Annotated in this window: 48 protein-coding genes and 1 pseudogene (1 of these 49 running past the window's edge); 32 read left to right on the top strand and 17 right to left on the bottom strand. The window is 70.1% G+C overall.

Annotation, left to right across the window (positions count from 1 at the left end; translation table 11 throughout):
- Positions 1-106: the beginning of an STAS domain-containing protein gene (locus tag ACIGXP_RS17585; protein ID WP_399769191.1), read on the bottom strand. 359 nt of this gene lie to the left of the window's left edge; the window shows 106 of its 465 coding nt (coding positions 1-106); its start codon is at positions 104-106; its stop codon lies beyond the left edge, outside the window.
- Positions 107-278: 172 nt separating this feature from the next.
- On the opposite strand from ACIGXP_RS17585, the gene ACIGXP_RS17580 reads away from it, so the two are divergent.
- The 9 genes from ACIGXP_RS17580 to ACIGXP_RS17540 all read left to right on the top strand — a co-directional run bounded on the left by ACIGXP_RS17580 (position 279) and on the right by ACIGXP_RS17540 (position 12,360).
- Positions 279-647 (top strand): J domain-containing protein, encoded by a 369-nt coding sequence (locus ACIGXP_RS17580; RefSeq protein ID WP_399769188.1) that lies wholly within the window; start codon positions 279-281, stop codon positions 645-647.
- A gap of 46 nt (positions 648-693) precedes the next feature.
- A complete protein-coding gene (gene dnaK, locus ACIGXP_RS17575; RefSeq protein WP_399769186.1) occupies positions 694-2,559 on the top strand; it encodes a molecular chaperone DnaK in 1,866 nt (621 codons plus the stop codon).
- A gap of 2 nt (positions 2,560-2,561) precedes the next feature.
- On the top strand, positions 2,562-3,098 hold the full coding sequence (gene grpE, locus ACIGXP_RS17570; protein ID WP_399769184.1) for a nucleotide exchange factor GrpE: 537 nt from the start codon (positions 2,562-2,564) through the stop codon (positions 3,096-3,098).
- A 376-nt stretch (positions 3,099-3,474) separates the two neighbouring features.
- Positions 3,475-4,938 carry an FAD binding domain-containing protein gene (locus ACIGXP_RS17565; RefSeq protein WP_363219541.1) on the top strand — a complete coding sequence of 488 codons (1,464 nt, stop codon included), beginning with the start codon at positions 3,475-3,477 and terminating at the stop codon, positions 4,936-4,938.
- Positions 4,935-7,379: a xanthine dehydrogenase molybdopterin binding subunit gene (gene xdhB, locus ACIGXP_RS17560; RefSeq protein WP_363219540.1), complete on the top strand. Its 2,445-nt coding sequence runs from the start codon at positions 4,935-4,937 to the stop codon at positions 7,377-7,379. The genes ACIGXP_RS17565 and xdhB overlap by 4 nt, the downstream gene beginning before the upstream one ends.
- A gap of 1 nt (position 7,380) precedes the next feature.
- Positions 7,381-8,190, top strand: coding sequence for a xanthine dehydrogenase accessory protein XdhC (gene xdhC, locus ACIGXP_RS17555; protein ID WP_363219539.1), 810 nt, complete (start codon positions 7,381-7,383; stop codon positions 8,188-8,190).
- Positions 8,191-8,394: 204 nt separating this feature from the next.
- Entirely contained in the window at positions 8,395-10,086 is a 1,692-nt protein-coding gene (locus tag ACIGXP_RS17550; protein ID WP_399769181.1) for a hypothetical protein, read from the top strand.
- Positions 10,087-10,405: 319 nt separating this feature from the next.
- A complete protein-coding gene (locus ACIGXP_RS17545) occupies positions 10,406-11,692 on the top strand; it encodes a M20 family metallopeptidase (RefSeq protein WP_399769179.1) in 1,287 nt (428 codons plus the stop codon).
- A gap of 173 nt (positions 11,693-11,865) precedes the next feature.
- A complete protein-coding gene (locus ACIGXP_RS17540) occupies positions 11,866-12,360 on the top strand; it encodes a hypothetical protein (protein ID WP_399769177.1) in 495 nt (164 codons plus the stop codon).
- Between the two features lie 54 nt (positions 12,361-12,414).
- Here ACIGXP_RS17540 and ACIGXP_RS17535 read toward each other — a convergent pair whose 3' ends face one another.
- A complete protein-coding gene (locus tag ACIGXP_RS17535) occupies positions 12,415-12,981 on the bottom strand; it encodes a DUF6817 domain-containing protein (protein WP_399769175.1) in 567 nt (188 codons plus the stop codon).
- A 246-nt stretch (positions 12,982-13,227) separates the two neighbouring features.
- Between ACIGXP_RS17535 and ACIGXP_RS17530 the strand changes: the two genes are divergently transcribed.
- The gene (locus ACIGXP_RS17530; RefSeq protein ID WP_399769173.1) at positions 13,228-13,872 is read left to right on the top strand and encodes a hypothetical protein; all 645 of its coding nucleotides are present in this window, start codon (positions 13,228-13,230) and stop codon (positions 13,870-13,872) included.
- Between the two features lie 247 nt (positions 13,873-14,119).
- Positions 14,120-15,004, top strand: coding sequence for an alkaline phosphatase family protein (locus ACIGXP_RS17525; RefSeq protein ID WP_399769171.1), 885 nt, complete (start codon positions 14,120-14,122; stop codon positions 15,002-15,004).
- Between the two features lie 117 nt (positions 15,005-15,121).
- On the opposite strand, the gene ACIGXP_RS17520 is transcribed toward ACIGXP_RS17525, so the two are convergent.
- The 3 genes from ACIGXP_RS17520 to ACIGXP_RS17510 all read right to left on the bottom strand — a co-directional run bounded on the left by ACIGXP_RS17520 (position 15,122) and on the right by ACIGXP_RS17510 (position 17,229).
- Positions 15,122-15,553, bottom strand: a complete 432-nt coding sequence (locus ACIGXP_RS17520) for a type II toxin-antitoxin system Phd/YefM family antitoxin (RefSeq protein WP_399769169.1) — start codon at positions 15,551-15,553, stop codon at positions 15,122-15,124.
- A gap of 184 nt (positions 15,554-15,737) precedes the next feature.
- Complete coding sequence (locus ACIGXP_RS17515) at positions 15,738-16,607, bottom strand: hypothetical protein (RefSeq protein WP_399769167.1); 870 nt, start codon at positions 16,605-16,607, stop codon at positions 15,738-15,740.
- Positions 16,608-16,611: 4 nt separating this feature from the next.
- Complete coding sequence (locus ACIGXP_RS17510; RefSeq protein ID WP_399769165.1) at positions 16,612-17,229, bottom strand: papain-like cysteine protease family protein; 618 nt, start codon at positions 17,227-17,229, stop codon at positions 16,612-16,614.
- Between the two features lie 249 nt (positions 17,230-17,478).
- Here ACIGXP_RS17510 and ACIGXP_RS17505 point away from each other — a divergent pair, with 249 nt between their 5' ends.
- From ACIGXP_RS17505 to ACIGXP_RS17470, 8 genes are all read left to right on the top strand, one after another.
- Complete coding sequence (locus tag ACIGXP_RS17505; RefSeq protein ID WP_399769163.1) at positions 17,479-18,459, top strand: hypothetical protein; 981 nt, start codon at positions 17,479-17,481, stop codon at positions 18,457-18,459.
- A 194-nt stretch (positions 18,460-18,653) separates the two neighbouring features.
- Complete coding sequence (locus ACIGXP_RS17500) at positions 18,654-19,226, top strand: PadR family transcriptional regulator (RefSeq protein ID WP_399769161.1); 573 nt, start codon at positions 18,654-18,656, stop codon at positions 19,224-19,226.
- Positions 19,227-19,322: 96 nt separating this feature from the next.
- Positions 19,323-21,047, top strand: a complete 1,725-nt coding sequence (locus ACIGXP_RS17495; protein WP_363217727.1) for an acyl-CoA dehydrogenase family protein — start codon at positions 19,323-19,325, stop codon at positions 21,045-21,047.
- Positions 21,048-21,298: 251 nt separating this feature from the next.
- On the top strand, positions 21,299-22,225 hold the full coding sequence (locus ACIGXP_RS17490; RefSeq protein ID WP_399769159.1) for a hypothetical protein: 927 nt from the start codon (positions 21,299-21,301) through the stop codon (positions 22,223-22,225).
- Positions 22,226-22,475: 250 nt separating this feature from the next.
- Positions 22,476-23,285 carry an SMI1/KNR4 family protein gene (locus tag ACIGXP_RS17485; RefSeq protein ID WP_399769157.1) on the top strand — a complete coding sequence of 270 codons (810 nt, stop codon included), beginning with the start codon at positions 22,476-22,478 and terminating at the stop codon, positions 23,283-23,285.
- Positions 23,286-23,572: 287 nt separating this feature from the next.
- Positions 23,573-26,188 (top strand): LamG-like jellyroll fold domain-containing protein, encoded by a 2,616-nt coding sequence (locus tag ACIGXP_RS17480; RefSeq protein ID WP_399769154.1) that lies wholly within the window; start codon positions 23,573-23,575, stop codon positions 26,186-26,188.
- 612 nt (positions 26,189-26,800) lie between these two features.
- The gene (locus tag ACIGXP_RS17475; RefSeq protein WP_399769152.1) at positions 26,801-29,629 is read left to right on the top strand and encodes a SpoIIE family protein phosphatase; all 2,829 of its coding nucleotides are present in this window, start codon (positions 26,801-26,803) and stop codon (positions 29,627-29,629) included.
- 344 nt (positions 29,630-29,973) lie between these two features.
- The gene (locus tag ACIGXP_RS17470; RefSeq protein ID WP_399769150.1) at positions 29,974-31,176 is read left to right on the top strand and encodes an ABC transporter substrate-binding protein; all 1,203 of its coding nucleotides are present in this window, start codon (positions 29,974-29,976) and stop codon (positions 31,174-31,176) included.
- A gap of 82 nt (positions 31,177-31,258) precedes the next feature.
- Here the strand turns inward: ACIGXP_RS17470 and ACIGXP_RS17465 are convergent, their stop codons facing one another.
- Positions 31,259-32,194: a DUF2867 domain-containing protein gene (locus ACIGXP_RS17465; RefSeq protein ID WP_399769148.1), complete on the bottom strand. Its 936-nt coding sequence runs from the start codon at positions 32,192-32,194 to the stop codon at positions 31,259-31,261.
- A gap of 53 nt (positions 32,195-32,247) precedes the next feature.
- Here ACIGXP_RS17465 and ACIGXP_RS17460 point away from each other — a divergent pair, with 53 nt between their 5' ends.
- Positions 32,248-32,853 carry a TetR/AcrR family transcriptional regulator gene (locus ACIGXP_RS17460; protein ID WP_399769146.1) on the top strand — a complete coding sequence of 202 codons (606 nt, stop codon included), beginning with the start codon at positions 32,248-32,250 and terminating at the stop codon, positions 32,851-32,853.
- A 57-nt stretch (positions 32,854-32,910) separates the two neighbouring features.
- On the opposite strand, the gene ACIGXP_RS17455 is transcribed toward ACIGXP_RS17460, so the two are convergent.
- On the bottom strand, positions 32,911-33,720 hold the full coding sequence (locus ACIGXP_RS17455; RefSeq protein ID WP_399769144.1) for an SDR family NAD(P)-dependent oxidoreductase: 810 nt from the start codon (positions 33,718-33,720) through the stop codon (positions 32,911-32,913).
- The gene (locus tag ACIGXP_RS17450; protein ID WP_399769142.1) at positions 33,713-34,363 is read right to left on the bottom strand and encodes a carboxymuconolactone decarboxylase family protein; all 651 of its coding nucleotides are present in this window, start codon (positions 34,361-34,363) and stop codon (positions 33,713-33,715) included. Before ACIGXP_RS17450 ends, ACIGXP_RS17455 begins: the two co-directional genes overlap by 8 nt.
- Before the next feature lie 213 nt (positions 34,364-34,576).
- On the opposite strand from ACIGXP_RS17450, the gene ACIGXP_RS17445 reads away from it, so the two are divergent.
- The gene (locus ACIGXP_RS17445; protein ID WP_399769140.1) at positions 34,577-35,761 is read left to right on the top strand and encodes a PucR family transcriptional regulator; all 1,185 of its coding nucleotides are present in this window, start codon (positions 34,577-34,579) and stop codon (positions 35,759-35,761) included.
- Positions 35,762-35,987: 226 nt separating this feature from the next.
- Positions 35,988-38,408 carry a SpoIIE family protein phosphatase gene (locus ACIGXP_RS17440; protein ID WP_399769138.1) on the top strand — a complete coding sequence of 807 codons (2,421 nt, stop codon included), beginning with the start codon at positions 35,988-35,990 and terminating at the stop codon, positions 38,406-38,408.
- Between the two features lie 40 nt (positions 38,409-38,448).
- Here ACIGXP_RS17440 and ACIGXP_RS17435 read toward each other — a convergent pair whose 3' ends face one another.
- The 3 genes from ACIGXP_RS17435 to ACIGXP_RS17425 form a co-directional block, all read right to left on the bottom strand.
- The gene (locus ACIGXP_RS17435; RefSeq protein ID WP_399769136.1) at positions 38,449-40,065 is read right to left on the bottom strand and encodes a cation acetate symporter; all 1,617 of its coding nucleotides are present in this window, start codon (positions 40,063-40,065) and stop codon (positions 38,449-38,451) included.
- A complete protein-coding gene (locus ACIGXP_RS17430) occupies positions 40,062-40,520 on the bottom strand; it encodes a DUF485 domain-containing protein (RefSeq protein WP_399769134.1) in 459 nt (152 codons plus the stop codon). Before ACIGXP_RS17430 ends, ACIGXP_RS17435 begins: the two co-directional genes overlap by 4 nt.
- Before the next feature lie 153 nt (positions 40,521-40,673).
- Positions 40,674-41,726, bottom strand: a complete 1,053-nt coding sequence (locus ACIGXP_RS17425; protein WP_363217743.1) for an alcohol dehydrogenase catalytic domain-containing protein — start codon at positions 41,724-41,726, stop codon at positions 40,674-40,676.
- Between the two features lie 91 nt (positions 41,727-41,817).
- Here ACIGXP_RS17425 and ACIGXP_RS17420 point away from each other — a divergent pair, with 91 nt between their 5' ends.
- The 3 genes from ACIGXP_RS17420 to ACIGXP_RS17410 all read left to right on the top strand — a co-directional run bounded on the left by ACIGXP_RS17420 (position 41,818) and on the right by ACIGXP_RS17410 (position 45,143).
- A complete protein-coding gene (locus ACIGXP_RS17420; RefSeq protein ID WP_399769132.1) occupies positions 41,818-42,495 on the top strand; it encodes a TetR/AcrR family transcriptional regulator in 678 nt (225 codons plus the stop codon).
- Between the two features lie 149 nt (positions 42,496-42,644).
- On the top strand, positions 42,645-43,652 hold the full coding sequence (locus tag ACIGXP_RS17415; protein ID WP_399769130.1) for an NADP-dependent oxidoreductase: 1,008 nt from the start codon (positions 42,645-42,647) through the stop codon (positions 43,650-43,652).
- Between the two features lie 3 nt (positions 43,653-43,655).
- Positions 43,656-45,143, top strand: coding sequence for an MFS transporter (locus ACIGXP_RS17410; protein WP_399769843.1), 1,488 nt, complete (start codon positions 43,656-43,658; stop codon positions 45,141-45,143).
- A 769-nt stretch (positions 45,144-45,912) separates the two neighbouring features.
- Here ACIGXP_RS17410 and ACIGXP_RS17405 read toward each other — a convergent pair.
- The gene (locus ACIGXP_RS17405) at positions 45,913-47,157 is read right to left on the bottom strand and encodes an MFS transporter (RefSeq protein WP_399769128.1); all 1,245 of its coding nucleotides are present in this window, start codon (positions 47,155-47,157) and stop codon (positions 45,913-45,915) included.
- A 77-nt stretch (positions 47,158-47,234) separates the two neighbouring features.
- Here ACIGXP_RS17405 and ACIGXP_RS17400 point away from each other — a divergent pair, with 77 nt between their 5' ends.
- Both ACIGXP_RS17400 and ACIGXP_RS17395 read left to right on the top strand, forming a co-directional pair.
- Positions 47,235-47,786 carry a CGNR zinc finger domain-containing protein gene (locus ACIGXP_RS17400; RefSeq protein WP_363220521.1) on the top strand — a complete coding sequence of 184 codons (552 nt, stop codon included), beginning with the start codon at positions 47,235-47,237 and terminating at the stop codon, positions 47,784-47,786.
- A gap of 275 nt (positions 47,787-48,061) precedes the next feature.
- Positions 48,062-49,198 (top strand): FAD-dependent oxidoreductase, encoded by a 1,137-nt coding sequence (locus ACIGXP_RS17395; protein ID WP_399769125.1) that lies wholly within the window; start codon positions 48,062-48,064, stop codon positions 49,196-49,198.
- A gap of 242 nt (positions 49,199-49,440) precedes the next feature.
- Here the strand turns inward: ACIGXP_RS17395 and ACIGXP_RS17390 are convergent, their stop codons facing one another.
- Entirely contained in the window at positions 49,441-50,382 is a 942-nt protein-coding gene (locus tag ACIGXP_RS17390; protein ID WP_399769123.1) for an AraC family transcriptional regulator, read from the bottom strand.
- An 82-nt stretch (positions 50,383-50,464) separates the two neighbouring features.
- Here ACIGXP_RS17390 and ACIGXP_RS17385 point away from each other — a divergent pair, with 82 nt between their 5' ends.
- The 3 genes and pseudogenes from ACIGXP_RS17385 to ACIGXP_RS17375 form a co-directional block, all read left to right on the top strand.
- The gene (locus ACIGXP_RS17385; protein ID WP_399769121.1) at positions 50,465-51,295 is read left to right on the top strand and encodes an SDR family oxidoreductase; all 831 of its coding nucleotides are present in this window, start codon (positions 50,465-50,467) and stop codon (positions 51,293-51,295) included.
- Positions 51,296-51,414: 119 nt separating this feature from the next.
- Entirely contained in the window at positions 51,415-51,633 is a 219-nt protein-coding gene (locus ACIGXP_RS17380; protein ID WP_399769119.1) for a transposase, read from the top strand.
- 49 nt (positions 51,634-51,682) lie between these two features.
- A pseudogene (locus ACIGXP_RS17375) lies at positions 51,683-51,925 on the top strand (SpoIIE family protein phosphatase); the annotation flags it as partial.
- Between the two features lie 90 nt (positions 51,926-52,015).
- On the opposite strand, the gene ACIGXP_RS17370 reads toward ACIGXP_RS17375, so the two are convergent.
- Positions 52,016-52,825 (bottom strand): VOC family protein, encoded by an 810-nt coding sequence (locus ACIGXP_RS17370; RefSeq protein WP_399769117.1) that lies wholly within the window; start codon positions 52,823-52,825, stop codon positions 52,016-52,018.
- A gap of 220 nt (positions 52,826-53,045) precedes the next feature.
- A complete protein-coding gene (locus ACIGXP_RS17365; RefSeq protein WP_399769115.1) occupies positions 53,046-53,582 on the bottom strand; it encodes a hypothetical protein in 537 nt (178 codons plus the stop codon).
- 239 nt (positions 53,583-53,821) lie between these two features.
- Here ACIGXP_RS17365 and ACIGXP_RS17360 point away from each other — a divergent pair, with 239 nt between their 5' ends.
- The gene (locus ACIGXP_RS17360) at positions 53,822-54,337 is read left to right on the top strand and encodes an EF-hand domain-containing protein (RefSeq protein WP_399769113.1); all 516 of its coding nucleotides are present in this window, start codon (positions 53,822-53,824) and stop codon (positions 54,335-54,337) included.
- Positions 54,338-54,430: 93 nt separating this feature from the next.
- On the opposite strand, the gene ACIGXP_RS17355 is transcribed toward ACIGXP_RS17360, so the two are convergent.
- Positions 54,431-54,976 carry a hypothetical protein gene (locus ACIGXP_RS17355; RefSeq protein ID WP_399769111.1) on the bottom strand — a complete coding sequence of 182 codons (546 nt, stop codon included), beginning with the start codon at positions 54,974-54,976 and terminating at the stop codon, positions 54,431-54,433.
- 966 nt (positions 54,977-55,942) lie between these two features.
- On the bottom strand, positions 55,943-56,842 hold the full coding sequence (locus tag ACIGXP_RS17350) for an FG-GAP repeat domain-containing protein (RefSeq protein WP_399769109.1): 900 nt from the start codon (positions 56,840-56,842) through the stop codon (positions 55,943-55,945).
- Positions 56,843-57,118: 276 nt separating this feature from the next.
- Between ACIGXP_RS17350 and ACIGXP_RS17345 the strand changes: the two genes are divergently transcribed.
- The gene (locus tag ACIGXP_RS17345; protein WP_399769840.1) at positions 57,119-57,580 is read left to right on the top strand and encodes a DUF6368 family protein; all 462 of its coding nucleotides are present in this window, start codon (positions 57,119-57,121) and stop codon (positions 57,578-57,580) included.
- Positions 57,581-57,671: the final 91 nt, after the last annotated feature.

Here is a 57,671-nt window from a genome sequence, read left to right as displayed (position 1 = left end):
TGGCCACGAAGTCACACAGCTCGCGGGCGGTGCTGGTGTCCAGGGCCCCTTTGATCTCCATCACGGCCCAGCCGTTCTCCCAGTGCGAGGCGAGGAACAGAGCCATGGTTTCCACTCCTGCCGCTCAGCGCCTGCGGACTCCTGGAGCCCGGAATGTCACTGACCATCCCTATACCTCCGCAGGGCAAACCTTGACAAGATGTGGCTCAGGTTTTATTTCAGGACTAGAGGCAAGTAAGGGTGAAAGCGCACCTCGCAGCAGGTGAGGAGGTGGCGGGATGCAGGTGCGGGACCAGGGAGCGGACCTGTACGCGGTGCTGGGGGTGGAGCCCTCGGCGACGGTCGAGGTGATCACCTCCGCCTTCCGCGCCCGGGTGCGGGAGCTACGCCCGGACACCCGCGTCGATGCGGTCACCGCCGAACGGTTCGGTGAGGTGCGGGCGGCGTACGAGACGCTCCGCGATCCGGTCCTGCGCGCGGCCTACGACCAGACGTACCAGCGGATGGCCGGGCGGGCACACGACCGCGGGCCTGTCCTCGCGCGGCCGGCAGGACGCGCGCGGACGTACCTCGTGGTACTCGGGACCGCCCGCCCCGAGCCTCCGCTGCGCGCCGGTCCCGTCCGGTGGGAGCGGACATCCCGATGAGGAGCAGAGACGCGAAGCAGGGCATGGGTGAGGAGGGAGAGCACAGATGGCACGTGCGGTTGGTATCGACCTGGGTACGACGAACTCGGTGGTCTCGGTCCTTGAGGGCGGCGAGCCCACCGTCATCACCAACACCGAGGGCGCCCGGACCACGCCGTCGGTGGTGGCGTTCTCCAAGAACGGTGAGGTCCTCGTCGGCGAGGTCGCCAAGCGGCAGGCCGTGACGAACGTGGAGCGCACCGCGCGCTCGGTCAAGCGGCACATGGGTGACCATGCCTGGCGTTTTCCCGAGCACGGGGACGTCGACGGCAAGCGCTACACCGCGCAGGAGATCTCCGCGCGCGTGCTGCAGAAGCTGAAGCGGGACGCGGAGGCGTACCTGGGCGAGGACGTCACGGATGCGGTGATCACCGTGCCCGCGTACTTCGACGACGCCCAGCGGCAGGCGACCAAGGAGGCCGGTGAGATCGCGGGGCTGAACGTGCTGCGGATCATCAACGAGCCGACGGCCGCCGCGCTGGCGTACGGGCTGGACAAGGAGAACGACCAGACGGTCCTCGTCTTCGACCTGGGCGGCGGGACCTTCGACGTGTCGCTGCTGGAGATGGGTGAGGGCGTCATCGAGGTCAAGGCCACCAACGGCGACACCCACCTCGGCGGTGACGACTGGGACCAGCGGATCGTCGACCACCTGGTCAAGCAGTTCAAGAACCATTACGGCGTCGATCTGGCCAAGGACAAGATGGCCGTGCAGCGCCTGAGGGAGGCGGCGGAGAAGGCGAAGGTCGAGCTGTCCTCGTCCACCGAGACCACCATCAACCTGCCCTACATCACCGCCTCGGCCGAGGGCCCGCTGCACCTGGACGAGAAACTGACCCGCGCCCAGTTCCAGCAGCTCACTGCCGACCTGCTGGAGCGGTGCAAGGCACCGTTCCACAACGCGATCAAGGACGCCGGGATCAAGGTGTCCGACATCGACCACGTCGTCCTGGTGGGCGGCTCGACCCGGATGCCGGCGGTGACCGAGCTGGTGAAGGAGCTGACCGGCAAGGATCCGCACAAGGGCGTCAACCCGGACGAGGTCGTGGCCGTGGGTGCCTCGCTGCAGGCCGGTGTCCTCAAGGGCGAGGTCAAGGACGTCCTGCTCCTCGATGTCACCCCGCTGTCCCTCGGTATCGAGACCAAGGGCGGCATCATGACCAAGCTGATCGAGCGCAACACGACGATCCCGACCCGCCGTTCGGAGATCTTCACCACGGCCGAGGACAACCAGCCCTCGGTGACGATCCAGGTCTTCCAGGGCGAACGGGAGATCGCGGCGTACAACAAGAAGCTCGGCATGTTCGAGCTGACCGGTATCGCTCCGGCGCCGCGCGGGGTGCCGCAGATCGAGGTGGCCTTCGACATCGACGCCAACGGCATCATGCACGTCTCCGCCAAGGACCTGGGCACCGGCAGGGAACAGAAGATGACGGTGACCGGCGGCTCGGCGCTGCCCAGGGACGACATCGACCGCATGGTCCGCGAGGCCGAGCAGCACGCCGAGGAGGACCGTCGGCGCCGTGAGGCGGCCGAGACCCGCAACCAGGGCGAACAGCTCGTCTACTCCACCGAGAAGCTCCTGAAGGACAACACCGAGAACATCCCGGCCGACGCCAAGAGCGAGACGGAGACGGCGCTGGCCGAGCTGAAGGAGAAGCTGAAGGACGAGAACGCGGACACGGCGGCGATCCGGCAGGCCGTCGACCGCACCGCGCAGGCCGCGCAGAAGATCGGCACCGCCCTGTATGAGAAGTCGCGGGCCGAGCAGCCGGCCGGCGCGTCCGCGGGCGGTGGTACGAGCGGTGGGTCGTCCGAGGACGAGGTGGTGGACGCCGAGATCGTGGACGACGACAAGCCGGAGGCTGGCTGACGATGACCGGGAGCGGTCCGCGGAGCACCGACCTGGAACAGCTGCGGCGCCTGGTGGAGGAGCGGACCGCCGACCTGCAGCGGGTGAAGGCCGAGTACGACAACTACCGCAAGCGGGTCCGGCGGGACCGCCTGGCCGTACGCGAGATAGCGGTGGCCAACGTGGTGCGGGCGCTGCTGCCCGTGCTGGACGCCGTCGACCGGGCGTTGGCGCACGAGCCGCTGACGCCCGGTCTGAAGGACATCACTGACAGCCTGCAGGAGCAGCTCGGCTCGTTGGGCGTCACGTCGTTCGGTGAGGTGGGCGATCCGTTCGACCCCGACTGTCATGACGCCCTGGCGCACCACGTGTCCCCTGATAGGGATCGACTGGTCTGCTCGGCGGTCCTCCGCCCCGGTTACCGGCTCGGTGAGCATCTGCTGCGTCCGGCCACCGTGGAGGTCACCGGCCCGGCTCCACCCGCGAGAAACCCGCTCACCACGGCCGGCGGGCCCCAGCGCCACCGAAGCTGCTCCTGGCACCCGCAGGGGGTGACATGACAGTCGGACTGGTCCGACGGCGTACGTCGCGGGATCGAACTCTTGACCTCTGTGGCCCAAGCCACTAGCTTGCGGTAGCCGATCCATGACTACCGAAAGGAGGCGACCAGCGGATGTACACCTGCTCTGATCTCGGTCGCCTCGCCCAGTGCACGGTCTGGGTTCCGGGTCGGATCGCGCACGGCTGCTGAGCACGCCGTTCTGGTGTGCCCGTCCGTGGCACATTCGGGCTTTCCGTCACCACCTTCTCGCACGCCGCTGTTGCGTGCCGTTTTTGCGCCTGCTTGTCTCACCTGGCGCGTCTGAACACAGAAAGCTGCCTGAAATTGGCGAACATGATGAATCGACCGATCACGCACAGAAACGAAGGCCCGTCATGGTAGCGGCGCGGATCACGGTCAACGGGAAAGAAACACCGATTTCGCCCGCTGCTCCTCACACCACGGTTCTGGATTTCCTGCGCGAGCGTGGCCTCACCGGCACCAAGGAGGGCTGCGCGGAGGGTGAGTGCGGCGCCTGTTCGGTCCTGGTGGCCCGTCCCGGGGTGAACAAGCCCACCGACTGGGTGGCGGTCAACGCCTGCCTGGTCCCGGTTGCGGCGCTCGACGGTCAGGAGATCGTCACCTCCGAAGGCCTCGCCACCGACGGTGAACCCGGCACGCCTCCCACCCTGCACCCGGTGCAGGAGGAGATGGCGGTCCGCGGCGGCTCCCAGTGCGGTTACTGCACGCCGGGATTCATCTGCAGCATGGCCGCCGAGTACTACCGGCCCGACCGCTGCGCGCACGCCGACTCGGCCGACAGCGCCGACGCCGAGCACGGTCCGAACGGTTTCGACCTGCACTCGCTGAGCGGAAACCTGTGCCGCTGCACCGGTTACCGCCCCATCCGCGATGCCGCGTTCGCTGTCGGCGCGCCCACCGAGGACGACCCGCTGGCGCAGCGTCGCGAGCAGTCCCCGCCCGAGCCGGTCGCCACCGAATACGCCCAGGACGACAGTGCGTTCCTGCGGCCGGGCACCCTCGCGGACACGCTGCGGCTGCTGCGCGAGCGGCCGGACGCGGTGGTGGTCGCCGGCAGCACCGACTGGGGCGTGGAGGTCAACATCCGTTCGCGCCGGGCCAATTGCGTGGTCGCCATCGACCGCCTGCCCGAACTGCGGGAGCTGCGCGTCGAGTCCGACCACATCGAGATCGGGGCGGCGCAGACGCTCACCGAGATCGAACGCCGCCTCGACGGCACCGTCCCGCTGCTGGCACAGCTGTTCCCGCAGTTCGCCTCCCGGCTCATCCGCAACAGCGCGACCCTCGGCGGCAACCTGGGTACCGGCTCCCCCATCGGTGACAGCCCGCCGGTGCTGCTCGCGCTGGAGGCCTCGGTGGTGCTCGCCGACGCCGACGGTGAGCGGGTGGTTCCGCTGGCCGACTACTTCACCGGCTACCGCCAAAGCGTGCGCCGCCCCGGCGAACTGATCCGCGCGGTGCGCATCCCGCTCCCGCTGTCGCCCGTCACGGCCTTCCACAAGATCGCCAAGCGGCGCTTCGACGACATCTCCAGCGTGGCGGTCGCGTTCGCCCTCGACATCGAGGACGGGATCGTCCGCAAGGCGCGCATCGGCCTGGGCGGCGTGGCCGCCACCCCGATCCGCGCCCTCGCCACCGAGGCGGCCCTGGAGGGCAAGCCGTGGGTGACGGAGACCGTCGAGGCCGCGGCACAGGTGCTGCAGTCCCAGGGCACGCCGATGAGCGATCACCGCGCCAGCGCCGACTACCGCGCCGCGATGCTCGGCCAGAGCCTGCTGAAGCTGTACGCACAGACCACCGAGGCGGTGTCGTCATGAGCCATCTGTCCGAGCGCCCCGAAAAGCCGGTCGTCGGCGTTTCGATGCCGCACGAGAGCGCCAACCTGCACGTCACCGGCGCCGCGCTCTACACCGACGACCTGATCCACCGGACCAAGGACGTGCTGCACGCCTACCCGGTCCAGGTCATGAAGGCCCGCGGCAGGATCACGGCGCTGCGCACCGAGCCGGCGCTCGCCGTGCCCGGTGTGGTGCGCGTCCTGACCGGTGCCGACGTACCCGGCGTCAACGACGCCGGCATGAAGCACGACGAGCCTCTCTTCCCCGACGAGGTCATGTTCCACGGCCACGCGGTCGCCTGGGTGCTCGGCGAGACGCTGGAGGCCGCCCGGCTCGGTGCGGCGGCCGTCGAGGTGGAACTCGATGAAGCGCCCTCCCTGATCACGTTGCAGGACGCGATCGCGGCCGGCAGTTATCACGGTGCCCAGCCCGTGATGGTGGCCGGCGACGTCGACGCGGGCTTCGCCGACTCCGCACACGTGTTCACCGGCGAGTTCCAGTTCGCCGGCCAGGAGCACTTCTATCTCGAAACGCACGCGGCGCTGGCCCAAGTCGACGAGAACGGGCAGGTGTTCATCCAGAGCAGCACCCAGCACCCGTCGGAGACCCAGGAGATCGTCTCGCACGTGCTCGGGGTGCCCGCGCACGAGGTGACCGTGCAGTGCCTGCGGATGGGCGGCGGCTTCGGCGGCAAGGAGATGCAGCCGCACGGCTTCGCGGCCGTCGCCGCGCTCGGTGCCAAGCTGACCGGCCGCCCGGTACGGTTCCGGCTCAACCGGACGCAGGACCTCACCATGTCCGGCAAGCGGCACGGGTTCCACGCCCAGTGGAAGATCGGCTTCGACGCGGACGGCCGTATCCAGGCCCTGGACGCCACCCTGACCGCGGACGGAGGCTGGAGCCTGGACCTCTCCGAGCCGGTGCTGGCCCGCGCGCTGTGCCACATCGACAACACCTACTGGATCCCCAACGCGCGCGTCGCCGGTCGCATCGCCAAGACCAACACGGTCTCCAACACCGCCTTCCGCGGCTTCGGCGGACCGCAGGGCATGCTGGTGATCGAGGACATCCTGGGCCGCTGCGCCCCGCTGCTCGGCCTGGATCCCATGGAGTTGCGGGAACGCAACTTCTACCAGCCGGGCCAGGGCCAGACGACGCCGTACGGACAGCCGGTCACGCAGCCCGAGCGGATCTCCACCGTCTGGCAGCAGGTTCAGGCCGACGCCGGCATCGCCGACCGCAAGCGCGAGATCGCCGCCTTCAACGCAGCGCACCCGCACACCAAGCGGGCGCTCGCGATCACCGGCATCAAGTTCGGCATCTCGTTCAACCTCACCGCCTTCAACCAGGGCGGCGCGCTGGTGCTGATCTACAAGGACGGCTCGGTCCTGATCAACCACGGCGGCACCGAGATGGGTCAGGGCCTGCACACCAAGATGCTGCAGGTGGCCGCGACCACGCTGGGCATCCCGCTGCACAAGGTGCGGCTGGCCCCGACGCGCACCGACAAGGTGCCCAACACCTCCGCCACCGCTGCCAGTTCCGGGGCGGACCTCAACGGCGGCGCGGTGAAGAACGCCTGCGAGCAGCTGCGCGAGCGGCTGCTCCAGGTGGCCGCCACCCAGCTGGGTGCGAACGCCTCGGACGTACGCATCGTCGAGGGCGTCGCGCGGGCCCTCGGCAGCGACAGGGAACTGGCCTGGGACGACCTGGTGCGCACCGCGTACTTCCAGCGAGTCCAGCTGTCGGCGGCCGGTTACTACCGGACCGAGGGGCTGCACTGGGACGCGAAGACCTTCAGGGGCTCGCCGTTCAAGTACTTCGCCCATGGCGCCGCCGCGACGGAGGTGGAGGTCGACGGCTTCACCGGCGCCTACCGCATCCGACGGGTGGACATCGTGCACGATGTCGGCGACAGCCTCTCCCCGATGATCGACATCGGTCAGGTCGAGGGCGGTTTCGTGCAGGGCGCCGGCTGGCTGACGCTCGAGGACCTGCGCTGGGACACCGGCGACGGACCGAACCGCGGCCGGCTGCTGACCCAGGCCGCCAGCACCTACAAGCTGCCGAGCTTCTCGGAGATGCCCGAGGAGTTCAACGTCACGCTGCTGGAGAACGCCACCGAAGAGGGCGCGGTGTACGGGTCCAAGGCGGTGGGTGAGCCTCCGCTGATGCTGGCGTTCTCGGTGCGCGAAGCGCTGCGGCAGGCCGCCGCCGCGTTCGGGCCGAGCGGGGTCGGCGTCGACTTGGCCTCGCCCGCGACACCGGAAGCGGTGTACTGGGCGATCCAGGCGGCTCGCCGGGGCGACGCCTCCGGGGTCGATCACACCCGCAACGGGATCGCCGCCAACGGCCGCGCCGGAAATGGCCACGTCAACGGCGAGATCCGCACTGACGCAGAAGCGTTGAGCGGTGCCTGACATGACGTGGGTCGCCGCGGTCGCACGGTTGCGAGCACGCCGGGAGGCCGGCGTGCTGGTGACCGTCGCGACCGTGCGCGGCCACGCCCCGCGCGACGCCGGTGCGAAACTCGTCGTGGGGCAGAGCAAGACATGGGGCTCGATCGGCGGCGGCAATGTCGAGGCCGTCGCGATCGATCGGGCCCGGGAGATGATCGCCGCGTCCAAGCCGGAGCCCGAGCTGATCGATTTCGCCCTGAACGACAAAGTGACCAACCAGCATGGCGTGCAGTGCTGCGGTGGCACGGTCTCCGTGCTGCTCGAACCGCTGCCGGTGGTGCGGGCGGTGGCGATCTTCGGTGTCGGGCACGTCGGCCTGGAACTGGCGCGCATCCTGGCTCGTCAGGACCTCGACCTCCATCTGATCGACACCCGCGCGGACGTCCTGACCGAGGAACGGCTCGACGTGCTGGCCGACGCCGTGGCGCAGGTGCATGTGCATCACACGCCGCTGCTGCCCGAGGAGGTCCTGGAGGATTTGCCGCGCGGCACCCACATCCTGATCATGACCCATGATCACGCCGAGGACGCCGCCCTGTGCGACGCCGCCCTGCGCACGACCCATCTCGGCTCCATCGGGCTGATCGGGTCGGCGGCCAAGTGGGTACGGTTCCGCAAACGCCTCTCCACCGAGGGCGGTCACGACGAGGCCACCATCGATCGGATCAAGACCCCGATCGGACTGGCCGACATCACCGGCAAGGAACCGGCGACCATCGCAGTGAGCGTCGCCGCCGACTTGCTGCGCACCTTCGAGACCGAGAGGAACTGACTTCCCACCGGAGCCGACAGGGTGCCCCGCGCTCGTACGAACGAACACATGCGGGGCACCCTTTCCGGGCGACGTCATTCGACGGGACGCCCGGAACTGCCGGCCAAGTCATGAATCGTCCCACTACGCTGTTCCGTGCACGCTGTGCGTAATGAGCGCGATCGGTTCCCGGCGCTTCGGCGGTCGGCTGGTGAGGGACGATGCATGGACTACTACGATCTCGGCACGTACAGCCGCCCCGTCACGACTTCCTCACCCGAGGCACAACTCTGGTTCGACCGCGGACTGGTCTGGACGTACGCCTTCAACCACGAGGAAGCCGTCTCCTGCTTCGAAGCCGCCGCGGCGGCCGACCCCGGCTGTGCCATGGCGTACTGGGGCATCGCCTACGCACTCGGCCCCAACTACAACAAGCCGTGGGAGTTCTTCGACGAACAGGACCTCGCGCGCACCGTCGAACGCACCCACGCCGCCGTGGAACTCGCCCACGCGAAGGCGGAAGCCCGCGCCACGCCCGTCGAACGAGCCCTGATCGGCGCATTGCGTAGCCGATATCCGCAGGCGGAGGCCGTCGACGACTGTTCCGTGTGGAACGCGCCGTACGCCGACAGCATGCGCGCCGTCCACGAAATCGCCCGGGACGACCTCGACATCACCACCCTGTACGCCGACGCGCTGATGAACCTCACCCCCTGGCGGCTGTGGAACCTGCGGACCGGCGCGCCGGCCGAAGGCGCCCGCACGCTTGAGGCCAAGGCGGTCCTGGACCGGGCAATCGCGACAGATGCCGGGGCGGAACACCTCGGCATCCTGCACATGTTCATCCACCTGATGGAGATGTCCCCGACGCCCGAGGCTGCCCTGCCCGTCGCCGACCGGCTGCGCGGCCTGGTGCCCGACGCCGGCCATCTGCAGCACATGCCGTCACACATCGAGGTGCTCTGCGGCGACTACCGTCGAGTGGTGTCCGACAACGACGACGCGATCGTCGCCGACGAGAAGTTCCACGCGCGGGCCGGAGCCATGAACTTCTACACGCTGTACCGGTCGCACAACTACCACTTCAAGATCTACGGCGCGATGTTCCTCGGCCAGTTCCGGACCGCTCTGCAGGCCGCTGCCCAGCTGGAGGCGTCCATCCCCGAGGAATTGCTGCGTGTGCAGAGTCCGCCCATGGCTGACTGGCTGGAGGGCTTCCTCGCCATGCGGGTCCATGTACTGATCCGCTTCGGCCGCTGGAACGACATCCTGCGGACGTCCCTGCCCGCCGACCCGGAGCTCTACAGCGTGAGCACGGCGATGCTGCACTACGCCCGAGGCGTCGCGTACGCGGCCACCGGCCATATCGCCGAAGCCGACGCCGAACGCCGGCTGCTGGGCGAGGCGGTCGCCCGGGTGCCGGAGACACGCATGCTGTTCAACAACACCTGCGCCGACATCCTGGCGATCGCGTCGGCGATGCTCGACGGTGAACTCGCATACCGCAAGGGCGACCATGACGCCGCCTTCGCCGCGCTCAAGCGGTCGATCGACCTGGATGACAACCTGCCCTACGACGAGCCGTGGGGATGGATGCAGCCCACCCGGCACGCATACGGCGCCCTGCTCCTGGAACGGGGGCGTGTCGCGGAGGCCGAGGCGGTCTACCGGGCCGATCTGGGACTCGACGACACCCTTCCCCGCGCGTTGCAGCACCCTGACAACGTCTGGGCCCTGCACGGGCTGCACGAGTGCCTGGTCCGGCTGGGCAAGGCGGGAGAGGCACAGATCGTGGCGCAGAAGTTGAAGATCGCCGTCGCGATGGCGGACGTGCCGGTTGAGGCGTCCTGCTTCTGCCGCCTCGGAGCGGTCTCGGACACCGCCGGCGGAGGCGGGTGCTGCAAGGCTCTTGCGTGACAGCCGGCCTCCGCCTTCGCTGGCCGGGCGCCGGGGTGCTGCTCCCGCGGACACAGACATCGCCACGGATCGGTCCTCACCCTGACCCGGGTTCGCGGGCTGTCCTCAGCCGAGGATGTCAGCGCGTCGGCACCTGGTCAGCAGACGGAATCCGCCATCCTGTCAGCACGGGCGCCGTCCTGATCCCGTTGGCCGGGACCGACGGGGTTTGTTCAACCCTGCCCCGCGGTCTCTACGGTGAGGGAGCACCGCCTCCTCGTGTGCCGCTGCTGCGGGCCGCGCGCCGCCATGGGCCGGGCCCGGGAAGGAGAACGGTTGTATGACGCCTCCGTCTCGGGCTTCGCAGGGCGCGCCGGACGCCGTTCCCTCCGGGCAGGACGCCGTGGCCACGGCCGAGCCGGCTCTTCTCGACGATGCTCGCCGCCTGGCCCCCGGAGCGGTCGCCCTGCGCCGCGCCCTGCACGAAAGTCCGGAGCTGGGACTCGACCTGCCGGCCACCCAACACCTGGTGCTGGGCGCGCTCGACGGACTCGGCCTGGAGATCCTCACCGGCCGCACGCTGTCCTCCGTCACCGCGGTCCTCACCGGGCGGGCCGACGGCCCGACGATCCTGTTGCGCGCCGACATGGACGCGTTGCCGGTCACCGAGCAGACCGGCCTGCCGTTCGCCTCGCGGACACCCGGGCTGATGCACGCGTGCGGCCATGACGCTCACACGGCGATGCTCGTGGGTGCGGCACGGCTGCTCGCCGAGCGGCGCGAACGCATCGCCGGACGCGTAGTCTTCATGTTCCAGCCCGGTGAGGAGGGCAACCACGGTGCCCGCCACATGATGGAGGAGGGTGTGCTGGAGGCGTCCGGACGCAGAGCCGACGCCGCCTTCGCCCTCCATGTGCACCCGAATCTGCCCGCGGGCGAGCTGCGGTTGCGCCCCGGTCCGCAGCTGGCGGCCTCCGACCGGTTCCGGATCCTCGTCCGCGGCCGCGGTGGTCACGCCTCCGCACCGTACACGACGTGCGACCCGGTCCCCGTGGCGTGCGAGATCGTCCTGGCCCTCCAGACGATGATCACCCGCAGCCTGTCCGTCGACGACAAGGCCGTCCTCAGCGTGACCCGCCTGACCGCGGGTACGGCCGCGGGCATCATCCCGGACACGGCGGAGCTGGGCGGCACGCTGCGCACCCTGTCCGAGCCGACACGGCAGAGGCTGCACGAGATGATCAGCAGGGTGGCCGAGGGCGTGGCCGCGGCCCACGGAGCGGAGGCCGAGGCGACCGTCGAGCCGGGTTATCCGGTCACCGTCAACGACCCCCGGTTCACCGACTTCGTCCTGCGTACGGCCGAGGTCGTGCTCGGGGCAGGAAGGGCGGACGTCCTGGCGGCCACGCAGATGACGGCGGAGGACTTCTCCTACGTCCTCCGGGCCGTCCCCGGCGCCCTGGCCTTCCTCGGCGTGTGCCCGCCCGGCCGGGAACCGCACGAGGCCCCGTCACTGCACTCGTCCCGCATGGACCTGGACGAAGACGTGATCGCCTCGGGTATCGCCTGCCACGCAGCCGTGGCGCTGGCCTTCCTCGCAGGAGGCGCACGGGATCCCGCGCCATGACGGCCCCCGGGCCGGTGAGACACCCCCCGACTCCAACAGCCTCCCCGCATTCGCGACCCACGTCGCGCCCTTCCCGCGGACCAACCTCGTCGTCGTACAACAGCGTCGAGAACCCGATCTCAGTGGGCGCCTGGCCGGGAACCGGGCCCTCCGGACGGACGTCTTCAGTGATCATGATTGCTGATGCGGACGAGCTGATCAACGACTGGGAGTCGATATGGCAGGGGTACTTCCTCGGGGAGCACGACGAGACCCTGCTGGAGTGTGTGGAGCGGCTCGACGGAGCGCGGGCCGCCCGGCCGCGTGATCCGGATGTGACGGCGTTCTACACGCTGGGCCTTGCGTGGACACACGGCCATGCCATGTACGACGCGGACCCCGAAGTGGCGCGGCGGGTCGTGGCAGCACTGTCGGGCGCCGCGTCGGACCCCGCCGTCGTGCAGGCCGCATGCCATCATGCGGGTCATCCGTGCGACGACGACCTGAGCGCGCACCTGGAGTCCTTCGAGACACTGTTGTCGCTGCTTGCCGGGGGCTCCGACTACACGTGGGAGGACCTGGACACACAGGGCGGGGATCCCGACCCGGGCTCCCGATGGCGCTGTCCGCGCAACGTGGCGGGGTTCGCGCTGGCGGCCGCCGACGCGATCGAGCGGCAGCGACGGTAGCGCCGTGCGCGCACGCTCACGGAGGCGAGCGGGCGTGACTGCGAACCGGAGGACTCAGCCCTGCGGAGGTGGATCCGAAGCGAGCACGGCCTGGCATGCCGACCAGGCCGGTTCGCTCAGCAGGGGGCGGAAGCGGGTGAACAAGGCGAGTAGTTCAGCCCCCCACTTCTTGCGGAACGACGGGTCGATGCGGGCGAGGTCGAGCTCGTTGGCGGCCGACAGCTCGGCGAAGTCACGGCACAGCTGCGGTTCCGGGACTCGGGTATGGCCGGTGAAGCGGTCGTGGAACGGGACGTTGGCATCCGCGAGCGTCGGATAGGTGGCCTTTCGGTCACATGACGCGTAGAGGTACACGATGGCTTCGGACTCGGCACCGATCACCGCCGCAAGTTCGGCACGGCCGTCCAGGGACAGCAACGCGGTGGGGAAACCGTCGGTGCCGTAGAACGCGTGGCACAGGCCCGCAAGCTGAAGGGCAGGGCGCGCGCCCCAGTCGGCGAGTTGTTCTCGGACGCGCTGGAGATGCGCGAGGAGAGTACCTCCTGGATGAGCGACCTCTTCGGCACCCAGCTCGCGCAGGAGCTTGATGGCCCGAGCGGAAGCGGCGGGGGAGACAGGCACGAGACGGATCCTTCCATCGCTCGGGTCGGCACCCCTCCGTGTCTTCGCCCGGGCTCCGGACCCCGCGAATGAGCCGGACGGGTTGCCGCCTGGGCCTTGCGCTGATCATCGCGGATGGCGAGAGACCGGTCAATCCTGTGTATGTCTAGCCGCACCCAAGTGATGCCTTGGGTCTGTGACCCGCACCCGCATCCAAGTCGGCGTGGCCGGCACTCCTTTGTCAGTGGCGCCTCGTACGGTCCTCACATGGGTATCACCTCGGCCTGGTCCATCAGCGCCCACAACGACGACTTCATCGGCACTCTCGCTCCGCGGCTGCTCCCGTTGATCGCCGCGGAGCGGGACGATCCGTTCGCACGAGAACGCTGGGACCGTTGGTGCCGGGAGCCGCTGCCGGACTACCGGACGTGGTGGGAGCCGTTCGGCCGGTCCTGCCAAAGGGAGGCGGACTCGCTGAACTCCTTCCTCGAACTGACCGCTTCCGGCGAGCACGTGCAGAAGATGTACGACGGCCTGTCGCCCCACGACGACTTCTCATTGCTCACGGACGTGTGGGACCTGGTCACCGGCGCGGAGGACATCTTCATCTCGGTCCACAGCAAAGAGTTCGCGCTGAGATCCTTCTTTCACGCCATAGGCCCCGACCGCGCCCTCCTCCTCCCCGGCTGGTGCGGCAACTTCCTGCTCACCTCCTCCGAGGTGCGCGAGACGCTGCCTGCTGTCGAGCGGGCACTGGGCTTCACCCCGAAGGAGCGCGCGGAGGCCGAGAACCAGGACTGGCTGGCCTACCACGACGACGAGGAGAGCGTCCTGGACGGACCGCTGCGGATGTGGCGGCAGGCAGCCGCGGACGCACGCGGCTTGTGTGGTGTGTCCGTCACCGTCTACTGAGACGGATCGGACGACGGAATCCCGACAGCTCGCAGCTGCGGTGCTGGGCCCGGACGCCCGAGGCAACCCTCCAGAAGGTGAACAGAGGAAATGGCTGGAACACCGGCAGCCAGCGGCTGTTTGACGGGTCTTCATTGCCAGGCTCCTGAAGGCCCTCACCGCGCCGCTCTACTCTCCTACCGCCTGATCAGAAAGGACCTGATCAGTGGACAACCTCGCCGCTCTCCGCTCTCACAGGAGGTCCACCATGTCCTTGCTGTCCCGGATCAAGCGCTCGCGCCGGGCGCTCTCCCTCGTCACCGCCCTCCCCGCCGCCCTGGTCGGTGTGTGGGTCGCCGCCCCGGCTGCGCAGGCCGCCGCACTCCCCGCTCCCGACCACGTGGTCGTGGTGGTGTTCGAGAACCACTCCTACGAGCAGGTCATCGGCAGCACCAGCGCCCCGTACCTCAACAACACGCTGAAGGCCGGTGGCGGCAACCTCACCAACTCGTTCGCCATCACCCACCCGAGCCAGCCCAACTACCTGGACCTCTTCTCCGGCAACAACCAGGGCATCACCAACGACAACTGCTACACCCCGCAGTTCAGCAGCGCAGCGAACCTCGGCTCCGAGCTCATCGCCGCCGGCAAGACCTGGGGCAGCTACAACGAGGGCCTGCCCTCGGAGGGCTCCACGGTGTGCACCAACTCCGCCACCAAGTACGCCCGGAAGCACAACCCGTGGTTCGCCTTCAGCAACGTTCCGCTGAACACGGCACACACCTTCACACAGTTCCCGACGGACTACACGACCCTGCCGAAGGTGTCCTTCGTCGTCCCGAACCTGTGCAACGACATGCACGACTGCTCCATCACGACGGGCGACACGTGGCTGAAGAACAACCTGAGTGCCTACGCCACCTGGGCCCAGACACACAACAGCATCCTGGCCGTCACCTTCGACGAGGACGACAGCTCGCACAGCAACCACATCGCCACCGTGTTCTACGGTGCGCACGTGGCACCGGGCAGCTCCACCTCGACGCGCTACAACCACTACGACACGCTACGCACCCTTGAGGACCTGGCCGGGCTGACGACCCACGCCGGGGCCGCGGCCAACGCCTCCGACATCACCAGCATCTGGAACTGACCTCACGGAGCACGGCACACACAGCCGGCCCTCGACGGTGAAAGAGCATCAGGACCGCCGCCCCCTCGGAGGCGGCGGTCCTGGCGCAACAGACCGCGAGCCGGATCGGTTCGCTGTTCAGTGCTCGTCGCCGACCGGCTTCTGACGTGCGAGGAACTCGGCGAAGGCCGCCGACTGCTTCGGCCCCATGTAGCCCTGACGCCCGTACATCGCCTGTTCGTCCAGCCACGCCACCGTGTCGGCGTCGCGCAGCTCGGCCACGACCACCCGGCCTCGGGTGAGCGTCATCCCGCCGTGCGGATGGCTGTAACCGAGGTAGGCCCCGTACGCCGTCGGCCCCGGCGGGTACTCGTCCGCCGGCTCGTCCTGCGGCCGCGTGCCCTTGTTGTGCCGTGCGGCCCAGTACTCCAGTGCTGCCAGCTCCGCCGCCGCCAGCAGCACTCGCGCCGGCTCGCCGTCCGCGGTGAGCCGGACACGTTCGCCGGTTTCCTCGACCTCGGCGATCAGCCGCCCGAACTCCGGGTCACCTTCCACCAGTTCTACGTCCATGGGCACCGACGCTACCCGCAGCCGGGAGTGCGGACCGCGCGCCTGGAGGGCGGTGGCGGGAGGGGGCGGCGGCCATGGATTCACCCTCCTGGTGAGGGCCGGCATTCCCGCTCGGGCCGGGCGGACAGCCCCCGTGCACCCGACCGGGTGGACCTGGGCACGGGGGCGGTGCCGGGGAGGCGGCTCAGCTGACGCGGTGCGAGCGCCGCCTGCGGAGGACGCCGAAGCAGACGCCGAGCAAGGCGGCGACGGCCGCGGCGGCGGCGCCCACGGCGACGGTTGCCCCGGTGCTGGCCGCGGATGCGGCGGACGTGCGCGGGGGCGCGGCCGTACCGCCGTAACCGCCGCCCTCGCCCGCCCGGTCGTAGCCGGACCCCGGGAGCTTGTCGCCGTATTTCCTGTGTACGAGGCGCTGGTAGCCGGCCAGGGGCACACCGTCCTTGCCCACGGCCCGCCGGGCGTCGGGGTCGAGCGGCAGCACACGGCCGTCGCGTACCACGTACCAGGCGTCGATCTGCGGTTCCCGGAAGACGGTTCCGAGGCCGTGCCCCTTGCTGACGTAGTCGGTCTCGTCACCGCCGGTCGCGATGTTGACGACCTTCCACCCCTTCGCCGTCCGTACGGTCCACACTGAGGCGACCTGGCCGTCCGCGGAGACCGCCTTGCTCGCGACGAACTGCGGGTCGGCGACAGGGGCACCCGGGTGTCCGGCGACGAACCCCGGGGCGAGGGAGTAGACGGTTACCGACGGCCCCACCAGGTGTGGCCGGGCCGCGCTCTGCGCGATCGCGCCATTGCGGGCGAAGAAGCGCGAAAGGGTGAGCAGGGACGCCGGGGCCGACGCCGCCTCGCGTGCCTGAGCGGTGTCGGCGGCGGTGTAGGGCGCGGGGAAGCCGCCGGTGGCCGCTGCGTGGGCGGTGGTGGGGGAGAGTGCGGCGAGGATCCCCGTGGCGGTGAGCACCACGACCGCCACGCTCTTGCGGACGGGCTTGTGGCCGCCGGGCGCCTGCCGGTTCGATGTGCGGGGCTTCGGTGACGTGCGGATCGGTGTCATGGTGTCACGCTCCGATCCCGTAGAGCGAGTGGGTCCACGTGAACGAGTTGTTGCTCACGTAGTAGTCGTAATTCCCCCAGTTGTAGCGGTAGTTGGAGGGCCACGGGTCGCCCCAGTAGACCTGGGTGCCCGAGGTGTCGTAGCCGTACAGCACATGCATGTGCCCGCCCCCGGAGCTCCACTCGATGCGCGTCTCGATGGGACGGTTGGCGCTGATCTCGTTCTGCACGGTGCTGTAGCGCAGATAACCCCTCACATAAGTACCGGGGTTGATGCCCATCCAGTCGAGGGCGTTCTGCACGTCGTCCAGTGCCGCCTGCCAGTTGCCGCAGGCGCTGCCCTGGGGCCGACTGAAAGCGGCGTCGCAGAACTGGTTCTGGGTGTAGGCACGCCCGAACCACGACGCGATGGTGTTGCCGCTCGCCGCCCAGCACCAGTTGCTGTTCTGCTGCGCCTGCATGGTGATGTCGAGGCGCTTGGCGGCGGGAACGGCGGTGTGAGTGGAGGTGTGCGGAGCCGAGGTGTGGGGAGCGGCCTGGGCGGGGGCCGTTGCTGCGAGCACGGCGACGGTCAAGAGGACCGCTGACGCCAGGCGTCTACGGCCCCGGGTGGTAGTGGACATGGCGTTCCTCCCAGTCAGGGTGGGGGTGGAGGAGCGCGTCCGGACGCTGCGACAGCAGCATCGATCTCTTGTTGGGTCCCGGTCAATGACGTTATCCACAGGGCTGGCGGCGAAGTGAACTCCGCCCGTACGGTTGTGAACGCCCCAGCAGCTACCAGCAGATGGCGGGGCAAGAAACGCCCCGTGCCAGGACGGGGAAGTGAACGTTCACAGATAAACCATCAGAGGGCGTGGAGAGGGGAGGGTCCCATGGCAGCACGCAATACCGATCGCCGCGCCACTCCGCGCCCCGGTGACCCACCCCTCGGCCCCTCCCGCCCCACCCCCGAGGCCGAACTCGCCGAAGCACTGCGCACCGGCCCGTTCTCTGCCGCGCTCCGGGCCGCGCTCGCCGCACGCGGGCTGGCTCTGCATCGCGTGCAGCACCGGCTCGCCCAGCGCGGTATACGGGTCGGTGTGACCAGCCTCAGCTACTGGCAGCGCGGTGTGCGGCGGCCCGAGCGGCCCGAGTCGCTTCGTGCCGTCACCGCACTTGAAGAGGTTCTGGAGCTCCCGCCGCACGCCCTCACCCGCCTGATAGGCCCACGTGCCGCCGGCGACCATCCCCCGGCCCGCACGTACCGCACCCTCCTCGAACCCGCCGCCGCGGTCGAATCGCTGCTGGCCAGTTTGGCGGCGCCGGCGGACGGCGGCCTGCACACCGTGATCCACTACGAGCACGTTCACATCGGTGCCCATCGAGAGCTCGTCGCCCGCGACTCGCAACACGTCGTACGGGCCCACCGCGACGGTGTCGACCGCTATCTGGCCATCCATCACGGCGACCCGGGCTGCGACACGGAACGGGTACGGGTACGCGGTCTCGGCAACTGCCGGGTCGGGCGGATCCGGCGTCACGGCGCGTCGGGAGTGGTCGTCGTCGAGCTGCTCTTCGACGGGCGGTTGAGAGCCGGGGAGACCGCCGTCATGGGGTACCGCTTCGAGGACGGCACCGGTGCGCCCAGCCATGAGTATGTGCGCGGCTTCACCTACGGCGGCGGCCAGTATGTCCTCGAGGTCGGCTTCGACCGTACTGCCCTGCCCGTCCACTGCCGCCGCTTCGCCCGTCCCTCGGCGACCGCCCCTCGCGAGGCGGTCGCCGATCTGACACTGAACGCCTACGGCTCGGTCCACCTCTTGGAGCAGCAGATACGACCGGGCGTCCTCGGCATCACATGGGAGTGGGACTGAGGCGTCGATCGAATGCCCGCATCGATCGTCAAGGCGGCGATAAAGATCGTTGATGCCCTCCTCGCCGACGACTCCATTCCGCCGGCGCGGCCGGGACCTGTCCGCCGGGACGGGGGCCGTCGGCGGGGTGAGTCGCGTCGCATCGGACGGGGTGAGGCTTGCTATGCAACGAGTTGCATAGCAGGATCGGGGGCATGGCGCTGGAACACGCGATTTTGGTGTCGCTCTTGGAGAAGCCGGGATCCGGCTACGAGCTGGCTCGCCGCTTCGAGCGGTCCATCGGCTACTTCTGGACCGCGACCCACCAACAGATCTATCGCGTGCTCAAGCGCATGGAGAACGACGGCTGGGTCGACGTCCGGGACGTCCCGCAGCAGGGCCGGCCGGACAAGAAGGAGTACTCCGTCGCCGACCTCGGCCGCGCCGCGCTGTCCTCCTGGTTGCACGATCCGATCGAGCCGGAGAGCGTCCGCCACGACCTGGCCGTGAAGATCCGGGGCGCCGCCTTCGACGACCCGGCCGCCCTGATCCGCGAGGTGGAGCGGCACCGGCAGGCGCACCGCGACCGGCTGGCGCACTATCTCGCCGGAGAGGCGCGGGACTTCACAGGGCCCGAGGCGGACGCGGCCGGTGCGCAGGCGCCGCTCGACGCGGAGCGGGAGCTCCAGCACGCCGTACTGCGCGGCGGCATCGCGTACGAGCGGATGATGATCGACTGGCTGGACGATGTGCTTGCCACGCTGGCCCGTTTCGGTCCGGCCCGCTGATCACCGCCGCACCCTCCGCCGGTCCTCGCGATCCGGCCGGTCCAGCCGTCGGACCTCCCCTTTCTCACCCGTCCACCAGCCGAAAGGCGTCATCGCATGGCTGACCAGCTGCTGTTCAACCCGCGCACCTACGACCCCGCGCACTTCGACCCGGAGACGCGCCGCTTGCTGCGTGCCACCATCGACTGGTTCGAGGAGCGCGGTAAGGGACGGCTGATCGAGGACTACCGGACCCGCGCGTGGCTCGGCGACTTCCTCGCCTTCGCGGCGAAGGAGAACCTGTTCGCCACCTTCCTGACGCCGTCGTCCGCCGCGGGGGAGGGGGAACCGGACAAGCGGTGGGACACCGCCCGGATCGCCGCGCTGAACGAGATCCTCGGCTTCTACGGCCTGGACTACTGGTACGCCTGGCAGGTCACGATCCTCGGCCTGGGTCCCGTCTGGCAGAGCGACAACGCCGCCGCCCGCGCCCGCGCCGCTGAACTCCTCACCCAGGGAGAGGTGTTCGCATTCGGCCTGTCCGAGAAGGCCCACGGCGCCGACATCTACTCCACCGACATGCTGCTCGAGCCCGACGGCAACGGCGGCTTCCGGGCCACCGGCTCCAAGTACTACATCGGCAACGGCAACGCCGCCGGACTCGTCTCGGTCTTCGGCCGTCGTACCGACGTCGAGGGCCCCGACGGCTATGTGTTCTTCGCCGCCGACAGCCGTCACCCGGCCTATCACCTGGTCAAGAACGTCGTCGACTCCTCGAAGTTCGTCAGTGAGTTCCGGCTGGAGGACTATCCCGTCGCGGCCGAGGACGTCCTGCACACCGGCCGCGCCGCCTTCGACGCCGCCCTCAACACCGTCAACGTCGGCAAGTTCAACCTGTGCACCGCCTCCATCGGCATCTGCGAGCACGCCATGTACGAGGCCGTCACCCATGCCCACAACCGCATCCTGTACGGCCGTCCCGTCACCAGCTTCCCGCACGTGCGGCGCGAGCTGACCGACGCGTACGTCAGGCTCGTCGGCATGAAGTTGTTCAGCGACCGTGCTGTCGACTACTTCCGCTCGGCCGGCCCGGACGACCGCCGTTACCTGCTCTTCAACCCGATGACGAAGATGAAGGTGACCACGGAGGGCGAGAAGGTCATCGACCTCATGTGGGACGTCATAGCGGCCAAGGGCTTCGAGAAGGACAACTACTTCGGCCAGGCGGCCGTGGAGATCCGCGGCCTGCCGAAGCTCGAAGGCACGGTCCACGTCAACCTGGCGCTCATCCTGAAGTTCATGCGCAGCCACCTCCTCGACCCGGTCGAGTATCCCGGTGTGCCGACCCGCCTCGACGCGGCCGACGACGATTTCCTGTTCCGCCAGGGACCGGCCCGCGGCCTCGGCTCGGTGCGCTTCCACGACTGGCGACCCGCCTTCGACGCGTACGCCCACCTGCCCAACGTGACCCGCTTCCGCGAACAGGCCGACGCACTCTGCGCATTCGTGGCGACGGCGGCCCCCGACGCGGAGCAGAGCCGCGACCTCGACCTCGTCCTCGCGGTCGGTCAGCTCTTCGCCCTCGTCGTGCACGGGCAGCTCGTCCTGGAGCAGGTCGCCCTGACCGGACTCGACGAGGACGTGCTCGACGAACTCTTCGCCGTCCTCGTGCGGGACTTCTCCGCGCACGCCGTCGAACTGCACGGCAAGGACTCGGCGACCGAACAGCAGCAGGAATGGGCTCTGGGTTCGGTCCGGCGGCCGGTCGTCGACGAAGCACGCACGCAGCGGGTCTGGCAGCGCGTCGAGGCGCTGTCCGGCGCGTACGAGATGGCCCCATAGAGCCGTCGTACGCATCACCGGTGGCCGGGCCGCGTCGCCCCGGCCACCGATCCACACCGGCGGGCCAGGCTGCTGCACGGTGGCCGCAGCAGCTCCACTCCCTCGTCCAGCCGCTCGGCGAGGAGGGAGCGACCATCCTGCGCGGCGGGTTCGTACGGCAAAAGCCGCCCGCCGCCCGGCCGGCCGACGGGGTTGTGTGCTGAGTACGCATACTCATGTGCGCCGGACCGTCGGCTGCCAGGCTCCGCGATATGAATGGTGGCAGAGGGACGCTTACGGCCCTGCATCTCTTCCTGGTCTGGGCAGTGACGGCGGCCGTGGTGCCGACTGTCGGCTTCGGCCTGGAGGTATCGGCCTGGGGTGGTGGTGTCGGCGCGACGGTGCCGGTCTTCGCGTTGGGTGTGCCGCTGATGGTGGGCCTGCTGGCTGTGGCGGGCCTGCCGGTGAGGACCGTGGTGCCGCTGTGCGGCTCCGCACCGCGGCGGTTGGGCTGGGCGGTACTGGTCTTCGTCCTCGGCACGCTCGGCGTCGTGGCCGGTCTGGCCGCCTACGGTGCGGACGTCGACCTGGGGAGCGCCAGCACCCGGATCGCGCTGACGGGGGCGCCGTACGCCGTGGTGGCGGCGTTCTTCGTGCCGAGCCGGTGGGTGCGGCTGGGGGCGCTGGCCGTGCTGGCGGGAGGGGTGGCCTACGGCGGCTTCGTCGGTCCGGCGCAGGCGAAGCAGCGTCAGCACGAGGCGGAGGTCGCGCGGTACCGGGAGAAGCCGGAGCTGCTGTATCTGGGCGACGCGCCGCCGGGCATGCAGGTCTCCCGTGCCGAGGTCGGCCCGGCCTCCTTCGTCGTCGACTACCGTCCCGTCCGGGAGGGTTACGAGGTGGGGTACGTCGGCCTCGTGGTGCGCTCGACGTCCACATGGACGCCCCGATGCCCCGAGCCCCCGGACAAGGGCGTGACCTGCACGGTCGACGCGCACGGTGAGATGGTGACGGTCCGCGACTTCCGTGGCGGAGCCCGCGAGGTCACGCTTGCCCGCCGCCACCGGAACGCGGAGATCGAGGTCACCAGCCAGACACTCGACGAACCTGGGCTCCGCCGTTTCCTGAACACGCTGCACCCACTGTCGGACACAGATCTGGGGCAGCTGATGCGGGAAAAGAAGATCGACCGAAAGCTCTGAGCCATGTTCGCCCCCGCGCCATGGGCACCGGGTCCTGGGCTGTGTGGACGACGGCGGCCACTCCCAGACGATCAGCACGGTCGGCGCCACGCCCACCGGTGCCGGCGCCTCGGGAGGCGGTGGCATTTTCCGCGCCGCAGCCGTCGGGGTACGGGGACTACGGGGACATCGCCGTGACCAGGCGCTCGGCTTTGACGTCAGCCGCCTCCGAACACATCCGTTGTCAGTGCGGTGCGCTTCACTGTCCGCCATGGAGCTCACGCAAGCGACCGTCAACGACCTGCTGGACCGGCTCGGCCCGGGGAACGGCTACGTGTACCTGCCCACCGGCCTGGACCCGCAGGCTCTGACCGACCTGCTCGCCGACAGGTACGGCGTTCCGCGCACCCTCGTCCTCGACGGTTTCACCGATCCGACCGTCGATGATTCCAGGGGCGCGGCTCTCCTCGTTCCCTTCGAGGACCGGGCCGTGAAGATACGGGCGTGGGCGTACGGGGATCAGTGGGTCGGCGCGGGTACGGCGCGGGACGCCGAAGGGGTCGAGCGGCCGGTTCTGGTGGTCGCTCACAGGGAGGTGCCAGAACCTGTGGCAGTCGCTTCGGACGAGGGCGAGGACGAGGACGTCGACTGGATGGAGCGGCTCATACGGCTCACCGGCTGGACACAGCCCTCCCAGCGGCCGGACGTGGACTGGGCGGAGGTGGAGTCGCGTCTGGGCACCGCGCTGCCGAGCGACTACAAGCGCATGGTCGAGACGTTCGGCAAGGGCGCCTTCGACGGATACCTGGACCTGAACCAGGAGCCGTGGACGGATCTCAGGGAGGACGGGCTGCTCGTCTGGGCGGGCACGGAGAACGAGGACCTGTACTGCTGGAGGACCGAGAGCGACGACCCCGACCGTTGGCCCGTCGTGGTCCGGTCCTTCGACAGCAAGGACGTCCCCTTCGACTGCCAGGCCGCGGAGTTCGTCTGCCGCATCCTCGTCGACCCGCACCACCCGTACACGCTCGCCCGTTATTTCGACACCCACTGGTTCATGAACTACCGGTACGGCGACTGACCTTGGTGCCTTCGGGGAACCGGGCGGAAACACGCGAGCCACGGTGTGTCCGCGTTCGCCGCGGAGGCCGGCGATGACGACGGCGCCGACGAGGCGGAGAACTCCGCCGCGGGGGCGTTTGGAAGTTCAAGGGGTGTTGACGGGCCTGGCCGACACCTTAAGATCCGTGCTGCTCGAAGTACCGATCGCCGTTCGATATATCGAGCGAGGTCAGCTGACAGCTTCGGCAGGCTGCCCTGCTCCGGCCGGTACGCACCGCAACGGTCCGTCACAAAGGAATGAGCCGCATGCTTTCAGAAGCCGGAGTGCCCCGCAGAACCGTCCTCACCGTCCTGGGTGCCGCCTCCCTCGCGGGCACCTTCGCCGCCGCTCCCGCCGTGGCCGCCGAACTCACCGGGACAACGGCAAGCGCCACTGGCGTGGACCTCCCCGCAGCAGCCGCCCACTGGACCTTCGACGAAGGCTCCGGCACCTCCGCCGCCGACGCCTCCGGCAACGGTCGTACCGCGACGCTCCAGGGCGCGGCCGGCTGGGACGCGGGCAAGGCCGGCACCCACAGCCTGAGTCTCAAGGCGGGCGGCAACGCCACGGCGTCCGGGCCGGCCCTCGACACCTCCAAGGCGTTCTCGGTGGGCGCCTGGGTCAACCTCGCCCAACTCGGCGGCTACCAGACCGCCGTCAGCATCGACGGCAAGGTCGTCAGCTCCTTCTACCTGGGGCTGCGCGACGACACCGGCACCTTCGCCTTCGCCCGGCTGGGCTCGGACGCCACCCAGAGTGCCGCAGTGGCAGCCGCCGCCTCGGCGCCCACCACCAATACCTGGACCCACCTGGTCGGCGTCAGCGACCCGACGGCCGGCGTCCTCCGCCTCTACGTCAACGGCGTGCTGGAGGGGGAGACCGCCTGCACCGATGGCTGGGCCGGCAGCGGTGAGACCGCCATCGGCCGTGCGCTCTACGGCGGCGGGCACGTCGACCAGTGGCACGGCCTGATCGACGACGTATGGATGTTCCCGTCCGTCCTCACCCCCGCTCAGGTCGCGGCACTGGCCGGGGTTCCTGTGGAGACCACGACGCCCCTGCTGAGCGTGGACGTCGGCAGCCCCGCGCACGCCGTGTCCCCCATCCTTCCCGGTCTGATGTTCGAGGACATCAACCACTCCGGCGAGGGCGGCATCTACGCCGAGCTGGTGCAGAACCGCTCGATGATGGCCAGCGACACCACGCCCGTCCACTGGTCCGCCGTCGGCGGAACGACCCTCGCACTCGACACGGCCACCCCGCTCAACGCCGCACTCAACCGTTCCCTCAAGGTCGTGCTGCCGGGCCGCACGGGGGTCGGCAACCGGGCCGGAGTCGCCAACGACGGCTTCTGGGGCATACCAGTGCGGCCCAGAACCACTTACAGCGCCCGGCTGTTTGCCAAGGCCTCGCGACGCATCGGCCCGCTCACGGTGGCCATCGAGTCGGCGGACGGTGCGACGGTGTACGCGTCCGCCCGCCTGCCCCACATCGGCACCGCCTTCCCCGACCGCCCCTTCGAGCTGACGCTGCGCACCGGTTCGCGCACCCCCGTGGTCGGGGACGCGCGGCTGACCGTCACCACGGCCGACCCCGCCGCCGCGGGCGAGACCCTCTGGCTCCAGCACGTATCCCTCTTCCCGCCGACCTACAACAACCGGCCCAACGGTCTGCGCATCGACCTGATGGACAAACTGGTCGCTCTGAAGCCGAGGTTCCTGCGTTTCCCCGGCGGAAACTTCCTGGAGGGCAACACCATTGCGACACGGTACGACTGGAAGAACACCATCGGCCCGGTCTGGGAGCGCCCCGGCCACATGGACGACGCCTGGGGCTACTGGTCCACGGACGGCCTCGGGCTCCTCGAATACCTGGAATGGGTCGAGGACATGCACGCCCAGCCGGTCCTCGCCGTGTACGCCGGCTACTCGCTCAAGGGGGAACACGTCACCGGCGACGCGCTGAAGCCGTTCGTCCAGGACGCACTCGACGAGATCGAGTACATCACCGGCCCGGTCACCAGCACCTGGGGCGCACGACGTGCCGCCGACGGACATCCGGAGCCGTTCCCGCTGGAGCACGTGGAGATCGGCAACGAGGACTGGTTCGACTCCTCGGGATCGTACGACCAGCGGTTCGCGGCCTTCTACGACGCGATCAAGGCGAAGTACCCGCATCTGAAGCTGATCGCCACCACGTCCGTGACGAGCCGCACCCCGGACCTGATCGACGAGCACTACTACCTCGCGCCGTTCGCCGCCCAGGCCTCCACCCACAAGTACGACAACCGGGACCGCAATTCGACGAAGGTGTTCGTCGGGGAGTGGGCCGCGCAGGAGGGCCGCCCCACACCCGACCTCAACGCGGCGCTCGGCGACGCCGCTTGGCTGGCCGGGCTGATCCGCAACTCCGATCAGGTCCTCATGGAGTGCTACGCGCCGCTCTTCTCGCACGTCAAGGACAACGTCTGGGCGACCAACCTGATCGCCTACGACAATCTCACCAGCTATGTGTCACCCAGCTACTGGGCCCAGCACATGCTGACGAGCAGGCTCGGCACCACGGTGCTCCCAGCCACCGCACGTGCGCTGCCCGGCCTCGCCACCGTGGCCACCCGCTCCGGGAACCGCCTCTACCTCGCGGTCGTCAACTGCGGGACGGAGAAGGTGAACGTGCCGGTCGAACTGAAGGGCCTGGCCAAGGGGGTGAGGAGGCAGGCCACCGCGACCGTCCTGACCGGCCCCTCGCGTGCCACCACCAACACGCTGGCGGAACCGGACACGTTGGTGCCGAGGACGAGCATCGTCACCGGCGCGTCAGCGTCCTTCACCAGCATCGTGCCACCGCTCTCGGTCACCGTACTGGAGCTCGTCCTGACCTGATCGCGCATTGCCCGACGCCCTTGTGGGGCGTCGGGCAACGGACTGACACCTCGCACGACGGTGAGTCCGTCACCGTCCTGCGTGTCGGTCGTCAGGCCGCCTGGCCGGTCCTGTCCCGATGCCGGTGCGGCGCGGTGTCATGGCGTTTGCGAGTCGGGGGGAGGCGTGGAGTGCCACGTCGGTGTGCCGGCGTGGGACGGGTCGGGCCCGTAGCCGCCGAGGGGCTGCCCGGTCCGCATCACCCCTTCGAGTTGGCGGCGTATGCCCTCAGCAGCGTCACGAACTCGCGCGGGCACGTCACCACGCTCGGCGACGAGCTTGTGGTAGATCGGGGCGTCTTGGAACACGTGGCACGAGACCTTTCCGTCGGTGATGCCAATCGACATCGCAGCTGCCGAGTTTAGGCGGCAGGGAAGGGCGGCCGCGGCCACCCCTGCGCGCTGCGCTCGGACGTAGGTCGGTGGGATCGGCGTCGGCGCGGACAGTCGTCGTTCGGGCGGCTCGGTCATCGTCGTCCTCGTCCGTTCAGCGGGGCGCACGTCGCCGTCCCTGTGGGGACCGGCCGGTCCGGTCGGATAGTGGTCGGCCGCTCGGAAACGATAGAAAGGGGGTATGTGTGGTGTTTCGGGTCAACCTGGGCGTGATGCTCCTCATGCGTCAAGGAGGACTCATCGGCCCGAGCGGCTCCGTCAGGGAGGAGAGGAGCGGCGGTCGGGCTCGCTGCTGAGCGTGCACAGCCTCGCCGGCCAGGTCTTCCTGCTGCAGCTGGCGGTCGTGATGCTGCTCGTGGCGGCCACCCTGGTGGCGCTCGTGGTACAGGCTCGAAGCGATGTCATGGCGGACGCCCGGCAGCGGACCCTCACCACGGCGCAGACCTTCGCGAACTCCCCGGGGACCGTGGCGGCGCTGAACAGCGCGAACCCGAGCGCGGTGCTGCAGCCGTACGCCGAGGCGGCCCGGAAGGCCGCAGGCGTCGACGCCATCATCGTGTACGGGCTGAACGGGCTCACCCTCACCCACAGCGACCCGCACCAGATCGGCAAACACGTCATCGGGCCCTATGCGAAGGCGGCGACCGGCAAGCCGTTCACGAGCACCTTCAAGGGGTCCCTGGGGCTCTCCGTGATCTCGGCGGTTCCCGTCAGAGGTCCGGACGGCTCGGTCGTCGCCATTGTCTCCGTCCCCGTCACGGTCGAGACGGTGCAGCACAGGGTGAACCGGCAGCTGCCGGTCCTCTTCGGCGGCGCCGCCGCAGCCCTGGTCGTCGCGGCAGGCGGGTCGGGCCTGGTCAGCCGGCGGTTGCGGCGCCAGACCCATGGCCTGGGGGCGATCGAGATGACCCGTATGTACGAACACCACGACGCGGTGCTGCACGCGGTGCGGGAAGGAGTGCTGATCGTCGGCGGCGACGGCCGGCTGCTGCTGGCCAACGACGAGGCACGGCGGCTGCTGGACCTGCCGGCGGACGCCGACGGGCGGCACATCACCGAGCTGCGGCTGGAAGACGACCTCGCCCGGCTGCTGGCCTCCGACCTTCCTGCCACCGACGAGGTGCACCTGGCGGGCGACCGGCTGCTCGCGGTCAACAAGCGGCTCACCGCACCTCACGGGCCGGTCGGCAGCGTGGTGACGCTCCGGGACACCACAGAGCTCCGGGCACTCTCCGGCCGGGCCGAGGTGGCGCGTGAGCGGTTGACGCTGCTCTACGACGCCGGACTGCGGATCGGCACCACGCTGGACGTGAAGCGCACGGCCGAGGAACTGGCCGAGGTGGCGGTGCCCCGGTTCGCCGACATCGTCACCGTCGAACTGCTGGAGCCGGTCCTGCGCGGCGAGGAGACCCCCGGCGCGACCGCCGTGACCGAGTTGCGCCGCAGCGCCGTCGCAGGGCTGGACGCGGACGATCCTCTCCCGCACGTCGGCGAGCTGATCCGGTTCGACCCGGCCCACCCCGTCGCCGTGGCGATGACCGAGGGCCGCCCGGTCCTGATCGAGGACCTGAGCGGCTCCGACGGCTGGCGGGCCCAGCACCCCGAACACGCCGGACGGATCCTCGACCACGGTGTCCACTCCCTGCTCGTGGTTCCGTTGCGGGCCCGCGGCGTGGTGCTGGGAGTGGTGGACTTCCGGCGGGCAAGGGGCTCACCGCCGTTCGAGGAAGAGGACGCGTCCCTCGCCGAGGAGCTGGCCGCCCGGGCAGCGGTGTGCATCGACAACGCCCGCCGCTACACCCGCGAACACGCCATGGCCGTCACCCTGCAGCACAGCCTGCTGCCACGCGGGCTGCCCGAGCAGTCCGCCCTCGATGTGGCCTACCGCTACCTGCCGGCCCAGGCCGGGGTGGGCGGGGACTGGTTCGACGTGATCCCGCTGTCCGGCACCCGGGTGGCGCTGGTCGTGGGTGATGTCGTCGGTCACGGTCTGCACGCCGCGGCGACCATGGGCCGGCTGCGCACCGCCGTGCACAACTTCGCCGTCCTGGACATGCCGGTGGAGGAGCTGCTGGGCCGGCTGGACGAACTGGTGGCCCAGATCGACGCCGAGGAGGCCGCCACCGCGGAGCACGGGCAGGGGATGATCACCGGTGCGACCTGCCAGTACGCCGTCTACGACCCCACCTCCGGGCAGCTGGTCCTCGCCACCGCCGGTCATCCGGGACCGGCGGTGGTCCGGCCCGACGGAACCGTCGACTTCCCCCAGCTGCCGGTCTCCCCGCCACTGGGGCTCGGCGCAGGCCTGCCTGTCGAGACCGTCGAGCTCACCGTGCCCGCGGGGTCCCGGCTGGTGCTCTACACCGACGGACTGATCGAGGACCGTACCCGAGACCTGGATGCCGGTCTGCAGGCCCTGCGCGACGCCCTGACAGGGGCCGATCGCACGCCGGAGGACACCTGCACGGCGGTGATGCAGGCCATGCTGTCCGACCGGCCCAGGGACGACATCGCGCTGCTGGTGGCCCGCACATGCCGACTCGGGCCGGCGCAGATGGCCGAGTGGGACGTGCCCCGTGACCCGGCGGCGGTGGCCCCGGTGCGCACCGCCTGCGCCCGCCGGCTGACGGAGTGGGGCCTGGAGCAGGTGTCCTTCACCGCCGAACTCATCCTCAGCGAGCTGATCACCAACGCCATCCGCTACGGCACCGAACCCATCGCCGTCCGGCTGCTCCGCACGGTGCCGATCAGCGGCCCAGCCGCAGGCACCCTGATCTTCGAGGTCTCCGACGGCAGCAGCACCTCGCCCCGCCTGCGCCGCGCGAAGGTCACCGACGAGGGTGGCCGCGGACTCTTCCTGGTCGCTCAGTTGGCTGAACGCTGGGGGACCCGCTACACCCCCACCGGCAAGGTCATCTGGGCGGAACAGTCCCTCCGCCACGGCGCCCCGCCGGAGACGGAGGGACTCGGCGAGATCCTGCTCGGCCAATGGGACGACACAGCACTGTGACGGGCGCCTGTCCGTCCCCTTCCGCCATGGCCGTGCACGCCGCGTGCCGGCGTCGCGCGACCGGTGACCAGGGCCCAGCGAGGTCGAATTCCGCGGGGAAAGGCGGTGGTCGCGGGCTTCGCCTACGTGCTTACGTGCTGCACGGGCGGGATTCCGCCGTCGAGGCGGCCGGGTACCCTGGCGTCGACGACCATTTCACCGGCGCGCGGACCCCCGGCCTGCGAGACGGCGACCGGAACTCCAGACCGGCCACGGCAGCCTCGGGCACCCCTCCGGTGGCCCTACGAGCCCTGTAACCAGCACCCGTCCCCGGGTGACAACCTCATCCCCTCGCTGGAGCAGTCGTGACCACATCCCGGTCCCGAGCAGCGGCCGTCCTCGGCTGCTTCGCTCTCATGGCACTGGGAGTGACTGCTTGCGCGAACACACCCGCCACCAGGCTTGCGAAGCCGCCGGTGGCCACGTCCGCCGAGAATGTGGGCGGCATGCGCGCCCTGATCGCCGCGGCGAGACAGGAGGGCACGCTCAGAGCGATCGCACTGCCGCGTGACTGGGCCAACTACGGCGGCCTAATCGACGGCTTCGAGAAGAAGTACGGCATCAAGGTCACGGTCGAGAATCCGCTGGGCCACAGCGAGGACGAGATCGACACCCTTCGCAGGAGGGGGAACCGGCCGACAGCCCCCGACGTGATCGACGTGGGCGACACGTTCGCGCGGAAAGCGGCGGCGCAGAATCTGCTCGCGCCGTACAAGGTCGCCGCTTACGACTCGATTCCCGGCAATCAGAAGGACTCCGAGGCCCGCTGGTCCAACAACTACGGGGGCTACATGTCCATCGGCTGCGACGCCAACCGGGTCAAGCCCTGCCCGCAGACCTTCGCCGACCTGCTGAAGCCCGTCTACAGAGGCAAGGTCGCACTCGAAGGCGACCCGCCGCGGTCTGCCACCGCATTCGCCAGCGTCTATGCGGCCGCGCTGGCCAACAACGGGTCGTTCGCCGACGTCCGGCCCGGTCTGGACTTCTTCGCCAAGCTCAACGAGAACGGCAACCTCAACCCGCTCAGGTCCAACCTGGCGACGGTCGAGGACGGCCGGACACCCATCAGCATCAACTGGGACTACATCAACCTGCACTACGCCGACCAGCTCCGCGGCCACGGCGTGAACTGGCAGGTCGCGATCCCCTTCGACGGCAGCTTCGCCCAGTACTTCGCGCTGGCGATCAACAAGAGCGCTCCGCACCCGGCGGCTGCCCGACTGTGGCAGGAGTACCTCTTCAGCCCACAGGGCCAGAACCTGCGGCTGCGCGGCTACGCCCGCCCGGTGCTCATGGATGTCATGAAGCAGGACGGCACCCTCGACGAGGCAGCCGCCGCACGGCTGCCGACGGTTGAGGGAACGCCGCAGTTCCCGACGGACGCACAACTGGAGAAGGCGAGGGAGACAGTCACCCGGGGCTGGGCGAAGGCCGTCGCCGGGTCGTCAGGGCCGCGGGGCGGGACAGGAGACGTCCCGGCCGTCGCGCCGTCTCGACCGCAGCGGTGAGCGGCCCTGCCGACGGGGATGCCGCCGCCGCGTGATGCTTCGCCACCCATCGGGCCCCTGGCGATTCTGTGGCGGTCCCCGCTCAACTTCCTTCCGCAGCGGCAGGAACCAGTGCCGGCTGTGCGCGCTCGGCGGCGCTCGGAGCCGTCAGGGCGAGTCGCCGGTGGATGCGGCGGAGCATGGAGCGGGCCATGAAGGGGTGGACGCGCTGGACCACGGCCCAGTACAACCGGCCGCGCCAGTTGTGGATGCGCACGACCGTGCTGAGCGTGACGTGACAGTCGTCGACGAGGATCGAGGCGCGGAAGTCGAGGTGGCCGGCGTCCTCGCCGAGCAGTACCTCGCCGCCCTCGCGGCCCACGACCGGGAAGGAAGCTCCACGCAGGACACCACGCCAGGACTCGGGGTCCCGGGGCATCCCGGGATGTACCGTCATCCGCCATGCGTCGCTGTAGTCGGTCCGCTCGAAGGAGGTACGGGCCAGGCGCGCGCCCGTCGGAAGGTCGCCGGCGGCGGCCCTCTCCCACATGAACCGGTGGAGCAGCCGGACCCAGGGCGACCAGCGAACGGGGGGCGTTGCCGTCCCGGTGGCGGCCCGTTCGGCGTTGTCCAAGATCTCTTCGACGACTGTGTCGTGCATCCAGCGCACCGCCAGAGCCCAGCCCAGTGCCATCGGGCCGCGGCGTTTCAGCTCCAGGGTGTGCCGCAGACGGCAGCGCTCTGGTCCCAGCGGTTCGACGACGAACTCATGGTGGCCGCTCATGGGCGGGTGGAAGTCGAAGCGGGCGCGGCGGCCGGGCTCGTACGAGGTGACGCGGTAGCGGACGAAGCCGTGGCCGCCGTCCGCGCCGACGCCCAAGGGCCGGTCGAAGCGCATCGGGGGCCAGGCCGGCGCGGGCCAGAGCGGGTCGTCGGGCGAGGACAGGCGGTCGAGCAACGCCCCGACGTCCTGGGCGGGTGCCTCGATGGTGCGCTGGTGGACATTGCGGATCGTGCCGAACCTGCGGAACCTGCGCATAGCGCTCCTCCATACGCTGCCGTATGTTGTTGACCATACGGTAGCGTATGGGCATGGTGCAACGGCGTGAAGAGGTCGCTCGCGAGAGTGTCCGGAAGCGGCTGACGGCTCAGGACTGGGCGGACGCGGCCCTGTCAGCCATGGGTCAAGGCGGTCTCGCGGCGGTCGCCATCGAGCCGCTCGCCGCTCGTCTGGGCACCACCAAAGGCAGCTTCTACTGGCACTTCTCCAACCGTGAGTCGCTGATCGAGGCCGCGCTCGACCGCTGGGAAGAGAAGTCCACCGAGTCGATCATCGCCGGACTGGCGTCCGAGCCGGATCCGGCGACGCGGCTGCGCAGGCTTTTCTCCGAGGCGTCCGAACGCGCCGCCCAAGACCCGCTGGAGGTTTCCCTGCCGGCCTCGGTCGGACACCCGCGGGTCGCCGCCGTCCTGCACCGCGTGACGGAGCGTCGAGTCGGCTACCTGGCGCAGCTCTTCGTCGAACTGGGCTTCACCCCGGACGAGGCACGCCGCCGTGCACTGCTGGCGTACACCGGCTACCTCGGGCACACCCAGCTGGCGCACGCGGTGCCGGAGACGCTTCCCGCCGGTGAGGACGGCAGGCGCTATCTGGACTCGGTGCTCGACACACTGATGACGGCCGCCCCGCACTCCTAGTGCTCCTTCGGGCCCGAGCGCCGGGCTCACGGCCGCCCGCGCCCCAGCCCTGAGCGTTCACACCGCGCTCAGCCCTCCGTCCACCACCAGGCTCTGTCCGGTGATGTAGGAGGCGCGGTCGGAGAGCAGGAAGACGACGGCTTCGGCCACCTCCCAGGCAGTGCCCTGGCGTCCGAGCGGCATCCGGCTGGACGAGGCGGTACGCGACGCCCGCCGGGACGAGGCCTCGCGGCCCATCGGGGTGTCGATCAGACCCGGGACGACCAGGTTGGCGCGGATCCCGCGCGGTCCGCCCTCCTTGGCGACATGGCGGGTGAGACCGAACAGGCCTGCCTTGGAACTGTCGTAGGCGGGCGAGTCGGTGGCCGCGCGCAACCCGGCCACGGAACCGACGAAGACGATCGATCCCCCGTCGGCGACCGCGGGCAGTCCGTACTTGGCGGCGAGGAAGGGAGCGCTCAGGTTCAGCGAGAGCACGCGTTCCCACTGCTGGGGTGAGGTGTCCGTCAGGCCCGCGCCGAGACCGATGCCGACATTGACCACGATCGCGTCGAGTGCGCCGAGTTCGCGGAGTGCCTCGGCGACCATGGCCGAGGACTGGCCGGGATCCGTGGCGTCACCGACCACGGGGACACCACGGGCGCCTTCCGCACCGACCAGGGAGGCCGTGGCCGCTGCGGCGGAGGGGGAGACGTCGGCGCAGGCCACGGAGGCTCCCTCGCGGGCGGCGAGCACGGCCACCGCCCGCCCGTTGCCCACCGGGGCCTTCGGATCGTCGCTGGGGCGGGTGCCCGCACCGATGACCAGCACATTGCGGCCGGTCAGGAGATCGGCCCGGTGGGTCCCGCGGTTCCGGGGCTCAGGCATCGCCGTGTGCTCCTTCCACCGCGTCCCCGCCGGACACGCTGGACGTGGGCAGGGCTTCCGTTGCATAGCCGGGTTCGAGCCGGGTACCGGCGGAGTTCAGGAAGAACGCGACCATGTGGTACTGACCGACGAGGATGGTGATTTCGATCAGCTGTGCCTCGTCGTGGTCGGCGGCGAGTGCGGACCAGGTGGCCGCGGACAGGCGTGCGTCCCGGTGCAGTTCGTCGGCGGCACGCAGCAGAAGGGCGTCGGCCGGCGCCCACCCCTGGGCGTCCGGGCCCGCGCCGACTCGCCTGATCTCCTCGTCGGTGAGCCCAGCGGCCCTGGCCAGCGGTGCATGCCGGCCCCATTCGTAACCGGCCCGGGTGTGGTACGCGGTGCGCAGGATCAGCAGTTCCCGGGTCCGGTCCGGAAGACGGCCGTCGCGCAGCAGATGGCTGCCGAAGGGCAGGAAGTGCCGGAACAGGCCGGGGTGTCGCACCAAGGTGGTGAAGACGTTGGGGAGGTGGCCGTCGGCGTCCCGGGGGATCGGGGCGAGCAGTTCCCGGGTAGCAGGGTCCCAGTCGGCCTCCGGCAGGGGCCCGAGACGCGGACCGGTGCCGGGGGCGGTCCGGTGGAAGCTGTGATGGTGCTCGTCGGTCATGGCGGTCTCCGCACGATTCGTCAGGTGGGGCGGGAGAAGAGGGCGGTCTGAGCACGGTCTCGGCGCCTTGCTGCCGGTGCGCCGGGGCTCCTTCCGCCGCTGTGCCACTGTGCTTCCGCAAGCGGGCGGGTGTCGACGGCTCTGCGGCCAAAGGCGGAGGTCGGCATATTGTTCCGTTGCACAACGGCCGATGCCGGAGCGGAGGTGAGGCCCATGCCCGGACAGCCGGGTGCGGCGGTGCCCCTCGAACGGGTCGTCGCTGCAATGGCCGTACATCAGAGGCAGGTCGGCGGGCGGTTGCACGCGGATCTGACGGTCCATGTCCCGTCCTACCGCGCGGTCCCGCGGGAACTCCTGGACCAGATCTGGCACCGGCACTTCCAACGGGCTCTCGCGGTGGTGCGAGAGGGGACCGTGCCCGCGCCGGAGGACTTCGACGAAGCGGAGGTGGCCCGGGACCGGGTCGCCCGGGGCGTGCCGCTCGGCGACGGGCTCCGTGCCTTCCGCCGGGCGCTGAGCGCGATACGGGACCTTTTCCTCGCGGAGGCGGCCGAACACGGGCTAGACCCCGGCCTCGTCGTCGACCGCACCAAGTGCCTGTGGGAGCTGACGGACGTCGCGAGCCTGCAGATCGCCGCCGTCCACCGGCAGGCGGAGATCGCCTCCGCCCTGGTCGACGCCCGCCGCCGCGCCGACTTCCTGCGTGGACTGCTGCACGGGACGCTGAGCGCGCCGGAGATCCACAGCGGTGCGGCGATCTACGGACTGGACCCGGCGCGTCCGTACCGGGCCGTCAGAGCCGTCCCGGCGGGCAACGTCGGCCCGGAATCGCTGGAACGCTCCCTGGAGTCCTCCGGCCGCAGGAACGGCCGGGGCGCGCTGCTCACCGTGCTGGACGAGGCTGTCGTCGGAGTAGTCGAGGACCTGCCGCAGACCGGTGACCTGGAGGTGACGGCGGGGCTCGGCCCGCCGACGGACCTGACCGCGGTGCACCGCTCCTTCCGTGCCGCCGGAAGACTGCTGGAAGCCGCCCGTGCGTACGGCCTGCGCGGCGTGTACGACCTGGGCGGCCTGTCCTGGCGGGTGGCCGTCGTCGCCGAACCGGAACTCTGCGCGCTGCTGCTCGACCGCTATCTGCGCCCACTGGAGGCGGAGGGGGAGTTCGGTGCGCTCATCGAGGAGTCGGTGCGGAAATACCTGGAGACGGGACGGCACATCCGCGAAGTCGCCCGCAGCTCACACATCCATGTCAACACCGTCCGCTACCGGCTGCGCCGTTTCGAGGAGCTGACCGGAACCAGCCTGGACGCTCCGGACACCGTGGTGGAGCTCAGCTGGGCCCTGGCGGCGCGTCAGCTGCGGACACGTCCACGAGGCTCGGAAGGACCTGCCCGGTGAGCGGACCGTCGTGTCTGCCGCACCCCCTCGTGCCCGCCACGCCGTGCCACGCTGCAGGCGATGCTGCCACGGCCGCACCGGGGTTCAATGGCTTGCAGCGCATCGGCAGTCGGCGCGCAGGGGAGAAGGCCGAGTCGCACCGCGCGGGACGCCGTCACGCCGGTCACCGGCCGCGGCGGAACATCGCTGACCGACGACAAGGTGGTGTCCAGCAGTGGAGAAGCGGATGACGGAGCTCAGCGAAAGCCAGGACGATCCGTTCATCCCGCACCTCGCCGCCTTGGCGGTGGTCGACGACCGGGGAGTCGTGGTCGGATGGAACCGGCGGGCCCAGGAACTGCTCGGCCATCCGGAGACAGCCGTGCTGGGCCGTCCGGCATTCGAGGTCCTGGTCGACCCTGGCGACCTGACGGCTGCGAAGGAGGCCGCGGCGAGCTGCAGGAGAGCCGGCGGCTGGTCGGGAATGCTCAACGTGCGGCACCGGGACGGGCGGCTCGTGGAGATGGGGCTCAGGGCCCACGCGCTCTCGCGCGGCGACCGGATCCGTGAGTGGTTTCTCGCCGGGGCACTTGCCGCTGACGTCCTGGAGTGGCAACGGGACCGCGCGGTGCTCCACGGGTTGTACCGCCGGTGTCCGATCGGCCTGGTCGTCCACGGCCCCGACCTGAGGCTTCTGCGGGTCAACCGGGCCATCGAACGCTTCAGCGGCGTACCGGCGGCTCGGTTTCGGGGACTGCCCACCGGCTGTTTCCTCGTCCCCGACGACGCACGCACGGCCGTGGACCGGGTGCGCCAGGTGATGGAGACCGGAAGGCCGATGGTCTACTCGGAGCAGTTCGTTCGCCTGGAGTGGGATCCGGGACGAGAGCGGGTCGCGATGGTCTCCTCCTTCCCGATGGAGGATGCCTCCGGCCGCATCCTGGGTGTGGCGGAGATGATCGAGGACATCACCGAACGCCATCGGGCCCAGCGCCGGCTCGCGCTCCTCGACCAGGCCGGCAGTCGTATCGGAACCACCCTCGACGTGGCGGAGACCGCCCGGGAACTCGCCGAGGTGATGGTGCCTCACCTCGCCGACCACGCGTCGGTTGACCTGCTTCAGCCGGTGACGCGCGGTGAGGAGGTCACGCGGGCCCTGGCAGGGCCGATGGTACGCGTGGGGGCCTGCAGCGTCGGTGCCCAGCAAGCCGGTCCGCCCCACCCCCAGGGCGAGCGGGTGGAGTTCGCGCCTGACACACCCCAGGCCAGATGCCTCGCCGAAGGGCGGCCCGCCCTGGAACCGGTTCTCCCGCCCGACTGGTTCTCGACGGAAGGCTGCCACGGGGCCCACACTCCCGACCTGGGCGTCCACTCCCTGATCGTGGTACCTCTCGCCGCACGTGGCCTGGTGCTGGGAGTGATGACCCTGTGGCGCTCGCGCCGCCCCGATCCCTTCGAGGCCGACGATCTCACCCTCGCCCAGGAGCTCGCCTCGCGCGCGGCCGTCGCGATCGACAACGCCCGGCGCTTCACCCAGCATCAACAGGCCGCGTTCACCTTGCAGAGCAGCCTTCTGCTGCGGGCGGTACCGGACCAGTCGGCAGTCGAGGTGGCCCTGCGGTACCTGCCGGCCAGCGCGGCCCCGGGCCTGGGCGGAGACTGGTTCGATGTAATTCCCCTGTCCGGGGCCCGGGTTGCCCTCGTCGTCGGCGACGTGGTGGGACGCGGCATCCACGCTGCCGCCACCATGGGCCGACTGCGTACCGCCGTACACACGCTCGCGAGCCTGGACCTGGAACCGGACGAGGTGCTCTCCCGCCTCGACGACCTGGTCAACCTCCTGGCGGCCGAACAGGAAGCATCCGGTGAACGGCCTGTGGGGGAGCAGGTCGTCGGTGCCACCTGCCTCTACGCCGTGTACGACCCGGTCGCCGGGCGGTGCTCCGTGGCCCGGGCCGGCCACCCGCCGCCGGTGGTGACCGCTCCGGACGGAGAGGCGACTCCGCTCGACCTGCCCGCCGGCCCGCCACTCGGCCTGGGCGGCCTGCCGTTCGAGACGCGGGACGTCGAACTGGCCGAGGGAAGCCTGCTGTGCCTGTACACCAACGGACTCATCGGCGAACGCCACATCGATGCCGACCTCGGCCTGACCAAACTGTGCACGGCGCTCACCCGGCCGGCGGAGGCGCTGGAACGGACCTGCCAAGCGGTGGTCGACTCACTCGTGCCGACGCAGCCCACCGACGACGTCGCGTTGCTGATCGCCCGCACCCGCAGGCTGCCACCCGACGACGTCGCCTCCTGGCGTCTGCCGCTGGAGCCTGCCAGCGCCGCCCGGGCCCGTGCCCTGACCTCGGCCAAGCTGAGCGAATGGGGCCTGGAGCACTTGGCGTTCACCACCGAGTTGATCGTCAGTGAACTGGTCACCAACGTCTACCGCTACGCCAGTGGCCCTGTGACCCTGCGGCTGATCCGTGAACGGTGTCTGGTGTGCGAGGTCAGCGACACCAGCCACACCGCACCCCACCTGCGCCGTGCCCGTACCACCGACGAGGGCGGCCGCGGTCTGTTCCTGGTGGCCCAGATGACCGAACGCTGGGGCACCCGCTACACCCGCGACGGAAAGACCGTATGGACCGAACAACCACTGGCCGGCACGCTCGCCTGACCGTCTCCGAGACCGTTGCGCAGCCGGCCCCGCCGCCGTGTCATTCGGCTGCGGCGAGCAGCCGAGCCTCGCTCTCCTCGTACAGCCGACGGCTCTCGCGGCTGTCGGCGGTGCGGCGCCGGTGGTCCAGACGGCTGCCCAGCCAGCCCGCCAGATAGCCGAACGGGACGGAGACCAGTCCGGTGGACTGCATGGGGAACACGTGGAAGTCGGCGTTCGGGAAGAGGGCGGACGGCGTGCCCGAAACGGCCTTGGAGAAGACCATCAGCAGCAGCGCGCAGGCCGCTCCGCCGTAGAGGGTGGCGAGCAGGCCGGTGCGTGTGAATCCGCGCCAGAACAGGGAGTAGGTGAGCGCGGGTGCCACCGCCGATGCTCCGATGCAGATGGCCAGTGTGGTCAGCACGCCGACGTTCCAGTTCTGGACCAGGATGGCGAGTGCGATGGCGATGCTTCCCACGGCCGCGCTCGTCCACACCGCAACCGTCATCTCCGTACGCGGTTCGGCCCGTCCCCGCCGCACCGCATGGGCGAACAGGTCGTGCGCGAGCGACGAGGCCGCGGCCAGGGTCATCCCCGCGACCGACGACAGCAAGGTGATGAAGACCGTGCCCGCCACGGCCGAGTAGAGGACCGTCGTGCCCACGGAGCCGGGTGCCCCGCCGAGCACCTGCGACAGCATGAGCACCGACGTCCTGCCCTGTGGGTCGGCCGCGGTGATGTACCGCGATCCGACCAGCGCCGCCGCTCCCGTACCCATGGTGATCACGAGCAGGCAGAAGGTGGTGACCGTGCCGACCGCCCATGACATGGAGCGACGCACGGCCGGCACGTCCTGTGCGGAGTACAGACGCATCGTGATGTGGGGCAGGCAGGCCACGCCGAGGACCACGCTGATCTGCAGACCGATGAAGTCCAGCCGCTCACCGGCCGAGGTGCCCAGCTGAAGACCCTGCTGGAGGAAGGCGGGGCCGGCGCCGCTGCCGTGCTGGGCGGCTCTGAGCAGTTCGCCCGGGCTCCAGTCGAAGCGGTTCAGTACCAGCGCTGCGACGACGACGCTGGTCCCGATCAGGATCACGATCTTGATCATCTGAATGAGCGCGGTGCCCCGCATACCGCCGAGTGCCGCGTAAATGATCATGAGAGTGCCGACGATGACGATGCACGCCGTCCTGGCGCCCGTCACGTGCGGCAGGTTCAGGATGAAGGTGAGCAGCGACCCGGCCCCGGAGAGCTGGACGACGAGGAAGGGCAGCGTCGCCGCAAGCGTCACCAGGCAGGCGGCGATCCGCACGGCCCGCCCGGGCATGGTGCGGGCCAGGACGTCGCCCATGGTGAACCTGCCGGCGTTGCGCAGCGGTTCGGCCAGCAGGAACATCAGCAGCACCAGGGACAAGGCCGTGCTGACCGCGAGGACATAGCCGTCGTATCCGGCGAGCGCGACGATGCCGGTGGTGCTCAGCACCGTGGCCGCGGATATGTAGTCACCCGCGATGGCGAGGCCGTTCTTGAACGGGGTGAGCGAGAGGTAGCCGGTGTAGAAGTTCGTCAGGTCGTCGCGGTCCGGCCCCGCCATCACGCACATCAGCAGGGTCACGGTGACCAGGGCGGTGAACAGTACGAGGACGGTGGCCTGCGTCCCGGAGTGGAAGTCGGTCATCTCACCACTCCCGCGTCCCGGCCGGCGGGGACCGCCCGCTCCCTGACGGCACGGGCCAGCGGATCCACCGACCGCTGTGCGCTGCGTCCGTACCAGAAGACCGCCGCGAAGGTGACCACGAGCTGGAGGACCCCCAGAGTCATGCCCAGGCTCAGCTCTCCGGCGATCTTGGATCCCATCAGTCCCGGCGCGGCGCAGGACAGCACGACGTACATCACGAAGGAGCCGAGCGCGGCCAGCGTGGAGACCCGGCGGAGCAGGCGGTAGGCCGACCGGAGTGCGGCGAGGTCGGCGTGGTGCAGGGGAGCCTGGGGCGCATACGGCTCGTCCCAGGGTCCTGGGGCGTACCCGTCGGGTCGATGGGCTTCGTGTCCGTACGGCCAGGGCGCGGTGCGGGGCGGCGGCCATTCCGTCGGTCTTGGTGGCGGGTACTGGTTCTCGTCGGCGTATGTCATCGCCTGGCCTTCCACTACGGCTCGAACCTGGAGGTGAACGGGTGGGAATGCTTCAGCGGCGTACCGTACCGACTGGTTGGGATGCTGGTAAGGGCCCTGGGGTCACGTTTCGAGGTCGATGCCGCGGCCCCGGTGGAGCTCGGCCTGCGGCGGTCAGCGGGTGGGGTCGAGGACGACCTTGCGGACACCGGAGGCGCGGCTGCTGAACAGTTCGTACGCCGCGGGGCCCTCGGAGAGCGCGAAGTGGTGGGACACCACGGCCTCGGGGGTGATCCGGCCGGCCTGGGCGAGGGGGATCAGGGCGGGGAGTTCGTACTGGATCGAGCACAGCCCGATGGCGAACTCCAGCTCCTTGATCTGCGCCAGCCCCATGTGGAAGGGGAAGGCCTTGCTCTGGCTGACGCCGATGACACTGACCCGTCCTGCCTGCCGGACGGCTTTGAGGGCCAGATCGATGGTGGCGTCCGAGCCGACGGCCTCCACCACGGCGTCCGGTCCGCGCCCTGCGGTCATCTCCCGTACGGCCGTGCGCGCGTCGTCGCCCTCGACCGGCTCCACCCCCAGGGTGGCGGCGAAGGCCCGGCGCTCCGCGACCAGATCCACGCCCAGCACACGGGCGGCACCCATCGCGAAGGCGGATTGCGCGGCCATGAGGCCGACCGGGCCCAGGCCGATGACCAGAACCGTCTCGCCGGGCCGGATGCGGGCGCGGCGGCAGCCGTACCAGGCTGTGGGCGCGTTGTCCGTCAGGACGATGGCGGCTTCGTCGGAGATGCCTTCGGGCAGGTGCACCAGGTTGATGTCGGCATGGGGCACGGCCAGGGCCTCGGCCTGACTGCCCGGAAGGTGCGGACCCACTCCGTAGCACAGGTCCGTCGGGGCATGGGCTCGCTCGCATCTGGCGGTGAGTCCCTTCGCGCAGGTTCCGCACGAGGTGCAGCCGACCGAGGCGGGAACCAGGACCCGGTCGCCGGGCTTGAAGCGGGTGACCCGGTCGCCGGTGTCGACGACCACACCGACGCACTCGTGTCCGGGGGTGTAACCGGTCTGCGGGCTGAACCCGTTGCCGCCGTAGATGTGCAGGTCGCTGCCGCAGATGCCGGCCGTGGTGACCTGGACGAGTGCGTCGGTGGGGCTGGTGACGGCCGGGTCGGGGACATCTTCGTAGCGGATGTCGTGGGGGCCGTGGTAGGTCAGTGCCTTCACTGGATGGACTCCCGCAGCGCACCAAGGCGCCTGTATCAGTTATTAATGCACGCGTATTACTTCCGGCGGGGTGACGCTAGCATGGGCATCCGTGACAGCACATGAGACGCAGGCCACGTCACCTCGGAGCCGGAGGGCCGGTGACACGCGCGCCACGCTCATCCGGGCCGCCGAGCAGTTGTTCGCGGCGAAGGGCGTCGACGGTGCGTCGCTCAACGAGATCAAGCGGGCCGCCGGCCAGCGCAACGCCATGGCCCTGCAGTACCACTTCGGCGACCGGGCGGGTCTGCTGCGGGCCGTACTCGACAAGCACCTCCCCGCGGTGGACGCCCGGCGGGAGGTGCTGCTCCAGCAGTACGAGGACAGCGGCGCCGACGACCTGCGATCCCTCGCCGCCGCCCTGGTCCTGCCTGCCGCCGCGCAACTCGCCGAGCCCGACGGAGGCCGCGAGTTCCTGCAGATCGTGGCCGAACTGCTCAACCGACCCGAACCGATGGTCGAGACCGTCGTGACGAAGGGGTCGAGCATCTTTGCCTGGCGGCGCCTGGTGGAACCGCTGCTGGCTCCCGATTCGACCGCCGTGTTCCACACCCGCTTCACCGCCATGCGGTTCTGCCATGCCGAACTCGCCGCCCGGGCCGCCGGCCGCCCCCGCAGGGACGACCGGTTGTTCACCAGCCGACTGGTCGACCTGGTCACCGCGCTGCTGGCCGCGCCGGTGTCCCCACAGACCGCACACCTGCTCCAGGAGCGGAACCGCAAGGGCTGACGCGAGCGGCAGGCCTCGACTCGCCGCGACCCCGGCGTCCGCAACCGATCTCTGCAGCGCCGAGCCACGGCATATGGCGGACATCACACACCTCGACATACCCACCGGTCGGTACCCTGCGGCGAAACCCCTGAACGACAGGAGGCGCGATGTCCGTGACCAACCGCCAGATCCGTCTGGCCGCCCGCCCCGCGGGCGCGGTGAAACCCGAGGACTGGGAGCACTGTTCGGAGCCGGTCGACGAGCCGGGCCCCGGCCGGTTCGCGGGCCGGACGCGTGTCATCTCCCTGGACCCGGCCATGCGGGGCTGGCTGGACGACCGCCCCTCCTACCTGCCGCCGGTGGGCATCGGTGAGGTGATGCGCGCCGGATCGGTCATCGAAGTCACCGCATCGAACCACCCCGACTTCCAGCCGGGTGATCACGTGGTCGGGACGTTCGGCGTCCAGGAGTACGTGGTCTCCGACGGGCGGGGTGCCATGAAGATCGACACCTCCCTCGCTCCGCCCTCCACCTATCTGGGCGCCCTGGGCATGCCCGGCATGACCGCCTACTTCGGCCTGCTGGACGTCGGCGCGCTGAAGGACGGCGAGACCGTCGTGGTGTCCGGGGCGGCCGGTGCGGTCGGCACCATCGCGGGTCAGATCGCGAAGGCCAAGGGGTGCAGAGTGGTGGGCATCGCCGGAGGGCCGGAGAAGTGCGCGCTGCTCACCGACGAACTGGGATTCGACGCGGCGATCGACTACCGCGCCGAAGACGTCAGGAAAGCGCTGCGCCAGCAGGCCCCCGACGGCATCGACGTCTACTTCGACAACGTGGGAGGAGACATCCTCGACGCCGCCCTGACCCGGCTGGCGATGCACGCGCGCGTGGTGGTCTGCGGTGCGATCAGCCAGTACAACAACGCCACGCCGGTCAAAGGCCCCTCCAACTACCTCTCGCTGCTGGTGCGCCGCGCCCGCATGGAGGGCTTCGTCGTCTTCGACTATGCCGAGCGCTACGCGCAGGCAGCGCAGGACATCTCCGCCTGGATCGGCGCCGGCCGCATCAAGGTCAAGGAACATGTGGTGCGGGGGAGCGTGGACGACTTCCCCGAGACGCTGCAGATGCTCTTCCGCGGGCAGAACGTCGGCAAGCTCGTCCTGGAGCTGGCGTGACCGCTGCCTGACCGGGGTCCTTACCGGCTGCCGCCCACTCCATGGGAGAGCTGCAGCCGACTGCAATGGGTGGTCGCCGGATACACCCTCGTCTTCGCCGCCGGGCTGCTGTCCGGCGGTCTGGTCGCCGGCCGGCTGGGACCGAGACGGGCGTTCTGTGCCGGGATGCTGCTCTTCTGCGCCGGATCCGCCTTCGGGGCCTTCGCCGGCGACTGGCCCCGGCTGGTGACCGGCCGCTTGGTGCAGGGTCTGGGCGCGGCCGTGTTGCTGCCTGCGGGTACCGCTCTGCTGGGCCACGTCTTTCCCGAGGAGAAGGAACGGGCGCGTGCCCTTGGGGTACGGGGCGGTGCTGCCGGCTTGGGCGTGGCCCTCGGCCCGGCGGTGGGCGGCCCCCTGGTCGAGCACCTGGGTTGGCGCAGTGTGCTGTGGATCAATCTCCCGGTCGGCCTGTTGTTGCTGCTGCTCACCCCATTGCTGCTGCCCCCGGTGCCGAGCGCGCGGCAAGGCTGGGACCCGGCCGGGCAGTTGCTGGCTGCGGTCGGGGTCGGTGCGTTCGTCTTCGGGCTGGTGCAAGGGCCGGTTGACGGCTGGTCCGCCGCCCCGGTCACCGGCGCGCTGGTGCTCGCGGCTGTGACCCTGCCGGCCTTCGTCGTCGTCGAATCCCTCGCCGTGCAACCGATGCTGGACCTGCGGCAGCTGCGCCGGCGGGCGTACGCGGCCTCCGCCTTGTCCTGCTTCGCCTCCGGCTTCGGCCTGTTCGGGTCCACGTTCTTCTTGACGCTGTACCTGCAGGACGTCCTCGGCTGGTCCGCCGGTGGGGCCGGGCTGGTCTTTCTCGCCGTCTCCGCCGTCATCGTGCCGGCTGCCCCGTTGGCCGGTGTGCTGTGCGCGCGCTCCGGTCCGCGCCTCCCGCTGACGACCGGGCTGCTGCTCATCGCTGTGTCCCTGGCCGGGTTGGCGCGCTACGGCCGTCACGCCGGCTTCGCCGACTATGGATGGCTGCTGCCGGTGCTGGGCATCGCGACCGGCCTGGCATTCGTTCCCGCCGTGATCACTGCTGTTCAGCGCTCCAACACCACGGGCGCCGCAGTCGGTTCGGCACTGATGGACTCCCTGCGAGAACTGGGCGGAGTGGTCGGTGTGGCCGCCCTCGGAGTGGTCCTCATCGTTCGTATGCGACACACCCTCTTCGACCGGGCGGTTCTCGCCGGCCTGCCCGAAAGCGCAGCCCACGCACTGACCCACTCAGCACTCGCCCGGGGACCGGCCGCGAGCCTGAACACCGCCGGCAGCACCGTCTCCGCCCGGACACGCACATGGGTGGCGGACTCGTTCATCGAGGGACTGCACCTGTGCCTGCTCTGCGGCGCGGCAACGGTGGGCTGCGCCGCTCTTGCGGTCGCCTTCCTGCTGCGCGACAACCACGCGACCGCCGCGTCCTCATTGCTCGTGAAGCAGTCCGAGTGCTCTTCCATCCCGGAAGCACCGTAGGAACGCAGCGGAAGCCGCGGACGGGTGGGAGCCGTACGAGGGCAAGCGCGTGACCAAGGACGCGACATCCTGCACGTCGTCCGGCAGTACCGCCCCTTGCAGCAGGTCGAGAACGGCGAACGCGCCACGCCACGGCTGCAGACCAGGCCGATAAGCAGCGCGGTGTGGGCCTGCCCGAGCCCAGGGCCGATGCCGCACGAAGCTGACGTCGGCCATCCCGGCGCCCGCGCGTTGGCGCCGGGTCCAGGACCGGGTGGTGAAGGTGCGGAGGGCACATCGGGGCGGCGCGAAGCGGGGGAGCGAGAGCCCGAGTTCGGTGTTGCGGCCGACCGGTCACCCGGGGACGAGTACCTCGGGTCGCGCCACACCACCACGGCACGGCCGGATGCGGAGGCGGCTGGAGCGGGGCAGGAACAGCTCGTTCCGGTGGTCGTGCACATGGCCGTCGAAGGCGAAGGCCGCTCGCAGCGATCAGCGCGGGCCCGGGCGCCTTCCACAGCGGGAGTGCGTCCCGCAGCACCCGCCACGCGGCGTCGGTCATTCCCCAGGGGACCGGCTCGCGGGCCTTCGCCCCAGCACCGCCGCTGCCTGCGCTTCCTGACGCCCGCAGCACCCCAACCTGCGCGCGAGGCCAGTTCGGTCGCCGACCCGTCCGCGTCACCGTGGCCACGAGGACACCGGCTTGCTGACCGTCTACGACCTGGCCCCTACGCCCCGTGACCGATCACAGAACCTGAGCCGGCACCGGAGAAGCGACAGCACCCGTCCGTTAGCCGGGCGGACCGCCCCCACGCAGTGCCCTGGACCGGCGGCTGACCGCCTCGGCGACGTTCAGGAGACCCGGCGACTGCGGTGTCACCCGGAGGTGCAGCGCGGCGAGCAGCAGGCAGAGCGCGGCCATCGTGGACCACAGCATGGCTGTCCCCGCGCGGTCGAGCAGCTGGGTGCCGAGGACGGGTGCGAGCGTCGCGGCGACGCCCCAGCTGGTACCGAAGACGGCCAGGTAACGGCCGCTTCCACCGGGCGGAGCCAGGTCGGTGACGAGCGCGTACACGCGACCCATGACCAGCAGGTCGCCGAGGCTGCACACGGCGGCCGAGACGAGCAGCCCCGGCAGGGTGCGGGCGAGGGCGTAGCCGGTCAGCCCCGCGGCCAGGAGGACATGCGCGAGGGCGAGCGCGACGGGCGTCGTGAGCCGGTTCGCCCAGGACAGCCGGACCAGCGGCTGGGCGAGCATGGTGGTGGCTGCGGTGGCGGTGAACAGCAGCCCCGCGTCGGCGGCGGGCAGGCCCTGCTGCGCGAGTGCGAGCGGCAGGGTCATCACGGCCTGCTGGTTGATCAGGGCGTAGGCGGTTCCGGTGGCCAGGACGCTCAGCAGGGCTCGGTCCCGCAGCGGTCGCACGGCGGTGTCGTCCCGGCCGGCTCCGGGCGGTGCCGGACGGTCGTGGGGAAGGGCCAGCCGGATCAGCAGCGCGCAGGCCAGGCAGGTCGCGGCGTCGGTGACGAAGAGCCAACGCAGGTCGCAACGGCCGAGCAACGCGGCGAGCAGTCCGGCGCCCATGCCGCCCACCGCGAGAGCGGCGCTGAACAGGCTGAACGCGCGCACCCGTTGCGGCGCTGGCACGGACTCGCCGATGATCGCCTGACTCGGCGGCTCGTAGAGCTCGAAGGCCAGCCCGAGCAGCACCGCCCCGGCGACCGCCCAGGTGAGCGACGCGGAAGCCGCGATCGCCAGCTGTGCCACGGCGCATCCGCAGAGCCCGAGCACGACGGTCGTGCGTCGGCCGATCCGGTCGGCCAGTCTTCCCCCGGCCAGCCGCGAGGGGATCGTCGCGAGCCCGAAGGCGGCGCTGACCAGCCCCGCGGTGGTCAGGCTCGCGCCGTGATCGGCGCGGATCAACGCGGTGAGAAAGGGCAGCGAGAAGGCTCCGAGCCGGTTGACGACCCGGGCGAGCAGCAGCAGGCGGACGGTGCGGGGCAGCGGTTCGGAGCGCAGCACAGCGCCTCCCGTCACTGGTCAATCATCTATTGTCGGTGACGGACACCGTAGACAGGCGAAAGGTAACTGGTCAAGTGTTGTTCGACAGTCACATGCGTACCCTGCTCGACGCCTCGGTGGCGCTCGTCAACGCGCTGACCGACGGTGAGGCGCGCGGCCGTCGCTACCTGGCCCCCGAAGGTGCTGAGCGGGTCGGGGCGGTCCGGGCGGCGCTCTCCGCCGGGCCGGACCTGGAACTCGGAGAGGCCGACCGGTTGGCCGACACCGCCCGCGCGCTACGCGCCGTGTTCGAGGCCGCGGCCGCCGACCGTCTCGACGACGCGGCTCCCACCCTCAACGCGCTACTGCGGGAGACCGGCGCCCGGCCTCAGCTCGACCGGGCTCCCGGGGAGCCATGGCAGGTGCACTTCCACGGTGCCGACGACTCCTATGCCGTCGGCTGGAGCGCCGGTTGTGCCACCGGCCTCGCCATGGCCCTCGGCGGCGACTACGCCGGCCGCCTCGGGGTCTGTGCAGCCCCGCGCTGCGACCGGGTCTATGTGGACACGTCCCGCAACGCCGGCCGCCAGTTCTGCTCGACGGCATGCCAGAACCGGGTCAAGGCAGCGGCGTTCCGTGCGCGGCGCGCGAGCGGCCAGGCGTGAACTCAGCCGGTCAATTCTGAAAGGACTTCCAGGAACGGCGACTTGGGGAAACGTGATCGCTCCCGCGGGCCGGGGCCGGTGTCGGGTGGTTGTCGGCGGTGGCTCGGTGATCTGTCGGTGATCCGTCGGTGGCTGCCGGGACATTGGTGCTGGTCGGCGCCGGCCATCAACGCACCGGCCACCAGCAATCAACCGTCCCGACCTGCTGGAACGGTGCTCCCGGCGTGACCTGCCAGGTGTCCGCCCAGCGATCCACGATCACGAAGGAAGCCTCCATGACCACTGACGTCACCATCATCGGTGCCGGGCTCGGCGGCCTCACGCTCGCCCGCGTCCTGCACGTCCACGGAATACCGGCCACGGTCTACGAGGCGGAGCCCTCACCGGCTGCGCGTTCGCAGGGCGGGATGCTCGACATCCACGACTACAACGGACAACTCGCCCTCGAAGCAGCCGATTTGATGGACGAGTTTCGTGGCCTCATCCTGGAGGGCCGCCAGGCGATGCGGATCCTCGACCCGGACGGGACCGTCCTGTTCGCCAAAGCCGACGACGGCACGGGCGGACGCCCCGAGGTGCAACGCGGCGAGCTGCGACAGATCCTGCTCGGCTCACTCCCGGCCGGCACCGTCCAGTGGGGGCACAAGGTGAGCAGCACCCGTACCCTCGGTGACGGTCGCCACGAGGTGACGTTCGCCGACGGCAGCAGCGTCGTCACCAGCCTGCTGGTCGGCGCGGACGGCGCGTGGTCACGGGTCCGGCCGCTGCTCTCGACCGCCACACCCGAGTACGTCGGCAAGTCGGTCGTCGAGACCTACCTGTTCGACGCCGACACCCGGCACCCGGCCGCCGCGAAGGCGGTCGGTGGCGGATCGATGATCGCGACCTCACCGGGCAGGGAGCTCTTCGCTCACCGGGAAAGGGACGACACTCTGCACGCCTACGTGGGGCTGTCCAGGCCGCAGGACTGGTTCGCCGCCATCGATTTCACCGATGCCGCCGTGGCCACCGCGCGGATCGCGGCAGAGTTCGACGGCTGGGCGCCGGAGCTCACCGCGCTGATCACCGACAGCGACACCAAGCCGGTCCTGCGCCCCCTCTACGCCCTGCCGGCCGGGCACCGCTGGGACCGGGTGCCCGGCGTGACCCTGCTCGGCGACGCCGCCCACCTTTCGGCCCCGAACGGCGAAGGCGCCAACCTGGCCATGCTCGACGGTGCCGAACTCGGCAAGGCCCTCGCCGCGCACGGCGACGACATCGAGGCCGCGCTCACCGAATACGAGGAGGCCATGTTCCCGCGCAGCACCGAAGCCGCCACCTTTGAGGGCGCCGAGGCCCACGAGACCGACTCCGACAACAACACAGCCCACGCCCTGATCGCAGCGTTCACGCGACACGAGCAGGCTCAGTAAGTCACCGCACCACGGACGGTTTTGAGCGGCTGTTGAATTCAGTGTCCGGGGACGGGACGCGGTCCGTGACGATGTCACTCGGCCGCGCCCGATCCACCGTCCGGAGACGGCCGGGACGTGGCGTGAAGGCCCGCCGGACCGGACGACCAGCCTGCCCATTCGCGCCGCCGGTCTCACCCTGTCCTCGAAACGGGCGCCGCCGAAGGCCATGTCCCGCGGGGTGAAATCCTCTTCGCGCCGGATCAGTGTGGCTGGCGGCGCCAGATGGAGGGGCTGACGCCCCGTGTGCGCTTGAACGCCACGCTGAAGGCGAAGGGGTCCTCGTACCCGACCTCGCGGGCCACGGCGGCGACGGTCGTCTCGGCGTCCCTCAGCAGGTCCGCCGCCAGGGTCATACGCCAGCCGGTGAGGTAGGTGAGCGGGGGCTCGCCGACCAGCGCCGTGAAGCGGGCGGCGAACGCCGCACGGGAGATGCCCACCCGGGCGGCCAGGTCGGCGACCGTCCACCGACGGGCAGGATCCTCGTGCAGCAGACGCAGCGCCTCGCCGATCACCGGATCGGCCAACGCCTGGTACCAGGCGGGCGCCGTCTCCGCGTCCGCACACCACGCGCGCAACGCCAGTACCAGCAAAAGGTCCAGCAGCCGGGCCAGGACGGCGTCCTGGCCGGGTTCGTCACGACTGGCCTCGGTGGCCAGCAGGTCCAGTGCCGCCCGGGTCGCCGGCCCGGCGGGTACGACCGCCAGCGGCGGCAGCATGCCGAGCAGACGGTCGCCGATGTCGCCGCTGACGTCGTAGGCGCCGCGGAGCATGATCGTGGCCCCGGGCAGACCGTCGCCGTAGGTACGGGGCGCCAGGCTCCGCTGTGTGTCCGGCCCTTGTGCGGATCCGCCGACGACCCGTTTCGTCCGCCCGTGGATCAGAACCTGAGGCGGGGTGGAGGGGCTGTCGGCGATCGTGTACCAGCCGGGGCGGGTGATGAGGGCGATGTCGCCTGCGGCCAGCCGTACCGGTGCGATGCCCTTGTCGTCGATCCGCACCGACGCGTGACCGGCGAGCGTGGTCACGACCGTGAGCGGGGGCGGGTCGGTGAAGCTCAGCGACCACGGAGGACGCTGTATCAGTTGCCTGACCCACGCGTTCCTGGCCCGCGCCCGGTGCAGAAGATCGCTGAGGACGTCCATGCGCCAACGCTAGACGAACACAAAGGAAGTCAGGACCATCTCCCATGGATCGTCCACGTGCCCCTGGGGTTGTCTGGACGGCATGAAGAACATCCTTGTCCTCGGCGGCACCGGCAAGACCGGCAGCCGCATCGCCCGACGCCTCAAGGCCGTCGGCCTGCCGGTCCGCACGGCCTCCCGCACCGGCGGCGACTGCCGCCTCGACCTTGACGACCCGGCGAGCTGGGCGTCCGCGCTCGACGGCGTCACGGCCGCCTATCTCGTGGAGCCCAGCCTGTCGGGGAGCACCGACCACCAGGCACGCGTACCCCGGTTGGTGAACGAGGCGGTCACCGCGGGCGTGCGCCGCCTGGTGCTGCTGTCCGCCCCACGCGCAGGTGAGGACGGCCATCCCCTGCATGCCGCCGAACAGGCCGTGCGCGGATCCGGCGTGGAGTGGACCATCCTGCGTCCGCAGTGGTTCGCGCAGAACTTCAGCGAGGGACCCTGGCGGCACGGGATTCTCGCCGGGGCCCTGGCCCTGCCCACCGGTGACGGGCGCACCCCGTTCGTCGACGCCGAGGACATCGCCGAGGTCGCCGCAGCGGCACTGTCCGAAGAGGGCCACAGCGGACGGGTCTACGATCTGACCGGCCCACGGGCGATCAGCTTCGGTGAAGCGGCCGACCTCATCACCCGGGCCACCGGCCGTACGATCCGTCACCTTGACGTCGATCCGGAGGACTTCGTCGAGCGTCAGGTCGCCGCCGGCGCCGCACCCGATGTCGCCCAGCTGCTGACGGGGCTGTTGGTCGACATCCGCAACGGCTCGGGCGCCGGGCTCTCCGACGGCGTGGAACGAGCCCTCGGCCGACCACCCAGGACTTTCGAGACCTTCGTCACCGAGACCGCCGCCGCGGGCCACTGGAACTGAAGGTCGGCGCGCGTCGAGCAGGCTCACGGTGAGTACCAAAGCGGCTGACTGAAGGGCACACCGGCCAGCACCCGCGGCGGCGGATCTGCCAGCGGTTGTGCGAGGCGAGCAGCCCTGAGGTGTGGGTGGTCGATGCGGTGTCGTTCCCCAAGTGCGGCACCGCATCGGTCGGGGTGGCCCGGCGGTGGTGCGGGAGTGGGGCAAGCGGGCGATCCGCCAGGCCGCGGTCAGCGTCCAGCTCCAGTCCGTCGTCGGGCACAGCCCGGCGCATCCGGCGAGGATGGCCGAGCTGCTGTCCGGAAGCTGCGCGATCGGCGAGCAGGGCGAGATGTGGATGACCCAGCACCGAGAGGGCAGATTGCCGCCCGAGCATGAGACGGCCCAGGCACCGACCCGCCGCTGGGAGCCCGTCCCCGCGACGTCCCGCGCCCGCAGGCCGCCGCGCCCTGCACCCCCGGCGACACCCACGTTCTCTCCACCGACGGGCTCATCGAACGCAGAGGGGAGGACATCGACCCCGGACTGGACCGGCTCACCGACGCCCTCGCCGACAACTCACGGCTCAGCCCGGACCACCTGGCCGACGTCCTGGCCCGTGACGCCTTGCAGCCCGTCCATGCCGCGCCGTGAACGCAGCCCTGCAACTCCGCCATGGAGCGGAAGTCCCGGAGCGGCTGGCCACCGCATCGGCGATGGGCGATGCAGGCCGTACCGCGGACGTCACGGCCTGCTTTCCCGCGAGGTCACCGTGAACTGGGCGCCGTCGGCGTCGCGCAGCACGGCTTGGTGCTCGCCCTCGTGCAGGACGCTGCCGCCGTGCTCCTCCGCGGCCCGGGCGCACAGGCCCACGTCGGGCACGGTGAAGTGGACCTGCCAGTGCGGTCGGACCGAAGGGTCCGGTGGCGTCTCCACCGAGCCGGCCTCGATGCGGGCAACGATGTCATTCCGGCTTCGCAGCAGTACTTCGCCGCCCGCGTACTCGACCTCACAGCAGCCGGGGAGGCCCGAGGCCCAGTCGAGGATCTCGGCGTAGAAGATGGCGGCGTCGAAGGCGTCGCGGGTGTGGAGAGTGATGAAGGTCGGCGCGGCGTGACGCCACGCCTCCCATTCGGTGACGAGCTTCCCCTGCCAGATCCCGAAGGTGGCGCCGTCGCGGTCGGCGAGCAGCGCCGCTCTTCCAGGAGGGAAGGAGATCGGCCCGACTGCCAGCGTGCCGCATCGCTCCCGGACGCGGCTCACGGCTTCGTCCGCGTCCTTCACGGCGAAGTACGGCGTCCAGGCCACGGCCATCTGCCACACGCCGGCCACCCCGGCGATCCCCGCGACAGGTATCCCCTCCGCCAGCGCGGTCCGGAAATGCTCGCCCAGCCTGGCCTTGCGATACCGCCAGCCCAGCACGGCACCGTAGAAGTCCTGGGTGGCGTCGAGATCGCGGCTGGTCAGACTCACCCAGCACGGCGCGCCGAACACGGAGCGCGTGTCGATCATGTCCGTTGCATCCGAGGGATGTGTGCCCTGATTTATGGCCATCGCGCCCTGGCCTCGTACGCTCGCGGCCGCTGCTCTGACTCCAGTGTCCAACCGGAATTCGTGTCCCGCACGTCGCCTGCCCGCAGCAGCGTCGTCCCTGCCTCCATTCGTCCAGGCTGGACCCTCGGAGACCGCCTCCCGCGCGGCTCAGCGGGAGTCATGAGGCCGGTGGATCGTCGAAGACCTGGATGCCGCTCTGAGGTCTCCTCTTGAGGCGGCGCTACGGCTGGATCTCCAGCTGAACCGCGTTGCTGCCTCCCCGCAGGCCGGCCGTGAGGCATTCCGTGGGTAGCCCCCGGGGCAGCCCGGTGATGGTCCGCTCCGCGGGATGACCTTGGCCCCGCCCTTCAATGACCCGGCCCCGCTGGATGACGACAAGGACGCCTGCGACACGGACGGGGGTGGCGCTGTCGTAGACGATCAGTGACCTCTGCCCGTCGGTGTATCGGACGGTTTCCGTTCCGCTTCCGCCGGACACGGCGACACAGGAAGCCGCCGGTAGATCCGAGTCGAAGGAACCGGTGGCGGAGACCGTACGGCCGGGAGTGACGCTGCAGGTGTATGTGACGTCCGCGTGGACATGGGCCGGCCGGGGCAGGAGGGTGAGCGGCGGGTCGTAGCGGCTCTCGCTGCCGCCCGTGCAGCCGATGCTCCCCGCCTCGCTCGTCGTGGCCTGACCAGCCGGCGCCCACACCAACGACGATCCCACCAGCATGAGCGACCCCAGGGTCACCGTGATGCCACGCCCACCGAACACGTTGCCTCCAGCCCGTCCTGTACCGCCAACGGCCCTGACCTACCCAGGGGGAAGATCCGCTGCCCTGGCGCTTTGAAGCGCACAGTCGGCGCGCGGTTGCCAGGCGCGCTGTCGCGTGCGCCTGTCCTCCCGCCGGATTCCCTGCGGTCGGCGCCGGGCGCATGACATCCGGAACACGGCGGGTAGCAAGCGCCGGACGAGAACTGGTGGAGCAGGAAACGATGAGAAGGAGATCTCCAGTGGGCCGTACCGCAGCCACAGCCGCCACCGCCGCGCGAGCGCGAATCTTCGCCATGATGGACGCCGATGGGGACGGGATCATCTCGGCGCACGACTACCTCTCCCGGGTCGACCGGACCGTCCGGGCCACAGGGCGCACGGAGGACGACCCGCTCGTCGTCGCCGCCCGCGCGGAAGCCCACAAGGCGTGGGGAGCGATGGACGAGAACAGCGACGGGCAGCTCACCTTCGACGAATACGACGCATGGGTCGGCGCCGACAAGTTCGACAACATCTGTCGGTTCGCCCTGGGCTCACTGTTCGACCTCGCCGACGCCGACGGGGACGGCACCCTGGACAAGACCGAATTCACGCTCCTGCGCACCGCGCTGAACAATGCGCCCGGAAACGCCGCTGCCGCGTTCGAGGCACTGGACGCCGATGGCGACGGCCGAGTGGGGCGTGCCGCGTACCTGGCGGCGATCCGCGCCTACGTCATCGGCGACACGTCCCCGATGGGCGAGGCCCTGTATTAGTCCGGGTCCTTCCGGAAGCGGGTACGTCGCGTGACGGTGCTGGTCATGGTCTGGTGGCGGTGGTGTGGCGCCGGATGCGTCGTGGCGAGCGGGTCAGCTCTCGGCTTCCTCTTCTGGTCCGGGCGTGTCGCCGATGGCGACGCGCAGGTCATGGATGCCTTGCAGGATGTCGATGAGGGCTTCTTCCGCCCCGCTCAGAGCGCGTCGGGTTCCTTCTGTATCGCCGCGCTCCGCGTGAAGTTGAGCGCTGAGCGCGTACACCGCCGTCATCGCAGCGGCGAAGGCAGCCTCCCGGCCGGGTGGCAGTTCTTCCGCCTCGGGTTCCGAGACCTGCAGCGCGGTGCGCTGCAGCCGGTTCGTCAGGACGTTGACTGCGAGGCCGGGATCCGCTTCCAGCTGTTCCCCCCAGCCGCGCAATGTCTCAAGGACGTCCTCGATCTCCTCTTCCTCGGTCAGCCGGGTCGCGGCGGTGATCTCGAGCTCCGTTTTCGCCAGCAGACTGCCCAGCAGGCGCAGGCGGTCCTCTTCCTGCGGCCCCTCGGGTCGCTTCTCCGGATCTGCTGGCGGCTCAGCCGCAAGAGCGGCCAGCGCTGCATAGATCTGCTCAGCACTTACCGGGCGCTCGCTACTGATGTTCACGACTTCAGCTTCACCCAGCAAGGCCGTATTCGCCCGCCCAGACACACGGAATCCGTCCACAGGGAAGCCGTCCGAGTGCCGGTGTCCGCTTCCCGGGGGAGGTGCCCGCAAGCACACCACGTCCTGCCCCAGGCGGAGGGCCGTGTGCCGCGCAGCCCCTGCAAGGCCAGGTGGCAACGTACCGTCGCCTGCTTGCCCTGGCTTGGCAACGAGGCGCGGAGCAGGCCCGCGCAGCGCTCGGCGTGCTCCCTGAAGGCAGGACGGCGACGGTGATCGGGGGCGGCGCCACGGGCATCGAGGCGGCGGCGGAGGTGCCCGAGGCAAGGCCGGACCTCCGGGTATGGATCGTCGGGTCGTCGGTCGCCGACAGGTGCCGGACATCGCCGGCCTTGCGGGACGCAGTGGTCTCCCGGTCGGTCCGGAAGGTCGTGCGCTCGTGGACGAGTGCCTGCGCAGTCACCGACGACGAACGCTCTGCGCTATGTCGCGCGGGCCGTCAGCCTCGGGCGGAAGAACGCGGTGGGTCGGTTCACCCACCGCGACGACACCCACCGGCGGCGGCCAGGTCGGCCCCGTCCTCGCACGGGCCCACGGCGTCGGCCTGGTCCGGGCTGATCAGCGACTCGTCGGGGCTGGTCTGAGATGCGTCAGCAGGCCGCGCGCGATGAGCCGACGGACCGTATCGCCGTCACGTTCGACCGCCCGCCGTACGCGGTCCGCTTTGGTGTGCCGAGCGCGACAGCGATCCGGTCCTCCATGCCGCCGCCGGCGATCGGCTCGCGGGGGAGCGGGGCCGGATCGCGTCTGCGTTCATTGTCTCCACGGCGCACGCGACCATGTCCAGGAGGAGGCGTGCGGACCCTGGCACAAGGCTGGTGTGCTGGGCCCACGCGACCGGCACAGCCCCGAGCCACAGAAACGCTGACGGACCCGCGCCGGGTCCTGCGTCAGGTCCCTGAGGGAACGTCAGAACAGGTCGCGGTACTGGTTGAAGCCGGTGCCGATCTTGACTCGGGATGTGAAGGGGGAGGTGGCCTTGCCCGTCCCCTTGTGCAGCCACAGGATGCCCTTGGGGTCGCGGGCGAGCAGGTCGCTGTGGCCGTCGCCGTCGACGTCACCCGTGGCCACCAGCTTGTTGAACTGGTTCCAGCCCGGCCCCACCTTCACACGGGGCGCGAACGGCTTGCGCACATCGCCCGTGCCCTTGTACAGCCACAGGACGCCCTGCTTGTCGCGCGCGACGACGTCCGACTTGCCGTCGCCGGTCAGGTCGCCCTGGCCGGTGATCTGGGTGAACTGATTCCAGCCGGAGCTGACCTTTACGCGCGGTGCCAGCGAGCCGTCCGCCTTGGTCTGCAAGCGCCACAGGGTGCCCTGCTTGTCGCGGGCCAGCAGGTCGGGGTGCTTGGCGCCGACCAGGGTGCCGGGGGAGAAGACGACGTTGTACTGACCCCAGCCGGTGGCCACCTTCTTCAGACGCCCGCTGCGCCAGAGATTCAGCGTGCCGTCGTCCATGACGTGGTATGCGCCGTCCTGGTAGCCGGTCAGATCCGGGTCGATCGACACCCCGTACCTGAAGTGCGGCCAGACGTACGCGCCCGACCGGTCGTCAAAGCCGCCCTTCCCGTCGGGCATGTAGACGTACATCTGGCCCGACGGCAGTATCCCGGAGAGGAAGAAGAACGGCGCGGCGGGCGTGGGCTTGTGCTGCCCGGCGACGGCGCTCCGGGTGAGGTTCTTCGCCGGACCGGTCGTCGCAGGGGCGGAGGCCAGAGCGGTGCCGGCGGTGGCGCCCACCAGGGCGACGGCGATCGCCGAGGTGACGAGACGCGACAGGGCGCGGGCACGCCGGGAAGACTGCGTCATGTACGACTCCATGAGGTATGCGGAATCAGGCGGTGCTCTCTGCGTAGATGTCGGGAGCGCCCGCATTAGTGTCCGGATCTTTGCACGTCTGTCCCAGTGGTTTCACGGTGGGGTGCGGAATGAAAAATTCCGCCCGGATGGCATTGTGGAAGGGGCGCAACCGCCTATACGTAGCGGCCCTTTTCCCGTCGCTGAAAGGCCTCAGCAGGTTTTCCGCGAGCGTTCGCCGGCTCTGACCATGAGAGCGGGCTCCGCTCCGAGCTATGAGGGCCTCTCATCACCTTCACGCCGGCCCACGCCGTCAACGTCGTCGCGTTCCGAAGAAGTTCAGTCGACCATGTCGTCACGGCCCTGCTGACCGCCGCTGTTATGGACGTGATCCGCGGCGTCGCCAACGCCGAACCAAGGGAAGTCCAGGTACCAATTGTGGCCGGCATTCCGGGTGTCGTCGCGACAATGACCGATCCACGGCGGCGGCCCCGGCTGCTACCAGGGGCTTCGGCACAGGCAAGAAGGTCAAGAGCCGCAAGAATTCATCGTCACCGACACCCTCGGCCTGCTGCTGGCCGTCCACGTCGTGGCAGCGAATGCCCAGGAACCGCGACGGCACAGACACCCGCTGCTGTGGACCCGACTCGACCATCCAGGCGTCCGAAAAGGCTGGGCCGCGAGCTGGAGATCGTCCGCACGGGCCCCGACCAGCGGAGCTTCCAAGTCAGCCGAAGCGGTGGGCGCTAGATGTATTGACCTGAAGCGTTGTTCACACGGCTGATCGGTGGCTGGCCTCCGAGTGCTGTGTGGCAGCGATGGTGGTTGTAGGTGTGCAGGA

The organism is Streptomyces sp. NPDC053069, from assembly GCF_044546895.1.
Classification (GTDB): domain Bacteria; phylum Actinomycetota; class Actinomycetes; order Streptomycetales; family Streptomycetaceae; genus Streptomyces.
This window is presented reverse-complemented; position numbering and strand designations above follow the sequence as displayed.

Coding starts and splice junctions, on each gene's coding strand:
- ACIGXP_RS17580 (WP_399769188.1), top strand. CDS start 279: ATGCAGGTGCGGGACCAGGGAGCGGACCTGTACGCGGTGCTGGGGGTG.
- dnaK (WP_399769186.1), top strand. CDS start 694: ATGGCACGTGCGGTTGGTATCGACCTGGGTACGACGAACTCGGTGGTC.
- grpE (WP_399769184.1), top strand. CDS start 2,562: ATGACCGGGAGCGGTCCGCGGAGCACCGACCTGGAACAGCTGCGGCGC.
- ACIGXP_RS17565 (WP_363219541.1), top strand. CDS start 3,475: ATGGTAGCGGCGCGGATCACGGTCAACGGGAAAGAAACACCGATTTCG.
- xdhB (WP_363219540.1), top strand. CDS start 4,935: ATGAGCCATCTGTCCGAGCGCCCCGAAAAGCCGGTCGTCGGCGTTTCG.
- xdhC (WP_363219539.1), top strand. CDS start 7,381: ATGACGTGGGTCGCCGCGGTCGCACGGTTGCGAGCACGCCGGGAGGCC.
- ACIGXP_RS17550 (WP_399769181.1), top strand. CDS start 8,395: ATGGACTACTACGATCTCGGCACGTACAGCCGCCCCGTCACGACTTCC.
- ACIGXP_RS17545 (WP_399769179.1), top strand. CDS start 10,406: ATGACGCCTCCGTCTCGGGCTTCGCAGGGCGCGCCGGACGCCGTTCCC.
- ACIGXP_RS17540 (WP_399769177.1), top strand. CDS start 11,866: ATGATTGCTGATGCGGACGAGCTGATCAACGACTGGGAGTCGATATGG.
- ACIGXP_RS17530 (WP_399769173.1), top strand. CDS start 13,228: ATGGGTATCACCTCGGCCTGGTCCATCAGCGCCCACAACGACGACTTC.
- ACIGXP_RS17525 (WP_399769171.1), top strand. CDS start 14,120: ATGTCCTTGCTGTCCCGGATCAAGCGCTCGCGCCGGGCGCTCTCCCTC.
- ACIGXP_RS17520 (WP_399769169.1), bottom strand. CDS start 15,553: ATGGACGTAGAACTGGTGGAAGGTGACCCGGAGTTCGGGCGGCTGATC.
- ACIGXP_RS17515 (WP_399769167.1), bottom strand. CDS start 16,607: ATGACACCGATCCGCACGTCACCGAAGCCCCGCACATCGAACCGGCAG.
- ACIGXP_RS17510 (WP_399769165.1), bottom strand. CDS start 17,229: ATGTCCACTACCACCCGGGGCCGTAGACGCCTGGCGTCAGCGGTCCTC.
- ACIGXP_RS17505 (WP_399769163.1), top strand. CDS start 17,479: ATGGCAGCACGCAATACCGATCGCCGCGCCACTCCGCGCCCCGGTGAC.
- ACIGXP_RS17500 (WP_399769161.1), top strand. CDS start 18,654: ATGGCGCTGGAACACGCGATTTTGGTGTCGCTCTTGGAGAAGCCGGGA.
- ACIGXP_RS17495 (WP_363217727.1), top strand. CDS start 19,323: ATGGCTGACCAGCTGCTGTTCAACCCGCGCACCTACGACCCCGCGCAC.
- ACIGXP_RS17490 (WP_399769159.1), top strand. CDS start 21,299: ATGAATGGTGGCAGAGGGACGCTTACGGCCCTGCATCTCTTCCTGGTC.
- ACIGXP_RS17485 (WP_399769157.1), top strand. CDS start 22,476: ATGGAGCTCACGCAAGCGACCGTCAACGACCTGCTGGACCGGCTCGGC.
- ACIGXP_RS17480 (WP_399769154.1), top strand. CDS start 23,573: ATGCTTTCAGAAGCCGGAGTGCCCCGCAGAACCGTCCTCACCGTCCTG.
- ACIGXP_RS17475 (WP_399769152.1), top strand. CDS start 26,801: ATGTGTGGTGTTTCGGGTCAACCTGGGCGTGATGCTCCTCATGCGTCA.
- ACIGXP_RS17465 (WP_399769148.1), bottom strand. CDS start 32,194: ATGCGCAGGTTCCGCAGGTTCGGCACGATCCGCAATGTCCACCAGCGC.
- ACIGXP_RS17460 (WP_399769146.1), top strand. CDS start 32,248: ATGGTGCAACGGCGTGAAGAGGTCGCTCGCGAGAGTGTCCGGAAGCGG.
- ACIGXP_RS17455 (WP_399769144.1), bottom strand. CDS start 33,720: ATGCCTGAGCCCCGGAACCGCGGGACCCACCGGGCCGATCTCCTGACC.
- ACIGXP_RS17450 (WP_399769142.1), bottom strand. CDS start 34,363: ATGACCGACGAGCACCATCACAGCTTCCACCGGACCGCCCCCGGCACC.
- ACIGXP_RS17445 (WP_399769140.1), top strand. CDS start 34,577: ATGCCCGGACAGCCGGGTGCGGCGGTGCCCCTCGAACGGGTCGTCGCT.
- ACIGXP_RS17440 (WP_399769138.1), top strand. CDS start 35,988: ATGACGGAGCTCAGCGAAAGCCAGGACGATCCGTTCATCCCGCACCTC.
- ACIGXP_RS17435 (WP_399769136.1), bottom strand. CDS start 40,065: ATGACCGACTTCCACTCCGGGACGCAGGCCACCGTCCTCGTACTGTTC.
- ACIGXP_RS17430 (WP_399769134.1), bottom strand. CDS start 40,520: ATGACATACGCCGACGAGAACCAGTACCCGCCACCAAGACCGACGGAA.
- ACIGXP_RS17415 (WP_399769130.1), top strand. CDS start 42,645: ATGTCCGTGACCAACCGCCAGATCCGTCTGGCCGCCCGCCCCGCGGGC.
- ACIGXP_RS17400 (WP_363220521.1), top strand. CDS start 47,235: ATGCGTACCCTGCTCGACGCCTCGGTGGCGCTCGTCAACGCGCTGACC.
- ACIGXP_RS17395 (WP_399769125.1), top strand. CDS start 48,062: ATGACCACTGACGTCACCATCATCGGTGCCGGGCTCGGCGGCCTCACG.
- ACIGXP_RS17390 (WP_399769123.1), bottom strand. CDS start 50,382: ATGGACGTCCTCAGCGATCTTCTGCACCGGGCGCGGGCCAGGAACGCG.
- ACIGXP_RS17385 (WP_399769121.1), top strand. CDS start 50,465: ATGAAGAACATCCTTGTCCTCGGCGGCACCGGCAAGACCGGCAGCCGC.
- ACIGXP_RS17370 (WP_399769117.1), bottom strand. CDS start 52,825: ATGGCCATAAATCAGGGCACACATCCCTCGGATGCAACGGACATGATC.
- ACIGXP_RS17350 (WP_399769109.1), bottom strand. CDS start 56,842: ATGACGCAGTCTTCCCGGCGTGCCCGCGCCCTGTCGCGTCTCGTCACC.